Annotated in this window: 57 protein-coding genes and 1 tRNA gene; 32 read left to right on the top strand and 26 right to left on the bottom strand. The window is 63.4% G+C overall.

What is annotated here, in order from left to right:
* The first annotated feature begins 101 nt into the window (after positions 1-101).
* Both AAF563_09805 and AAF563_09800 read left to right on the top strand, forming a co-directional pair.
* A complete protein-coding gene (locus AAF563_09805) occupies positions 102-914 on the top strand; it encodes a UDP-2,3-diacylglucosamine diphosphatase (GenBank protein MEM7121558.1) in 813 nt (270 codons plus the stop codon).
* Complete coding sequence (locus AAF563_09800; GenBank protein ID MEM7121557.1) at positions 914-1927, top strand: glycosyltransferase family 1 protein; 1014 nt, start codon at positions 914-916, stop codon at positions 1925-1927. The genes AAF563_09805 and AAF563_09800 overlap by 1 nt, the downstream gene beginning before the upstream one ends.
* Before the next feature lie 9 nt (positions 1928-1936).
* On the opposite strand, the gene AAF563_09795 is transcribed toward AAF563_09800, so the two are convergent.
* Both AAF563_09795 and AAF563_09790 read right to left on the bottom strand, forming a co-directional pair.
* Positions 1937-2470 (bottom strand): SprT-like domain-containing protein, encoded by a 534-nt coding sequence (locus AAF563_09795; GenBank protein MEM7121556.1) that lies wholly within the window; start codon positions 2468-2470, stop codon positions 1937-1939.
* Between the two features lie 61 nt (positions 2471-2531).
* On the bottom strand, positions 2532-3029 hold the full coding sequence (locus AAF563_09790; protein MEM7121555.1) for an L-2-amino-thiazoline-4-carboxylic acid hydrolase: 498 nt from the start codon (positions 3027-3029) through the stop codon (positions 2532-2534).
* A 148-nt stretch (positions 3030-3177) separates the two neighbouring features.
* Here AAF563_09790 and AAF563_09785 point away from each other — a divergent pair, with 148 nt between their 5' ends.
* Complete coding sequence (locus AAF563_09785; GenBank protein ID MEM7121554.1) at positions 3178-3771, top strand: LysR family transcriptional regulator; 594 nt, start codon at positions 3178-3180, stop codon at positions 3769-3771.
* Positions 3772-3815: 44 nt separating this feature from the next.
* Here AAF563_09785 and AAF563_09780 read toward each other — a convergent pair whose 3' ends face one another.
* On the bottom strand, positions 3816-4961 hold the full coding sequence (locus AAF563_09780) for an acyl-CoA dehydrogenase family protein (GenBank protein MEM7121553.1): 1146 nt from the start codon (positions 4959-4961) through the stop codon (positions 3816-3818).
* 266 nt (positions 4962-5227) lie between these two features.
* Between AAF563_09780 and AAF563_09775 the strand changes: the two genes are divergently transcribed.
* From AAF563_09775 to AAF563_09765, 3 genes are all read left to right on the top strand, one after another.
* Positions 5228-6832: a peptidoglycan-binding domain-containing protein gene (locus tag AAF563_09775; protein ID MEM7121552.1), complete on the top strand. Its 1605-nt coding sequence runs from the start codon at positions 5228-5230 to the stop codon at positions 6830-6832.
* A gap of 127 nt (positions 6833-6959) precedes the next feature.
* Entirely contained in the window at positions 6960-7886 is a 927-nt protein-coding gene (locus tag AAF563_09770) for a LysR family transcriptional regulator (protein ID MEM7121551.1), read from the top strand.
* Between the two features lie 57 nt (positions 7887-7943).
* Entirely contained in the window at positions 7944-9347 is a 1404-nt protein-coding gene (locus AAF563_09765; GenBank protein MEM7121550.1) for a M20/M25/M40 family metallo-hydrolase, read from the top strand.
* 602 nt (positions 9348-9949) lie between these two features.
* Here the strand turns inward: AAF563_09765 and AAF563_09760 are convergent.
* The 4 genes from AAF563_09760 to AAF563_09745 all read right to left on the bottom strand — a co-directional run bounded on the left by AAF563_09760 (position 9950) and on the right by AAF563_09745 (position 14358).
* Positions 9950-11113, bottom strand: a complete 1164-nt coding sequence (locus tag AAF563_09760) for an alpha-hydroxy acid oxidase (GenBank protein ID MEM7121549.1) — start codon at positions 11111-11113, stop codon at positions 9950-9952.
* 426 nt (positions 11114-11539) lie between these two features.
* Positions 11540-12535, bottom strand: coding sequence for an endonuclease/exonuclease/phosphatase family protein (locus tag AAF563_09755; GenBank protein MEM7121548.1), 996 nt, complete (start codon positions 12533-12535; stop codon positions 11540-11542).
* A 106-nt stretch (positions 12536-12641) separates the two neighbouring features.
* Positions 12642-13628: a hypothetical protein gene (locus AAF563_09750; protein ID MEM7121547.1), complete on the bottom strand. Its 987-nt coding sequence runs from the start codon at positions 13626-13628 to the stop codon at positions 12642-12644.
* Between the two features lies 1 nt (position 13629).
* A complete protein-coding gene (locus AAF563_09745; GenBank protein MEM7121546.1) occupies positions 13630-14358 on the bottom strand; it encodes an RNA polymerase sigma factor in 729 nt (242 codons plus the stop codon).
* Positions 14359-14584: 226 nt separating this feature from the next.
* Between AAF563_09745 and AAF563_09740 the strand changes: the two genes are divergently transcribed.
* The 3 genes from AAF563_09740 (at position 14585) to AAF563_09730 (ending at position 18012) form a co-directional block, all read left to right on the top strand.
* Entirely contained in the window at positions 14585-16435 is a 1851-nt protein-coding gene (locus tag AAF563_09740; GenBank protein MEM7121545.1) for a hypothetical protein, read from the top strand.
* A gap of 137 nt (positions 16436-16572) precedes the next feature.
* Positions 16573-16959: a hypothetical protein gene (locus AAF563_09735; protein MEM7121544.1), complete on the top strand. Its 387-nt coding sequence runs from the start codon at positions 16573-16575 to the stop codon at positions 16957-16959.
* A 213-nt stretch (positions 16960-17172) separates the two neighbouring features.
* Positions 17173-18012 carry a hypothetical protein gene (locus AAF563_09730; protein MEM7121543.1) on the top strand — a complete coding sequence of 280 codons (840 nt, stop codon included), beginning with the start codon at positions 17173-17175 and terminating at the stop codon, positions 18010-18012.
* A 72-nt stretch (positions 18013-18084) separates the two neighbouring features.
* Here the strand turns inward: AAF563_09730 and AAF563_09725 are convergent, their stop codons facing one another.
* Complete coding sequence (locus tag AAF563_09725) at positions 18085-18228, bottom strand: hypothetical protein (GenBank protein MEM7121542.1); 144 nt, start codon at positions 18226-18228, stop codon at positions 18085-18087.
* Between the two features lie 339 nt (positions 18229-18567).
* Between AAF563_09725 and AAF563_09720 the strand changes: the two genes are divergently transcribed.
* From AAF563_09720 to AAF563_09680, 9 genes are all read left to right on the top strand, one after another.
* Positions 18568-19635, top strand: a complete 1068-nt coding sequence (locus tag AAF563_09720) for a hypothetical protein (GenBank protein MEM7121541.1) — start codon at positions 18568-18570, stop codon at positions 19633-19635.
* An 82-nt stretch (positions 19636-19717) separates the two neighbouring features.
* Entirely contained in the window at positions 19718-20287 is a 570-nt protein-coding gene (locus tag AAF563_09715; protein ID MEM7121540.1) for a helix-turn-helix domain-containing protein, read from the top strand.
* Positions 20288-20293: 6 nt separating this feature from the next.
* Positions 20294-20824, top strand: a complete 531-nt coding sequence (locus AAF563_09710; GenBank protein ID MEM7121539.1) for a GNAT family N-acetyltransferase — start codon at positions 20294-20296, stop codon at positions 20822-20824.
* Between the two features lie 6 nt (positions 20825-20830).
* Positions 20831-21286, top strand: coding sequence for a DMT family transporter (locus AAF563_09705; GenBank protein MEM7121538.1), 456 nt, complete (start codon positions 20831-20833; stop codon positions 21284-21286).
* Between the two features lie 122 nt (positions 21287-21408).
* Positions 21409-22023 carry a LysE family translocator gene (locus AAF563_09700; protein MEM7121537.1) on the top strand — a complete coding sequence of 205 codons (615 nt, stop codon included), beginning with the start codon at positions 21409-21411 and terminating at the stop codon, positions 22021-22023.
* 14 nt (positions 22024-22037) lie between these two features.
* Positions 22038-22664 (top strand): NUDIX hydrolase, encoded by a 627-nt coding sequence (locus tag AAF563_09695; GenBank protein MEM7121536.1) that lies wholly within the window; start codon positions 22038-22040, stop codon positions 22662-22664.
* Positions 22665-22736: 72 nt separating this feature from the next.
* Positions 22737-23306 (top strand): GNAT family N-acetyltransferase, encoded by a 570-nt coding sequence (locus AAF563_09690; protein ID MEM7121535.1) that lies wholly within the window; start codon positions 22737-22739, stop codon positions 23304-23306.
* A gap of 28 nt (positions 23307-23334) precedes the next feature.
* Positions 23335-23955 carry a SagB/ThcOx family dehydrogenase gene (locus tag AAF563_09685; protein ID MEM7121534.1) on the top strand — a complete coding sequence of 207 codons (621 nt, stop codon included), beginning with the start codon at positions 23335-23337 and terminating at the stop codon, positions 23953-23955.
* A gap of 54 nt (positions 23956-24009) precedes the next feature.
* On the top strand, positions 24010-24570 hold the full coding sequence (locus AAF563_09680; GenBank protein MEM7121533.1) for a hypothetical protein: 561 nt from the start codon (positions 24010-24012) through the stop codon (positions 24568-24570).
* Positions 24571-24583: 13 nt separating this feature from the next.
* On the opposite strand, the gene AAF563_09675 is transcribed toward AAF563_09680, so the two are convergent.
* Positions 24584-25909: a sulfotransferase gene (locus tag AAF563_09675; protein MEM7121532.1), complete on the bottom strand. Its 1326-nt coding sequence runs from the start codon at positions 25907-25909 to the stop codon at positions 24584-24586.
* A gap of 461 nt (positions 25910-26370) precedes the next feature.
* Positions 26371-26446: transfer RNA gene (locus AAF563_09670), tRNA-Glu, on the bottom strand.
* A gap of 214 nt (positions 26447-26660) precedes the next feature.
* On the opposite strand from AAF563_09670, the gene AAF563_09665 reads away from it, so the two are divergent.
* From AAF563_09665 to AAF563_09630, 8 genes are all read left to right on the top strand, one after another.
* Positions 26661-27323: a dienelactone hydrolase family protein gene (locus AAF563_09665; protein ID MEM7121531.1), complete on the top strand. Its 663-nt coding sequence runs from the start codon at positions 26661-26663 to the stop codon at positions 27321-27323.
* A gap of 24 nt (positions 27324-27347) precedes the next feature.
* A complete protein-coding gene (locus AAF563_09660) occupies positions 27348-28136 on the top strand; it encodes a DUF2927 domain-containing protein (protein ID MEM7121530.1) in 789 nt (262 codons plus the stop codon).
* Between the two features lie 286 nt (positions 28137-28422).
* Positions 28423-29691, top strand: a complete 1269-nt coding sequence (locus AAF563_09655) for an imelysin family protein (GenBank protein MEM7121529.1) — start codon at positions 28423-28425, stop codon at positions 29689-29691.
* 167 nt (positions 29692-29858) lie between these two features.
* On the top strand, positions 29859-31343 hold the full coding sequence (locus AAF563_09650; protein MEM7121528.1) for a di-heme oxidoredictase family protein: 1485 nt from the start codon (positions 29859-29861) through the stop codon (positions 31341-31343).
* Entirely contained in the window at positions 31343-32431 is a 1089-nt protein-coding gene (locus AAF563_09645; protein MEM7121527.1) for an imelysin family protein, read from the top strand. Before AAF563_09650 ends, AAF563_09645 begins: the two co-directional genes overlap by 1 nt.
* Positions 32418-33449: a DUF1513 domain-containing protein gene (locus AAF563_09640; protein MEM7121526.1), complete on the top strand. Its 1032-nt coding sequence runs from the start codon at positions 32418-32420 to the stop codon at positions 33447-33449. Before AAF563_09645 ends, AAF563_09640 begins: the two co-directional genes overlap by 14 nt.
* Positions 33450-33514: 65 nt before the next feature.
* Entirely contained in the window at positions 33515-35080 is a 1566-nt protein-coding gene (locus tag AAF563_09635) for a class I adenylate-forming enzyme family protein (GenBank protein ID MEM7121525.1), read from the top strand.
* 130 nt (positions 35081-35210) lie between these two features.
* On the top strand, positions 35211-36458 hold the full coding sequence (locus AAF563_09630; GenBank protein MEM7121524.1) for an MFS transporter: 1248 nt from the start codon (positions 35211-35213) through the stop codon (positions 36456-36458).
* An 11-nt stretch (positions 36459-36469) separates the two neighbouring features.
* Here AAF563_09630 and AAF563_09625 read toward each other — a convergent pair whose 3' ends face one another.
* Genes AAF563_09625 through AAF563_09615 form a run of 3 tightly spaced genes read right to left on the bottom strand, consistent with a single transcriptional unit; the run spans position 36470 to position 38198 of the window.
* Positions 36470-36808 (bottom strand): nuclear transport factor 2 family protein, encoded by a 339-nt coding sequence (locus AAF563_09625; protein ID MEM7121523.1) that lies wholly within the window; start codon positions 36806-36808, stop codon positions 36470-36472.
* Positions 36805-37872 (bottom strand): low specificity L-threonine aldolase, encoded by a 1068-nt coding sequence (locus AAF563_09620; GenBank protein MEM7121522.1) that lies wholly within the window; start codon positions 37870-37872, stop codon positions 36805-36807. The genes AAF563_09625 and AAF563_09620 overlap by 4 nt, the downstream gene beginning before the upstream one ends.
* Entirely contained in the window at positions 37872-38198 is a 327-nt protein-coding gene (locus AAF563_09615; protein ID MEM7121521.1) for a hypothetical protein, read from the bottom strand. Before AAF563_09615 ends, AAF563_09620 begins: the two co-directional genes overlap by 1 nt.
* A 48-nt stretch (positions 38199-38246) precedes the next feature.
* On the opposite strand from AAF563_09615, the gene AAF563_09610 reads away from it, so the two are divergent.
* Both AAF563_09610 and rpoH read left to right on the top strand, forming a co-directional pair.
* A complete protein-coding gene (locus AAF563_09610) occupies positions 38247-39230 on the top strand; it encodes an RluA family pseudouridine synthase (protein ID MEM7121520.1) in 984 nt (327 codons plus the stop codon).
* Positions 39231-39346: 116 nt separating this feature from the next.
* Entirely contained in the window at positions 39347-40234 is an 888-nt protein-coding gene (gene rpoH, locus AAF563_09605) for an RNA polymerase sigma factor RpoH (GenBank protein ID MEM7121519.1), read from the top strand.
* Between the two features lie 63 nt (positions 40235-40297).
* Here rpoH and AAF563_09600 read toward each other — a convergent pair whose 3' ends face one another.
* From AAF563_09600 to AAF563_09545, 12 genes are all read right to left on the bottom strand, one after another.
* Positions 40298-40843: a cytochrome b gene (locus tag AAF563_09600; protein MEM7121518.1), complete on the bottom strand. Its 546-nt coding sequence runs from the start codon at positions 40841-40843 to the stop codon at positions 40298-40300.
* Between the two features lie 64 nt (positions 40844-40907).
* Positions 40908-41525 (bottom strand): hypothetical protein, encoded by a 618-nt coding sequence (locus AAF563_09595; GenBank protein MEM7121517.1) that lies wholly within the window; start codon positions 41523-41525, stop codon positions 40908-40910.
* Between the two features lie 101 nt (positions 41526-41626).
* Complete coding sequence (locus AAF563_09590; GenBank protein MEM7121516.1) at positions 41627-41914, bottom strand: hypothetical protein; 288 nt, start codon at positions 41912-41914, stop codon at positions 41627-41629.
* Between the two features lie 110 nt (positions 41915-42024).
* Complete coding sequence (locus tag AAF563_09585; protein ID MEM7121515.1) at positions 42025-42672, bottom strand: VOC family protein; 648 nt, start codon at positions 42670-42672, stop codon at positions 42025-42027.
* Between the two features lie 127 nt (positions 42673-42799).
* Entirely contained in the window at positions 42800-43978 is a 1179-nt protein-coding gene (locus tag AAF563_09580; GenBank protein MEM7121514.1) for a Xaa-Pro peptidase family protein, read from the bottom strand.
* Between the two features lie 27 nt (positions 43979-44005).
* Positions 44006-45298, bottom strand: coding sequence for an adenylosuccinate synthase (locus AAF563_09575; GenBank protein ID MEM7121513.1), 1293 nt, complete (start codon positions 45296-45298; stop codon positions 44006-44008).
* A gap of 134 nt (positions 45299-45432) precedes the next feature.
* Complete coding sequence (locus AAF563_09570) at positions 45433-46827, bottom strand: MFS transporter (GenBank protein ID MEM7121512.1); 1395 nt, start codon at positions 46825-46827, stop codon at positions 45433-45435.
* 103 nt (positions 46828-46930) lie between these two features.
* Positions 46931-47524 (bottom strand): NAD(P)H-dependent oxidoreductase, encoded by a 594-nt coding sequence (locus AAF563_09565; protein MEM7121511.1) that lies wholly within the window; start codon positions 47522-47524, stop codon positions 46931-46933.
* A gap of 196 nt (positions 47525-47720) precedes the next feature.
* A complete protein-coding gene (gene serA, locus AAF563_09560) occupies positions 47721-49298 on the bottom strand; it encodes a phosphoglycerate dehydrogenase (GenBank protein ID MEM7121510.1) in 1578 nt (525 codons plus the stop codon).
* 3 nt (positions 49299-49301) lie between these two features.
* Positions 49302-50429, bottom strand: a complete 1128-nt coding sequence (locus AAF563_09555; protein MEM7121509.1) for a phosphoserine transaminase — start codon at positions 50427-50429, stop codon at positions 49302-49304.
* 109 nt (positions 50430-50538) lie between these two features.
* A complete protein-coding gene (locus AAF563_09550) occupies positions 50539-51780 on the bottom strand; it encodes an MFS transporter (GenBank protein MEM7121508.1) in 1242 nt (413 codons plus the stop codon).
* A gap of 139 nt (positions 51781-51919) precedes the next feature.
* A complete protein-coding gene (locus tag AAF563_09545; GenBank protein ID MEM7121507.1) occupies positions 51920-52720 on the bottom strand; it encodes a class I SAM-dependent methyltransferase in 801 nt (266 codons plus the stop codon).
* A 182-nt stretch (positions 52721-52902) separates the two neighbouring features.
* On the opposite strand from AAF563_09545, the gene AAF563_09540 reads away from it, so the two are divergent.
* The 3 genes from AAF563_09540 (at position 52903) to AAF563_09530 (ending at position 56608) form a co-directional block, all read left to right on the top strand.
* Positions 52903-55161, top strand: coding sequence for a hypothetical protein (locus tag AAF563_09540; GenBank protein MEM7121506.1), 2259 nt, complete (start codon positions 52903-52905; stop codon positions 55159-55161).
* Between the two features lie 180 nt (positions 55162-55341).
* Positions 55342-55860 (top strand): GrpB family protein, encoded by a 519-nt coding sequence (locus tag AAF563_09535; GenBank protein MEM7121505.1) that lies wholly within the window; start codon positions 55342-55344, stop codon positions 55858-55860.
* Positions 55861-55885: 25 nt separating this feature from the next.
* Positions 55886-56608, top strand: a complete 723-nt coding sequence (locus AAF563_09530; protein ID MEM7121504.1) for a class I SAM-dependent methyltransferase — start codon at positions 55886-55888, stop codon at positions 56606-56608.
* 6 nt (positions 56609-56614) lie between these two features.
* On the opposite strand, the gene AAF563_09525 is transcribed toward AAF563_09530, so the two are convergent.
* Positions 56615-57424: a PhzF family phenazine biosynthesis protein gene (locus AAF563_09525; GenBank protein MEM7121503.1), complete on the bottom strand. Its 810-nt coding sequence runs from the start codon at positions 57422-57424 to the stop codon at positions 56615-56617.
* Positions 57425-57507: 83 nt separating this feature from the next.
* Between AAF563_09525 and AAF563_09520 the strand changes: the two genes are divergently transcribed.
* Positions 57508-57671, top strand: a 164-nt coding sequence (locus AAF563_09520) for a methylated-DNA--[protein]-cysteine S-methyltransferase (protein ID MEM7121502.1), incomplete at its 3' end; no start/stop codon positions are given.

Here is a 57671-nt window from a genome sequence, read left to right as displayed (position 1 = left end):
ACTTCTATTGTGCCGCTTTCGCAAATCTTACACCAAGTCTTGTTAGACCCCCGGCGATCAACGCGTCGACCTCTCGCAACTGGAAGCGGCGGATTTGGGGTATGCATGGCCATCGGTCACCAAGCCGGTACCGTTCAATTTGGATTTCCGACATTCATCTGGGAACGCGGGGGTGCCAGGCAGAGATGCTGCTGGACTTCCTGCGTCACACGGAATCGGAGTATCTCTATCTCGTCGGCGACATCGTCGACGGCTGGCGCCTGAAGAAGTCATGGTTCTGGGCGCAGAGCCATAACGACGTGGTGCAGAAGCTTTTGCGCAAGGCGCGCAAGGGCACCAAGGTCATCTACATTCCCGGCAATCACGACGAAGCGCTGAGGGACTATGCCGGCCATCAGTTCGGCGGCGTCCATGTCGCCGGCGAGATCGTCCATACGACGGCCGACGGCCGGCGTCTTCTGGTGCTGCACGGCGACGAGTTCGACGGCGTCGTGAAACACGCCAAGTGGCTGGCGCTGTTCGGCGACTGGGCCTACAACACCGTGCTCGCCCTCAACATCTGGTTCAACGTGGTGCGCCGCCGGCTGGGCTTCGGATACTGGTCGCTGTCGGCCTATCTGAAGAACACGGTGAAGAACGCGGTCAAGTATGTCGACCGGTTCGAACATGTGGTCGCCGAGGAAGCACGCCGGCGCGATGTCGACGGTGTCGTTTGCGGGCACATCCATAAGGCTGAGATCCGCGAGATCGATGGCATACTCTACTGCAACGACGGCGACTGGGTGGAGAGTTGCTCGGCCCTTGTCGAACACTCAGACGGCCGGCTGGAGATCATTCACTGGTCGACGCCCCAAAACGTCTCCGCCAAACCGCCGCGCATGCGCCGCACAACCAACGTCCCCGTTCCCGGCTAATGCGCATCGCCATCGTGACCGACGCCTGGTTCCCGCAAGTGAACGGCGTCGTCAGGACGCTGTCGCGCGTTAAACGGGAACTCCAGACGATGGACCACGCGGTCACCGTCATCTCGCCCGACCTCTTCACCAACCTGCCCTGCCCGACCTATCCGGAGATCCGCCTGGCGGTGCTGCCGGGCCGCGGCGTGCGCCTACGGCTCGACGAGGCGGCGCCCGACGCCATCCATATCGCCACCGAAGGGCCTTTGGGTTGGGCGGCGCGCGGTTACTGCCGGCGTCGCGGCCAGCCATTCACGACGTCGTTCCACACCCGCTTCCCCGAATACGTCCATGCCCGCAGCGGCATCCCGCCGGGCTGGCTCTATCGCCTGCTGCGCCGCTTCCATGGCGCCGGCGAAGGTATCATGGTGGCGACCCGGACGATCCGGCGCGACCTTGAGACGCGTGGCTTCGACAACATCAGGGACTGGACGCGCGGCGTCGATACCGAGCTGTTCCGGCCGCGCGAACTGATCAGCGAAACGACGTCGCTGACGTCCTTACCGCGCCCTATCCATCTCTACGTCGGGCGCGTCGCGGTGGAAAAGAACATCGGCGCGTTCCTGGCGCTCGATCTGCCGGGCAGCAAGGTGGTCGTCGGCGACGGCCCGCAACGCAAGCAACTGGCCGGCGAACATCCCAACGTCGTCTTCACCGGCGCCAAACACGGCGAGGAACTGGCCCGGCACTATGCCGACGCGGACGTCTTTGTCTTCCCCAGCCGCACCGACACCTTCGGCCTGGTGCTGCTGGAAGCCATGGCGGCCGGCGTGCCGGTCGCGGCCTATCCGGTGCCAGGCCCGCTCGACGTGGTCGACGGCTCAGGCGCGGGCGTGCTGCATGACGATCTGAAGACCGCGGCTACCGAGGCGCTCGCCATACCCCGCGAAACCTGCCGCGACCACGCGATGACCTATTCCTGGCAGCGTTGCGCACAACAGTTCCTGGACAATCTGGCGCCGTTTCGCTGAACCGACAGTCTAGTCGACAGGCACGCGCTCCAGCACGCCGCGTTCTTCGCCGCAGGTGCTGCAGCGGCAGTCTTGGATGCGCCGGCGCGGCTTGCGAACGAAGTGATAGAGCTCGCCGCAGGCAACGCAGCGCCAGATGACAGAGGCCTGGCTCTCGCGCGACAGATAGGGGATGTCGTGATGCACGACCGGTAGCTCGCCGATCATGACCATGGTGGCGCGCCACAACGGTCCGTGCTTGCACGATTTGCCGTAGTGAAGGTCCGCCAGGATGTGCGCGCATTCGTGCAGGAACGTCGCGTCGCGATCGCTCTCGCGTCCCGCCGGCAACAGATCGCGGTGCAGAACGATGCGCTTTTCAGACGTATAGGCCTTGCCGGCACAGAGCTTGCCACGCGCGGAGATTTCAACGCGCGACGCCAGGCAGGCTTCATAGGCCGCACCGTAGCGGTTGGCCCGCGCCAACTGCTCGAGAACGCCCCAATGGGCTGCGACTTCTTCAACGCGGCCCAGAAGAGAGCCGCCACGGACACGCTGCGTCATCGCTCGTGAAGGTGATGGTCCGACGCATCGTTGTCCAGTCAACTATCCCCAGGGCAGTGTTTCAGGTGCCGGTTTTCTCGGTGATCCTGGTCAGGCAGCAACCTTCCTTGCCGGGCGACCACAACTCGATCTCATAGGCAAAACCCGCCGTCTCCAACGTGGCTTCGTCGAGCGCCGAGGCGCAATGCAGGAGCGTGCCGATTTCAGCGTCGCTGCAGCCGGCCTCGACCCAGGCGTCCTTGATCGGACAGCTCATCATCTGAACCTCCAGGCAGGTGTCGTCGAGGCGCCTTACATCGGGCAAGAACGTCGCGCCGTCGTCGGGGGATCTAGCGAAGCCCTCGGCCATGCCGGCAAAGTCACGCGGCGCGAAACACGCCAGCGCTTCGCCAATCGGCTTGCCGTAGGCATAGCTCGCGGCGCGCATCACGCTGATGGCTTCGTCTTCGCCATAACGCTCTTTGAGTTCACGAAAAACCGTCAGATACATCCTGCCGCGGTCTTTGATGGCGTTGTAAACGAGGGGGTTGGGATTCCGATTGGCTTGTTCTTTGACCATATGGGCCGCTCCGAGCTAGACCGATTGGGAGCGGGAAGACTGAAAGCCTCTCCGGACACCGAGCAAATCAGAAGATCTCTCGCCCAGGCTTAGAAAAACTGAGTCGAGCGCCACTCCTAAGCATGCTGTTTTCCGCGCCGAGGAAACAATGACGTACAGAATCCCCCCACTGAACGGATTGCGCGCCTTTGAAGCGGCGGCCCGGAACCTGAGTTTTAAGCTTGCGGCGAACGAACTTGGCGTGACCGCGGGTGCGGTGAGCCAGCAAGTCAAGAAGCTGGAGACGTCACTCGGCATCGCGCTGTTTCGCCGCTTGCCTCACGGGCTCCTGCTGACGGAGGAAGGCGAGGCCTATCACCCCAGGATCTCACGCGCCCTAGAGGACCTGACCGAAGCGACTGAAGCGATCGCGCCGGACCTCAATGCCAGAAAGTTCTTACTCGGCCTGTGCCCTAAAGCCGCCGGCATGCTGCCCAAGAGATGGCCACGCCACTCATCTGCACTCGACAACTTCGTCAGTGACAACCGCAGCACGTCGGACCTGGCCTTGATCCTGGACAACAAACTCGACTGTCTGGTGCGCACAGGCGTCGGCGCGGCCGGCGGCTTGAGCGCGATCACGATCGAGGGCGGAGCTCCTTCTCCTGGGGACGAGCCGCTTCAGTTCATCTGCCGCAACGGTCTGATCGAATGCCGGCAATCGAGAGCCATCATCGCGGATCTAAGGGCCTGTATGGCCTGAGACGAGCAACAGGCTAGCGGAGACGCCTGCTCCCATCCGTCTGATCAGTCCCGCAGCAGCGAGCGTGCGATGACGAGGTTCTGGATCTCATTGGCGCCGTCGAGCCACTCGGCCATCTTGGCGCTCGCCAGATGACGCGCCAGCGGATGACCGGCATCGTGGCGGAAGCCGATAGCGCCCATGATCTGCGTCAGCTTGGAAATCGTCCGCACCGCCGCCCGGCTGCCGAACTTCTTGGCATGCGCCGCAGCGACCGTCGCGTTCTCGCCGGCATCGAACAGATCCGCCGCGTGGCCGGTCAGGAGGCGCGTGGCCTCCAGGTCCGTCGCCGCCTCGGCAAGCTGCCATTGCACGCCCTGGAAATCGGCGATCGTCTGACCAAACGCCGCGCGTTCGCGGGTGTGGGCAAGAGCCGCGTCCAGACTTGCCGCCATCATGCCGGCGGCCATGGCGCCAACGCCGATGCGCGCGATGTCGATGCCGCCCATGGCGCCTTTGAACGCGGCCTCGGGCTCCAGGAGCATGGCGTCGCGGCTGAGTTGCACGCCTTCGAACGTCACACCACAGGTGCCGAGTGCGTGGCCGCTCAGCATATGATAGGCGGGCTGCCGTTTGATGCCGGGCGTGTCGGCGTCAACCAGGAAGCCCGCGATGCCGCGCCAGCCCTTCGCCGGGTCGGTCTGGGCGAAAACCAGCATGACACCGGCGACGGCACCATTGGAAACCCAGGCTTTCTCGCCGTCCAACACCCAGCCGTCGCCATCGGGCCGGGCACGCGTGGTGATCGCGGTGGCATCGCTGCCGCCCCGGGGCTCGGTCAGCAGAAAGGCGCCGATCACCTCACCCGTCAGCATGGCCTTCAGGTAACGCTCGATCTGGGCCGGTGAGCCGTTGCGGGCCAGGTTTCCGGCGAGGTTGCCGTGGACCTTGAACGCGAAGGCCAGCGCCATGTCGGCGCCGGCCAGAACCTCGTCGATCGCCGCGGTCTGTTTGAGGCCGAGGCCATGGCCGCCAGCCTCCGGAGGCACCATCAGGCCCAGGAGACCCGCTTCGGCCGCGGTCTTGAAGAGCTCGGCCGGCATGCGCCGCTCGCGCTCCCAATCCGCGGCCGCCTCGACCACGTGGTCGGCGGCGAAACGGCGCGCCGCGTTAACCAATTCGCCAGTCCGGTCACCTGAATGAACGTTCATGAACTCCCCTTAAAGCTGTGATTTTATCCACAAGATGTGCGCGCCATCACGACAAGCATACCCTATCTCGATAGATCCATTGACATCAGGGCCTTAGAAGATCACAACCGATGCCACTGAAATTGCCCGCTTATCTCGCTGACGGTTACTTGACCTAACAGCGACAAGCAAAGGTCGACATAACAAACATGACGTTCCCAAACGACCCATCGAGCCGCGCCCCTAGCCAGATTGGCCAGACCTGCGGAAGGCTCGCCGGGGCATGTTTGCTTGCGGTCGGCCTGGCCTTTACGGCCACGGGCCCCGCACACGCCATTTCAAGCGGTATCGAGCAAGGTCAGGCCCAGGCCGACGGCCTGGTGCGCGATCTGCAGGACGAACTGCGCCGCCTGGGTTTCTACGCCGGTCCGGTTGACGGCATCCTGGGCCCGATGACCAACCAGGCAATCAGCGAAGTGCAGCTGGCAAGCGGCTGGCCGGTGGACGGCCTGCCGAGCCGCGAACTGCTGGATCATCTCTATAGTCAGCAGGATAAGGCCCAGGCGCTTCTGGACCATCTTGAAGACAATCGTGTCGAGCAGATCGACGATGCCCGCGAGGTGCTGGCGGCCAGCGAAGCGACCCAGGATCTGCTTTCACCGGTCCTGGGCGGCCCGTTCCTGGACAGCGTTGCCGAAGAAAACTGCGCCAACGAGCCGACAACCGCCTGCCTGCTGGATCACGCCATCGCCGCTGCCCGCGAGATGAACGATGTCGAGCGACGCAGTTTCGCGTTCCTGCAGATTGCCGAAGTTCAGATCGCCATGGGTCAGGTCGAGGCAGCGCGCCAGACCCTGCGCCGCATCCGCGATCCCCGTTACATCATCAGCGCCCTCGATGTGCTCGCGATGGGCCTCAGCAACCAAGGCCGATACGACGAAGCGCTGGAACTGATCGACGTCGTGCCGATCGTGCGCATCAAGATCGCCGGGCTGGACGCCGTCGCCCGCGCCGCGCACGAAGCCGGCGAGCCGGCAGTCGTCAACCGCGCCGTTGCCGAGGCCCGGGCGACAATCGAGAGCGACGAAGGTGCCGCGATCAACCCGTGGCGCCTGATCGAGTTCTCCCAGATGCTGCACGCGGTCGACCGGACCGACGATGCCCAGGCTGTACTGGAGCGCGCCTCCGCGGCGACCCTTGCCGTCACCGAGGTCGAGGCGCGCGACCGCATCACGCCGCAGATCGTCACGACCCTGCTGATGGTTGATCGGCTTGAGACGGCGCGGCAGTTGACCGTGGCCATTCGCACCCCCGATCACCGCGCGTTGGCCGAGCTGGCCCTGGTCCGCTACCTGGTCGATCATGGCGACTACGCCAGCGCCCATCAGGTCTCCGCCGCCATCGTGCCGGCCGAGTACCGCAGCCTGGCGCTTGCCGCCAGCGCCAGCGGTCAGGATGGCACCGCCGCGCGGACTATCCTGAACGAAGCGCTGGATGCCGCCCGCGAGATCCCCTTCAAGCGCCGCCGGGACGAGGCCTATTCGGTCATCGCCCAGGGCCAGGCCGCGATCGGTGACAGCGCCGCCGCTCTGGAAAGCGCCGAACTGATCGAGGACGACGCGCTGAAGGCCGGCACCCTGTTCGCCATGGCCGACGACAACGCGCCGCTCGCCTTCGCCGCGCGCCGGGCCCTCGACGACGTCAATCAGGCCTATCGCCGCTCGCTCCTGCAGCTTCATCTGGCCGTTGAACTGGCCGATGCCGGCGACCAGAACGCCGCCGACGACAGCCTGGACGACGCGGTCGCCAGCGCCTTCCAGGTGGCATCCGACGCCGAGCGCGCCCTGGCGCTCGCTCATTCGGCCGAGACACTCGCCGCCATTCACCGCTAAGCGGCGGTTTCCAATACTGTCGACGTAAGGGCGTAGCGCAACGCCAATGCACATTCGCGTGGCCTCGCAATCATTAGAGATTTTTGCTCTAATGTGGCGTTGAATTGAACTGTTTTCAGCTAACGCCATGGCACCCAGGCTTGGGATCAATCATCTGCAGATGCTGACGGCCATCGTCGAGACCGGCACGGTCGCCGACGCCGCGCAGCTTCTGGGCGTCACGCCGTCGGCGCTCAGTCACCGGATCCGCGAGGCGGAGCGGCGTCTGGACCTCGCCCTCTTCACCCGGCTCGGCCGGCGCCTGCGCCTGACGCCGGCGGGCGAGCTCCTCCATCAGGCGTCCGCGCGCCTGCTCGACGAGCTCGAGCAGGTCGAAACGGCCGCCCAGAAGATGGGTCACGGGATCGAAGCGGTGGTGCGGCTGGGGGTCGCGACCTACAGCAGTTACCACTGGCTGCCGGACTTCCTGAACCGCCTGCACGAAGCGGCACCGGCGATCGAGGTCGAGCTGATGGCGAACGCCGTCCAAAGGCCGCTGGCCGCGCTGCAGGAAGGCGATATCGATCTGGCGGTTGTGCCCGATGCCCTGATCCCGGCAGGCATGACATCCCTGCCGCTGTTCGATGACGAGCTGGTCGCCATCATGTCGCCGGAGCACCGGCTGGCGGCGCGCGACAGCGTTGAAGCCACTGACTTCCGCGACAACGATGTGCTGACCTATAGTTTCACCAACCTGCCCGGCCACGAACTGGATCTGTTCTGGCGCCCGGCCGGCGTGTCGCCGCGCCGTATCATCCGGGTCGAACTGATCGACGCGATCGTGGATCTCGTAAAGGCCAATCTGGGCGTCGCCATCGTGCAGCGCTGGGCCATAGCGCCACATCTCGAGAGCGGCGCGCTCGCCGCGTGTCGTCTGACTGACCGGGGTCTCACCATTCCCTGGAGCGTCGCGCGGCGTAGCACCGGTGACCAAGACAAAGCGGTCGCCACCGTCGCCGAACAACTGGCCGACTGGTGCCGGGTACACGAAGGCGGGTTCGCGGCAAGCAGTTGAACAGGCTAGCCGCTGCCCTCTATAGAGTAACAGGATGGAGCAACGGAGAGTGCCGCGATGGTCAGCAACCGAAGCGAAGACGTGCGCCGCTATGCGGAGGATAACTTCCAACAGACGGTGAAGCGTCTGGGCGGGTACATCGCCTATCCCGCAATCTCGTGCGATCCCGATCACGCCAAGGATGTCGTGGCGCTGGCGCACCGGATCCGCGACGACTTGGACGCGCTCGGCTTTGATAACGCACAGGTGTTGGAACTTGACGGCGCGCTGCCTGCCGTCGCGGCGCAACGTATGGACGCCGGACCGGGCAAGCCAACGGTTCTGATCTACGGCCACATGGATCTGCAGCCGGTCAAGGGCGAGCCGTGGAACACGCCACCCCATGAAGCGGTCGAGATCGACGGCAGGCTCTATGCCCGCGGTTCCGGCGACGACATGGGCGGCTGGGTCAGTCACCTCGCGGCCATCGAAGCCTGGCTTGCGGTCGCCGGCGCGCTGCCGGTCAACGTCAAGCTGATCATCGAGGGCGAAGAGGAAATCGGCTCGCCCAACCTGGTCGGTTACATGGACGCCTACCCCGACGTCTTCGACGCCGACGCCATGGTGCTGACCGATTGCGACAACCCGTCCACAGAGATCCCCGGCCTGACGACATCCTTGCGCGGCCTGGTGGAACTGGACGTGACGTGCGAAGCGCTTGCATCCGATGTGCATTCCGGCCTGTGGGGCAATGTCGCGCCGGACGTGTCGACCGCGCTGGTCAAGGCGCTGGCGCGCCTGGTCGACGACGACGGCCGTTTCATACTGGGCCGTGTCGACGTGCCACAAGCCTGGCGCGATGCCGCCCGCGAACTGCCGTTCGATGCGGCGACCGTCGAGAAGGCCACCCAAATCATCGACGGCGTCTCGGCGCTGCCTGAGCGTGGCCGCCCGCTCGCCGAGTGGGCGTGGCGGCAGTCGGCGCTAACCATTGTCTCGACGACACTGCCGCAGCCCGATCACGAGAAGAACGCGCTGCGCCATGCGGCAACGGCAGCGCTGTCGATCCGCGTTGCGCCGGGCCAGGATCCCGAGGCGCTGGTGGCGGATGTCACCGAGGCCCTGACCCACGAACCGCCCGGTGGCGTCAAGCTGACGGTCCACGAACGGCCGGGCCACGGCGATGCGTGGCTTTATGAACCCAAGGGCCCGGCGTTTGACGCCGCAGGGCGTGCGTACAGCAAGGCGTGGGGTCACGATCTCGTGCAGATTGGTGTCGGCGGTTCGATACCGTTCGTCGCTCTGTTCGCGGAACGCTTCTCTCATCTGCCGCTGATCTTGAACGGCGTTCTGGATCCCGCCAGCTCGATCCACGGTCCCAACGAATCCATGGACCTCGGTGTGTTCAAAAAGGCGATCGCAACGAACGTCTACCTGCTGGACGAGCTGGGCGCGCTGGACAAGCTGACGCCCGCCTCCTGACAACGTTTCCGCGCCGTCAGCGCGCCTCACCAACGCAACAAGCGTTATCAAGCCACGGTGAGGTCGCCGTGCGGAGCGTTGATGTCGCCGTCGTGTCGCCTACCTGAGGGTGGGGACCGGGATTTGCTTTCACCGCATGGACCGGCACGATGAACGACAAACCGACTTCTTCTCTCTCAAGCTGGCAAGAACTGATCGTCTATTGCAGCTTCGCCACCGTGGTATCCGCCGCCAATATCGGCGTCGTCATGCTGGTGCTGTTTTAGTTTGGTCTCTGCTCCCGCAGCAACGGTGCCGGCTAAGCCATGAACCAACAGCCGTGCATGGGCATTCTGGGCCGCCCGTGTTGATGGCGGTCACAGATTGTGGCGCGATTGTGCCGTTCTTCCGCCGAGGTGACATCAATGTGATGCCGGTCAATAGCATCGGATTGACGCGGGTCATACGTAACACCTCAAGAGCGCGCGTATGACACGGCGGAAAACAATGAGCGAGAAAAAGAACAACAAGGGTTCAGGCAATTGGCGGGAGCTGGTTCTCTACACCGGCCTCGGCACCATGGTTTGTGTCGTCAATGTGGCGGTATCGTCACTCCTGCTGTTCTAGCCGTCTGACGACCACGGCGCGGCCAACCAGGCCGCGTCCATGTCCGCGGCGCGCGGGCAGCCAAGTTCCCCCAGCACGTGCAACAGTTCCTCTCGTAAGATCTGCACGACATGATCGCCGCCGGCCTCACCCAGGGCCGCGATCGCGAACATGAAACTGCGCCCACTGAACGTGAACTGGGCGCCGCGCGCCAGCCCGCGCACCACGTCAAGACCGGTTCTGATCCCGCTATCCAGCATCACCGTCGTTGTGTCGCCGACCGCCTCGACGATGTCGGGCAAAACGTCAATCGTCGCGCGTTCGCCGTCAAGCTGCCGGCCGCCGTGGTTCGAGACGATGATGCCGTCGGCGCCCAACTCCACGACCAGCCGCGCGTCGTCGGGATGCTGGATGCCTTTCACGATGAGCGGGCCCTGCCACTGACGCCGGATCTCGCCGAAATGCTCGCGCGACATCGGGCCAGTGAATTGGTCTCTCAGGAACGTCACGCTCTCCTTCATATCGGACTTGTCGTCGACATAGGGCTCGACCGTGCGGAAGTACGGCAGGCCGTGGCGCAGGGTTGCAATCGACCACGCGGGCGCTAGCGCAGCCTGGACAACATTCAGCCAATTGATGCGCGGCGGCACCGAAAAGCCGTTACGTATGTCGCGCAGGCGGCGGGCCTGCACTGGCACGTCGATGGTGACGATCATGGCGCCGAAGCCGGATGCCTGGGCGCGGGCAATCAGATCCTTCTCGATCGCCCGGTCGGCCGGCGGGTAAAGCTGGAACCACGCGTGGTCGCCGCCGATGGCGCCGATTTCCTCCATGACGGCGGTCGACACGGTGCTCAGCAGATAGGGAATGCCGGCATTTTTGGCCGCGCGGGCCAGCATCGCCTCGACCCCCGGCCATACCAGGCCTGCCTGGCCGATCGGCGCCACGCCGATCGGCATCGCATAGCGCGTACCGAAGACCTCGACGGAAAGGTCGGTGTCGGCGATATCGACAAAGAAACGCGGCGTCATCAAAACCCGGTCGAAAGCCTCCCGGTTGCGCCCCACCAAACGCTCCTGGCCGGAGCCGCCGGCCAGGTAATCCCAGGCAAACCGCGGGATACGCCGGCGCGCCCGGCGCTCCAAGTCGGCCACGGAGGGGTAGCGCTGCATCAATGTCATCGGCGGAGTCCCCGAAGGATTTGCGGCGGCGAGGTTAGCCGGGATCGCCGCCAAGAACAGCGGCGCGAACGCATCGAACCGACGGGCGGCCGGCACATACTCCGTTAGTAGTATATTAAGGAATATGGGTTAAGCGTTGATTCGCCAGGAAAAAGTGTGACGGCCATCAATTGTCTGGCACGTGACTTGCACTAAGGATAGCGGTGACGGCAACTCTTACCCGGCGGGACGGCCCAGGGTCATGAAACAAAAGAAGCAAGGATCGCCAAACTGGCGGGAACTCGCCATCTACAGCCTGATCGCCACCGGCATCACCGTCGTCAACATCACCATCTCCTCGCTGCTCTTCTTCTAATCCCCGTCTCTATCTCGCACAGGAACCGGCCGGTGCTGCACCGGCGCGGCACATGACGCGCGACTGAAAGGTCAGTCGCGACAGTCGAACGCGGCCCACAGGGGGTAGTGGTCGGACAGGCGGTGCTGCACGACGGACTTCGAGAAGCCTTTGTCCTGATAGAGGAAGGGCACGAAGTCGACCATGCCGGCGCTGTCGAACATCATGCTCAGTCGGCGTTTCTTGCCTGACGTGAACCACGCGATCTGGTCGTAGTACTTCTCAAGCTCGGTGTCGTCGTCATCGGCGAAGATCGATCGCTTCACCTTATGCAGCGCCTCAGGCACCTCAAGCCCTGTGCTGGTGAAGGCTTCCCATAGCTTGTCGCCCTTGCGGTCGATGTTGAAATCGCCGAGCGCGATGAAGTTCTGGCCATAAGCATTGGCCTGCTTGGCCCAGCGGTCGAGCCATTTGGCGATGGCCTTGAGTTCCGGTACCCGCCCGGCGGACGAGGAGCCGAAGTCGACATGGAGCGTCACCAGCGTGAAGGTCTCCGAACCCGCCTGGAAACTCACCGCATAGGGCGTGCGTGCGAACTGACTTTGAAGCGCATCGGCGCCGATCGCGCCCAGTTCTTCTTCCGGCACCACGAGTTCACCGGCAAGGCCGGAGAGATTGGCCCTCGTGGTGTCGAAGACGAAACCCATGCGTTCGCTGTTGCCGGCACTGCCCCGGGTGACATCGGTCATCAGGAACCGCCACGACGGACCGAGCGTCTTCATCATGGTGCGCAACGCGCGCAGATCGCCTTTGATCTCCTGGATCGCGATCACGTCGAAACGCGAGATGATCTCCGTGATCGCCCACAGGCCTCGAAAATCACGCTTGGGACTGTCGCTGTTGGAAGCCGTCCACTTGCGGGTCAGCGACGAGAACGCCTTGATGTTCCAGGTCGCGATCAGAAGGTTACGGTCGGCCTGGCGTTTCGGCGGCACCGTCGCGTCGAGCTCGGCGCGCAACGCCGTCATCTCGTCTTTTACCGCCGCCGGCGCGTTGGCGGCCTGCCATGACGGCAAGGGATCGGACATCGGAAAGCCCCCAGTCGGTTTCGACACGACTGGGTGTCATGATCGCACGAAATGCCGACGACGACACCATGAGGTCATCGAATGACCGTACTGCTATCAGTTCGAGTTAGAGGCTCTCGCCGCCAGCGGCCGGGATCTCGTCGGCCTCGCCATCACCGGTGACCGCCGAAGCATCGTCGCCATCGGCTGCGAGGCCGGCGTCATCATTTGCACGCTCGGCCGCTTCGCTGGGCAGCGGAACGGTCCATTCGCCGTCAACGACACGGCCCATTTCGAGGATCAGGTCGCGCGGCACATCGCCGATCAGGCTGTAGGACAGCCCGTCCGTGCGCCAGAAGAGAGCGCTGACCAGCCCCTCCTCCATCACCGTCAGGCTCGTCTCGCTGCTTTCGGCATCCGGGCTATAGAAGAGTTCGACCCGCCTGCCGGCTTCCGATTCATAAACCAGTTGCATGGCGCTTTCGTCGCTTTCCGACAGCAGACGGGCGCCGACCAGGTTGAACCCGAAGACGCTGAAGTCTGGCGCGCCATGCCCCGGCGCCGCCGGTTCCGTGGCGCCGTCCTCGAGCGTGGTCGCCGCGCCACCGGCGGCAAGCGTCGCCTCAGGTGCTGAGCCGTCATCGGCCACCTGTTGCAGCGGCGCCTCGTCGCCCGAGCCAGGCGAGAACAAGGCGAAGAGGTCTTGATCGGAAGGTCCGCCGACGATCGCGCGCAGGCCCACGGCGATAGCGCCCAACATGACGATGGCAAAGACGGCGGCGGCGGCAAGCTGCAGGGGCAGCCGCAGCCAGTCGCCACGGTGCTGGCGCGGCGCCCGATTGATCTCGTTGGCGCGCTCGATCGCCAGACCCAGTTCGACATGCTGGGGCAGCAGCGGTGCTTCCAGCCGCCTGTCGAACAGGCGATGCAGATCCTGTCGGATCAAGCGCCCGCTGCGCACATAGGCCGCGGCCTCCGCGTCCGCCAGCAGGTAGCGCTCGACCGCCTCGCGTTCGGCATCGTCCAGTTCGCCGTCAAGATAGGCGTCCAGAATGCCATCGCCCCACGGCACCCTTTTGCCGCCTCGGTTCGCGTCTCTGCCGCCTGTATCCATATCAGTTGATCTCCGCCAGCTTCGGCCGTTCGGCCTTGTCCATGCCGTTCATCAGCGCCCGGCGCGCCCGCGACAGCCGCGACATCACCGTTCCAATCGGGATATCCAGGATGTCGGCGGTCTGCCGGTAACTGAACCCTTCCAGACATACGAGTAAAATCACGGCTCTTTGTTCCATGGGCAGCCGCGAAATCGCCAAAAATAGTTCGTTGAGCTGAACCGCGTGTTCCTGGTTGGCGGCTATCGGCAGTTCTGTGGTCAGGTCTTCCATGGCGACATGGTCGCCCTCGCGGCCATAGCGCAGCTGCGACACCCTGACATTGTGCAGGATGGTGAAGAGGTAGCCGCGCATGTTGTGGATCTTGCGGCCATCACGGATCGCCGCCAGCCCGCGTTGCAACGTTTCCTGCACCAAGTCATCCGCATCGGTGCTGTTGCCGACCAGCGACAACGCGTAGCGGCGAAGCCCTGCGATGCTGCTGCGAAGTTCGTCGGACAAAGACTGCAAAGGCTGCCCCCGTTCCCCAGCGTTGGCGAATGAGTAGCTTGGTTCCGCATTGGGTGGAGAATGTGGCAGACGGGTCGAACCCGTGACTTTTTTTGCCGCCGTACGATGACGCAGCGGCACCGGCTCTATTCCCGAAAAAGAAAGTTCGCGGGCGCGCGCACGGCACCGTGCGGGGTGTCTGGATGCTTCAAGCCCAGACGATCCGCGGCGAAGCGCGTCCATCACCTTTCTTCGCATATCTGTTTGGCCGACGCCGCGTCCAAGCTTCTTTTCGCGCTGTCAGGAATAGACGGCGGCGACGCCCACTCCATGGGGTGACAGGTCGCATCAACGCGATTGGCACCAGTCAGCCATGTCGCCCAGCGAGCCAACCCATCGCCAGGTGAACGAATCCGAATGGTGCGGCCTGTCGTCTTTTCCAGCGAACCGCAGTGAAGGAATCAAATTCATGCGCCTTAAAGATCTACTTCTGACGGCCAGTGTCAGCGCCGCCGCCCTGGGACTGGGAACCGCCCATGCCGGTCAACTCATGATTGGTGGCATGGACACGATCAATGCGCCCGCCCAAAGCGCCCTCGTTCTCGCCCAAGCGGACGCCGGTGGTGGCGATGCCGGCGGAGACGGTGGTGACGGTGGAGACGGTGGAGATGGTGGCGATGGCGGTGACGCCGGGGGCGGTGAAGCTGGAGGCGACGCTGGCGGCGGTGACACCGATGGTGCCGGCGATGGCGGCGGTGGCGATGCCGACGGCGGCGGTGACGCCGACGCCGGTGGGAACGATGGCGGTGCTGGCGATAGCGGCGGCAGTGCCTCGGCCAGTGGCAGCGGCACGGCAAGCGGTGGCAACGCATCCGCCTCCGCATCGGCCAATGCCAGCGTCGGCGGCGGAACGGCCAGTGCCGGCGCCGAAGGCTCGGCGTCCGGCGACAACGCATCAGCTGGCGCCAATGCCAGTGCCGGGGTGTCCGGCGACGGCAACAGCGCATCCGCCGATGCCGGTGCTTCCGCGTCGGCCGAGGGCGACGGCGCCTCTGCCGGCACATCGGCAAGCGCAGATGCCGGAACCAATGGCGATGGCGCGTCGGCCAACTCGGATACCGGCGCCTCCGCCTCAGTGGATGGCGCGGGCACAGCCAGCGCGTCGAGCGATGCAAGCGCGAGCGCCTCTGTCGGTGATGACGGCGGCAATGCGGAGGCATCAGGCGACACCGACGGCGCCGTCGCGGGCAACGGATCGAGCGAGACCGGCACCGACCTAAGCGCGTCAACCGGCGGCAGCTCGGCAAGCGTCAATACTACGTCGAACGCAAGCGGCAGTACGTCGGCCAACGCGTCGAGCTCGGGCAGTTCATTCGCATCATCAAACGGCGACGCAGCGGTCAGCGGTGCCTTGGGCAGCGCTGACGCGGATGCCGAGGGTGATGGGGCGTCGACCTCGGTCGGCATCGACACATCGGCCAGCGCCAGCGTGAACGGCACCTCGATCGACACCGGAAGCTGGAGCGGCGCCGACGCGTCGGCGGACGGCACCGCATCGGCTTCGGCTTCCGGCGCTTCGGTCGCCGCGGCCATCGACGGTGAAGCTGTCGGCGGCTCTATTGGCAATGCGTCCGGCAGCGCCGAAGGCGAAGACGCGGCGGCATCGTCGGGCGTCAAGACAGGCGTCGAGATCTCGGTCGACGACAGCACCGTGGCCGAGGCGAACTCCATGGCAAACGCCAGCGCCGCGGTGGAAGGCAACGGCACTGCCGAAACGTCGGCGACAGGCAGCAGCGAAGCCTCCTATCAGGACGGCGAAGCGAGTGCCGAAGCCGAGGCCGATGCCACCGCCGAAGCCAGCACCCAAGCGGCAGCTGACGAAGGTGACGACGGCACGCCCAGCGCGACCGCTCAGGCGACGGCAACCGCGACCGCATCGGTGACCAACGATGACGGCACGACGGTGACGGCCACCGCCATGGCGACCGCGATCGCTCAGGCGGTCGGCAATGCCAGCGCCGCCGCTCAAGCGGCAGCCAGCGCGGCCGCCCATGCGGAGGGGGCGTCGTCGGCATCGGCGGCGGCCGAGGCTGCGGCCCATGCCGGTGCGGCAGCCAGCGCGGCCGCCCAGGCCGCGGCACAGGCCCGGTCGCTTGCCGATGCCATTGGCACCGCCGAAGCCCAAGCCCAGGCCCAGGCGGCGGCCCAGGCGGCGTTGAGCGCCGAGGTCAACGCCGAAGCCGCGGCAAACGCAGCAACCATCGTTGTCGGCAGCCTGGCTGGCGCGTCCGCAAGCGTCGATGGGGTGGCTGCCCAGTGACGGCCCGCGTGGCCGTGAGCCCGGACAATGGCGAGCCCTGAGTCGCCATGTCCGGCTCCCCGTAGAGGTGGCCGGCGGCTCGCCCCGCCGGCCACCGATGCGGCACCTCCCGATAACCGACAAGACGGAGTGAACCCTTGAGAAACCACCGAACGACAAACCTGATCGCCACGACCCGTGGCCTGACCGTCGCCGCCATGCTGCTGGTCGGCAGTGCTGCCGCCCTGTTCGCCGCGTCGAGCTGGGCTGATGACGCGATCACGGTCGAAAGCCTGGAGGACATCACGACCATGAACAGCGACGAGACCGCCGCCTCTGCCAGTGCATCGGCTTCCGCCAGCTCTGGTTCCACCATCACCACGGATCAAAAGGCCGACTGCGCCGCCCACGCGACGGCGACCGCCAGCGCCACGGCGGACGGCGAGACCAACCATCAACACGACGAGGATCATGCCGCTAGCCAGGACGGCGGCTGTAACGCCGAGGCGAATGCGTCGGCGACGGCAACCAGCCAGTCCGACTGACGCGGCCAGCGTCCGCGGCGCGGCGGAAACAGCGTGACCCGGTGTCACGCCGCCGCGCCCTGGACGTCACCGCTTACGGGGAGTCGGATCGGCCAAACATGCTCAGGAGCTCGAACGATGTTTCATCATGCCGTTGGAACACGAGGCCTTGTCGCCGCGTGTCTTATCACCCTTCTTCAAGCTTGCAGTTCGGCGCCGCCGGACGCCCATCTGGTGCCTGACAATCCGGGCCTTTACGCCATCCGCGCCGATGAAACCGTGCGCATCGACGGTGACGCGGCCTGGGAGAACCAGAGTTGGGGCTGGCGTTCGACCATGCCCGAGCAGACGCAATTCGTCGTCTACGCGCCTGGTGAGAACCTGGCGAGCCAACCGTCACAAAAGATCTTCCTGCGCAAGGTCGCGTGGGTTCGCAGTCAGGTTTCGGCCGGCGGCGACATCATGCCGACCAGCGGCAGCGAGTGGGACGTGCCGATCAGCGACGCCTATCTGGTGCCTGTCACCTACAGCATCATCGCCGGACGCGCCGACACCATCCGTGTCACGCCCAGCCAGCCTCTGCCACCCGGTCTCTATGCGCTTCAGCTCCGTGGTGGTGAGGTGCGCAATGCCCGCATCGGCATCAACTGGCCGAACATCGACCAGGACGCCTATGCCGCCGCCCATTGTGTCGATCATTATCAAGACGGCACCGGCACCTATCGCCTGGAGCCATGCAACGATCAGCAACCGCAGTTGGCATCAGTAAACGATCAGGCCGGTCACGGATTGGAAATCCAACTGGCCACACCGACGACGGAAGTGGTCGGCGGTGTGACGACGCTGGTGATCCAGGGTGTCGTGACGAGCAACAGCGATCGCGTGCAACCAATCCCTCTGTTGAACGCCGAGTTGCTGGATGGCGCCGGTCAGATGCTGACCAAATGGCGGATCGTTCCACCGGCGAGTGAAATCATGCCCGGCCAGACTGTCGCGTTCGAAACGCGCGCGCCGACGCTGCCCGAGGGCACAGAAACCGTGAACGTGACGTTCAACGGCGATGCAGCGAGTTAGCCGCGCCCACTGACTCGCTACGCATGACGGGCCGCGTCCGATCGAAGACGCGGCCCGTCTTTTGCGTTCACATCACTTCTCGATGAGGAAAGAGACGCCGAAGCAGCGCCGCTTGCCGTCGAGTCCGCCCATGAACTTGCAAACGCTCAGCATTTCATTGCCCTTACCGGACTTGTCGACATGCTCGCGCATGAAGTCCGGCTTGCCCTTGCGCATCACCCTTTCGTCGGCGGCGTGCAGGGCCTCGGCATTGTCGGACCAAACGCGTTCGTGATCGGCCTTGCTGACGACGCCCTCTTTGTCGACGTCGTTGACCGTCTTATTGCCCCATAGTTAACGTCCCTCGTCATCCTTGACCCAGAAAACGAACGGCATCTGGTCAAAGTTCTCGAGGTCTTTGGTGTTCATGGTCTTCCCTCCCTGTGTTGAACGGCAACGAGCGGCGTCCTTGCTAGCGCCATGCGGTCATCTGTAGTCTGAAGCATGTGAGCTGGTCGTCTCCCACCAACGGAGCGATCCAACCTTGAAGCCATCACGACCAGTCTGGAGGGACTCATGGCAGAGGATACGAGAGCCGGAATCCTGGATGCCGTAAGCGATTGGATGAAGTTCCTGACCATCATCGCCCTGATCGCCGAAGCGGTCATCCTGGCGGCGATGGGCCTGACGCCAACGTCACACCCGCTAAGTGCCTGGTATCCCGTCTTTATGCTGGGGTTCCTGATTCTGATCGTGGTCGGCTTCTTTGTTGACCGGCACAATCGCCGGAAATCCGCTCCACTGGTACTGCACGTGGGCGAGATCACGACAACGGCTGACCCAAGCCGAACCGCTGTCGAACCCGCAGCCGTCGAAGCCTTGAATATCAGCGATTACTACGTCGATATGACCAAGGGCTATTCGTTCAAGCGACCGGATTCTGAGCTTTGGTCCAAACCGGCGCATCTCTCCGCATTGGAGCTAGCGAAAAAAGTTGGCGTCGTGAAAGACGCCGCGATCACCGAAGAACAGTTCTTGCTGGACGGCGCGGTTGTGCCGCTTGGCCGCATGTTGCGGTCATCGGAGAACATCATCTTTAGCCAAGGCGATCCGCTGACTATCGAGATGACTGATCAGACCTCGAATGCCGTTGTCGATGCTATCATTGAAAGGCTGCTGAAACGGATGGAAGAAGAAGGAGAAGGCCACGAGGAGGTCGATGAGGCGAAAATCACGGAGTTTCGGCGCTCGATGATCAACCCCGAGGGCTTGGACCTTCAGGGGATACAGTTAGAGAACTCCTTCTCTCTTATGATTCTTGACAAATCTCTATCGGAACAGTCGCCGGTGCGCCCGACGCTCGGCAATATCTTCTCCCAGCACCAGGCAGTTGCCCGTGATCCAATCGACACCATGGTCGCCAACGACACCATGATGCTGTGGGGCACACAGAACACCCTGACGAATGTCCTGCTGAACGGCACGCTGAGGGAGGTTTCGACCTATCGAATGTACAAATTGGTCGACAGCTCTCGGTTTGTCTTCCTGATTTCGATTGTCTGGATTCCCCAGTCTCAAGGCTCGATCGAGGTCTGGCACGAGATGAAGCAGATGATCGAGTCCTTCAAGGTTATCGATCAGTAGACGTAGCGGCCTTGTCCGCACCGGGACAACATCGGTCGAAGGGCCTTGCATAGACTCTCATATCTGGTTGATAATCCCATATATGAGAGGTGCGACCAACACTGACCCTGCCCTCGACGACCGCATAGCCAGCCGGTTAAAGGCGCTTCGGGCTGAACGCGACTGGTCGCTGGATGATTTGGCCGCGCGCTGCGGCGTCAGCCGGGCGACGCTGTCGCGCCTGGAGAACGGCGAGGTCAGCCCGACCGCCTCTGTGCTGGGCAAGCTGTGCGCCAGCTACGGGCTCGCCATGTCGCGATTGATGGCGGAGGTCGAGACCGATTTCGAACCGCTCGTGCGCCATGATGACCAGACCGTTTGGGAGGATCCCGAGACCGGTTTCCTGCGCCGTTCCGTCTCGCCGCCGTCACAGACTCTTGGCGCTGAAGTGCTGCACTGTCACCTCCCCGCCGAAACGCGGATCGAGTACCGCGATCCGCCACGGCCGGGACTCGAACACCATCTGGTCATGCTGAACGGCGCGCTGACCATGACCGTCGGCGGTACTGCCCACGCGCTCACCAAGGGCGACTGCCTGCGCTATCAGCTTCACGGGCCCGGCATCTTCGAAACCGGCAAGAAACCGGCGACTTATATGCTGGTCGTTTTGTGAGCCGCCATGGCTGATCCCGATGTCACGATCACGACGCTGACGCCAGACGACTACACAGACCACGAAGCCGCCCTGGCGGAACTGCTGCGCGATTGTGTCGAGGCCGGCGCCAGCGTTCACTTCATCACACCCTTCAGCCTGAAAGAAAGCCGGGCGTTCTGGCGGGAGAAGGTCGCGCCGGCCGTGCGCGCCGGCCACCGCGTCGTGGTGACGGCTCATATCGCGGGCCGCCTTGTCGGCACGGTTCAGCTGTCGTGTGATACGCCGCCCAACTCACCGCATCGTGCGGACGTCTCGAAGCTTCTGGTCCATCCCGACTTCCGCCGTCGCGGCATCGCGCGCGCCATGATGGCCGCTTTGGAGGACGACGCGCGCCGCCGCCAACGACGCCTGCTGTTGTTGGACACCGCGCCCGGCTATACGGAGACGTTCTACCGCGGAATTGATTACCAGAAGGTCGGGGTTGTTCCGGGCTTCGCCCGCGACGCGATCGAGGACGTCTATCTCGACACCGTGATCATGTACAAGACGTTGTAAGCCCCCATGTCGCCTTATGCGCCCCTCGTGCTGATCGTGGCCGCCGCTTTTGGCGGCGGGCTCTTGGCGGCGCAAGGACCGATCTTCGCGCGCATGGCGATCCACGCCGGCGGTGCGTTGCAGGCCGGCATGATCGCCTTTGGCCTGGGGTTCCTGGTGTTGTTGGTGCTTTATCTGGTCACCGGCGGCACCGCGCCCAAGCTTGCCGATCTCAAAGCCGCGCCGGGATGGGTCTGGTTTGGCGGCGTGATCGGCGCGGCGATGGTGCTGCTCTCGATCGTCGCCGTGCCGCGCATCGGCGTCGGCACCTTCCTGACCGCCGCCATCTGCGGGCAGCTGCTGGCCGCGATCGCCTATGATCACGTCGGCGCATTCGGCATGCCGCTACGTGCGATCGACATGTCAAAAATCGTCGGCGCCGGCCTGCTGCTCCTCGGCGCCTATCTGATCGTCCGCGATTAGAGCTAACCGTTACGCGACCTGTGGTGACGGATTTATGTCGTCCCGCGGTGCCATGACACTGGACGAAACGGCCGGGATGCGGCTTCATGGTGCCAACAAGAATAGGGGAGCGCGCGCCGCAAATGGACTTTCACGTCTACGCAGCTTTTGTCGTCGCGACGGCCATCATGATCTTCCTGCCCGGGCCCAGCGTCATTTTGACGGTGGCCCACGGCATTTCGTTCGGCTGGCAGCGCGCGCTGGTCACCGTCGCCGGCGCGACCGCCGGCGTCGGCGTGCAGCTCATCATCGCGACCATCGGCCTCGTCTCGCTGCTCAATGTGGTCGCCGAGGCGTTCGAGTGGCTGCGCTGGGCAGGCGCGCTCTACCTCATCTATCTCGGCATCAAGCAGTGGCGCAGCGCCGCGGTGCCGCGCGATGACGCCCGGCCGCCGACATCGCGCAAAAGCCTTTTCGTGCAAGGCCTCGTCATCACCATTCCCAATCCCAAAAGTCTGATCTTCATCGCGGCGTTCCTGCCGCAGTTCCTCGACGCCACGCGTCCGCTGGAAACCCAGTTCGCAATCATCGTGCCGACCTTCCTGGTGATCACCTTTGTCGTCACCGGTGTGTGGGCGGTTGCCGCGGGCAAAGCGCGCCAGTTCCTGAGCAGCCCACGCGCGCAACGCGTCGTCGCACGCGTCTCCGGCGGCATGATGATCGCCGCCGGCGCCGGCCTGGCGCTGGCCAGACGCTGATCGGAGACGCATCCATGGAAAGTCAGTGGTTGACGTGGGCCAAGCGCCTACAAGCGATCGCCGCGACCGGTCTGCACTATTGTGAGGATGTCTATGACCGCGAGCGCTATGCAGAGATCGACGACATCGCGCAGTCCATGATCGCCCAACTCGGATCGCTTCCAATCGAACATATCAGAGGTCTGCTCGCCCATCCCGGTCTGCACGGCTATGCGACTCCCAAGATCGACGTGCGCGCGGCGGTGATCAAGGATGGCAAGGTGTTACTGGTCTGCGAGCGTGGCGACGGCCGGTGGTCCCTGCCCGGCGGCATGGCGGATGTCGGCCTCTCGGCGACGGAAAACGTCATTAAGGAAGTTCGGGAAGAAGCCGGGTTACGGGTCAGCGTGACGGACCTCTACAGCGTCCGCCACCGCGCCAAACACGCTTATGACCCCGATGTCCGTGACTTCTACAAACTTCATTTTCTGTGCCAGCAAAGCGATGGCGCGTCACCCAAGCCGGGTGTCGAAACGACCGCTGCGGCGTTCTTCTCGCCCGATGAACTACCAGAGCTGTCGACCGAACGGATTTTGGCGGCCGACATCGACGCGGCATTTGAGTTTCATGCCGGCACAACGCGCCAGACGCAGTTCGACTAGGGGGCGCAGAAGTATCGTGCATGCCAACAACGCCATGATGTCCGCCATTCAATCTCCCACAGTCATCGGGTCATGAGCGGCGACAGCTTCACCGTCCATCCCGTCGATCAGGCGCGTTGGCCGGATCTGGTCGCTCTGTTCGAGGCTCGTGGAGGACCGAAGTACTGCTGGTGCATGGCATGGCGTACACAGCCGCCGGAAGCCAAGGAGGCACGCAATACCGAACGCAACGCGGTGTTGAAAGCCGCACTTGGCGCGCGGGTCGCCGACGGCATGCCCATCGGCTTGCTGGGCTATTGTGACGGCGAGGCGATTGCGTGGTGTTCGTTCGCGCCGCGCCCGACGTTCCGCCGCTTGGGCGGTCCAGAGGATGACGGCACAGCGTCGCAGAATGTGTGGTCGTTGACCTGTTTCTTTATCAAGCGCGCGTTTCGCGGTCGAGGACTGAGCGAGCGCCTGCTAAATGCGGCCCTTGCTTATGCCCGCCGACAGAATGCGGCCTGTGTCGAGGCTTACCCGGTCGAACCTGATTCACCGAGCTATCGTTTCATGGGGCTCACCACGCTTTTTGAGCGTGCAGGTTTCGTCGAGGTTGGCCGGGCGGGCACACGCCGTCACGTCATGCGCTTTTCCTTGCATTGAAATGGTTCCAAAAACAAAAGGTCACCCGATGACAGATGTATCGCTGACGCTCGCGCTTGAGCACCGCCGGACCTGCCGCGAGTTCGACGGGCGCGCCCTGCCGCTGCCGGTGGTGCATCGCCTGCTGTGGGCGGCCCAGGGCATCACCGGCGCCATGGGCGAGCGCACCGCGCCGTCGGCGCATGCGCTGCATCCCCTGCGCCTGGTGCTGGTGGTGGGCGCGGTCGAGGGATTGGAGTCCGGCGTCTATGCAGCCGACCCGCAAACTGGCCGCCTGACCATGACCGTCCACCGCGACGTCCGAGGCGAACTGCAGGCCGCGGCACTCGACGATCAACCGTGGATCGGCTTGGCGCCCTTCATTCTGACCCTGTGCGCTGATTTCGTGACACCGGCGAAGGACTTCGCCGATCAGCCACCCTTTGGCCAGCGCGGCGAACGTTACGTCTATATCGAAGCCGGCGCCGCCGCCCAGAACGTGCAACTTCAGGCGGTGTCGGAAGGTCTCGGCTGCGTCCTGGTCGCCGGTTTCAAGGACGAGGCGACCGCCAATCTGCTCGACCTCAAACCGCCGCTCGCCCCGGTACTGCATCTGTGCCTGGGCTGGCCGCAGATCCCCGACGGCACGGTCGACCTGTTCTCCAGCTAGTCGAAAAGGCCGATAATGGGTCCTTCGCTTTGACGTCCAAGGGGGACCCAGGGAATGGCATCGAAAGCGGGCCGGGCGCCGTCGCAGGCCGATATCAAGATCTTCATGCTGTCGACGATTTCACTGTCGGTCGCGGCATGGGACATCGCGTTCAACCTGGGCGTCTTCAACACAATCTTCTTCGACAAGGTGTTCACCGTGTGGGCGGCATCGACCGCGGCACTCTTCGCCAGCTTCTTCGTGCCGCCGCCCGCCGACCGCAAACGGCTGGTCAGTTGGCGCGGCCGCTTCGTGCTGCTGATCCCGACGCTTTGGATGCTGGTCGATCTTGAGTCCGGCGTCAGCCTGACGGGCACCGAGATCGACGCCCAGCTTTCGTGGCTGTCGCTGATCGTCGCCGTGGTCACCCTGCCCTACACACTCTACGTGCTCGTCATCATGGTGACGCCCGACCTGATCAACCTGAAGCAGCCGCTCTTCTTTGTCGTCATGTTCGCCATCGTCGCGTTCATCGCCCTGGTTGGCTATGCCGTCGGTTACTACAACGAGGACTTCCTGACCTGTCAGGACTTCATCGTCTCCGGCAACGACACGCCGGCGCGGTGCAAGGGATAAGGCGCTTGAGCGACTAGGCGTCGGCGAGCGGTCCAAGCGCCTCGATGAGCGGCTGCAACTCCGCCTCATACTTCTTCCAACGGGCGACCGAGGAATTATAGAGCGGTTGGCGGACCTGCCAGGAGCTTGCCGTGGCGACGGCGCGCTTGTTCTCGAAGAATCTCTCGCATCGCGGATGCCAGTCCAGACCGCAGAAATTGAGGAGATCGCGCGACACCGCCTGGCGGTTTTCGACCAAGCCCTCGTAGCAGAGATCGTAGATCGGTATAGGCAGGACCTTTCGCCAATGGGCCATGAGGTCATGGTAGAGACGGTAATAGTGCGCGAGATCGTCAAGGTCGAACGTGTGGTCCATGCCCAGCGGAAACTTCTTGAAGTAGCACGACAGGCAAACGTCGAGCGGCGAGCGCGTGCAATGGATGATCCGCGCGTTCGGAAACATGATGGCGATCAGGCCGAGATGCCGGAAGTTCGCCGGGTTCTTGTCGACGAAACGCTGGGCGGCCGGCGCCAACGACGCGGTGCGGCGCAGATACCCGTCGGCCAACAGCCGCTGCGCGGCAACGTCCATGTCGCGCAAGCAATTGGGGTAGACCGCGCCGGTCGTGGACTGGTCCGCAAGGGCGTTAGCGATGTCGGTGAGATCGCCCAGTTCGCCCAGACCGGCAACCTTGGGATGGCTGGAGAGAATCTGCTCCACCAAGGTCGTCCCCGACCGCGCCATGCCGACGACGAAGATCGGCGCGCCATCCGCAACGCCATGTCCGGCATAACGATCGAACAGCGACTGGTCGAAGACGGTCTTCTGTCGGGCGGCAAAGCTCTCCGCCCACGCCCTGTCATAGGTCGCCGTCATCAAACGATTGGCTGTTCGGTAGTGCGCAAAGGCAGACGATGGCTCGCCCATGTCATCGCGCATCTTGCCGGCGGCAAAGTGCAGGGAACAGAGATCGGAGGCCGAGAGGTTCGATGTCTTGCAGAGCGCCTCGACCCTGTCGACCGTCCCGTCGCCCGCCTTGAACCTGCCCGCCAAGGATAGGCTGTAATAGGCCTCGGCGAAGTCAGGTTTCAGGCTGATCGCGCGGTTCAGATGCCGTCGCGCCGCCGCCATGTCGCCCAAGCGCTGATCGATCACGCCGAGATTGTAGAACGGCAGCGGATCGGTCCCGTCGATTTTGATGGCCGTCTTGAGGTGGCGTTGCGCTGTCTTCAGGTCGTCGACGGCAAAGGCCGCGATACCCAATTGGGTCCACGCCTTGGCGTGTTTTTTGTCCTTTTTGAGGATTTGCCGGAACAGATCGGCGGCGTCGCGATGCCGTCCGGCCTTCTGCAGAGCCATGCCACGATTGAAGTTGACGTTGCTCTCTGTAACCTGAGGTTGCTTTGCGCCGTGCACAGTCGTTGGCAAGGCTTGGCGTCGCGCGACTCTTCGATCGGAAGTAACCGAAGAAGCAGACCTTGAATCGAAAGAGTTATTGGGACGAATCTTTGGCATATAACTCTTTCGATAAATAACTGACTCAGGATTATTGACCGAATATTATTAACACTTTGTGTAAAGAACGCAAACGTTCGACAAACACTGCGATTTTCGTCGCGTTGATGTTGCAGATCTTCGACGGTCTATCGATCTGGTGTGGTCTTGCTTGGTGCGTCAGACCAAGCTGCGATGACATGTTGACGCAACGGCGTCGTGCCACGGCGACTGCCTAGCCGGTCGACACGACGTCGAACGAACGGCGCGCCGAAGCAAGGCGCGTGTCGGGCCATAAGTGTCGGGTCATGTAAGGAAGATGAAGGTGGCGTCCCCAGGGGGACTCGAACCCCCGTTTTCGGCGTGAGAGGCCGATGTCCTAGGCCACTAGACGATGGGGACGCTAACGCGCCATCGGGCGTGGAACATCTGACATAGTGGCTTCCCCCTGTCCGGTCAACAGATGCGTGACGGGCGCGGCCGCGATGCCGCCGTGGGTGCCGACGAAAATCCCCAATCGCCTGAACGTGAGCGCTGAGCGCTTGTCGGATTCGTCCGGCCGTGCGACTATTTTTCCAGTCGCAGCAAGTGGTTGACTGGATTGGAAAGGGAGAGCATGGGCAGCTTGATTGAGTTTGCGCGTCCCGACGGCGGCAGCACCAAGGGTTATCAGGCGGTCGCCGGCGACGGCCGGCCGGGTGTCGTCGTGATTCAGGAATGGTGGGGTCTGAATGACCAGATCTGCGGCGTCGCCGACCGCTTTGCCCGCGCCGGCTACAACGCCATCGCACCGGACCTTTATAAAGGCCGGGTCACCACGGAACCGGACGAAGCCAACCACATGATGGACGGCCTCGACTTTCCCGGCGCGACCAACGAAGACCTGCGCGGCGCGGTTCAGCATCTGAAACAATCAAGCGGCAAGGTCGCCGTCATGGGCTTTTGCATGGGCGGCGCGCTCACCATCGCCGCCGCGGCCCACGTGCCAGAGACCGATGCGGCCGTCTGCTTTTATGGCATCCCGCCCGCCTCCTTTGCCGACCCCGCGACGATCAAGGTGCCGTTCCAGGGCCACTTCGCCAATATCGACGACTGGTGCACGCCGGCCGCGGTCGACGAACTGGAAGGCTCGATGAAAGCAGGCGGCGTCAACTACGAACTCTTCCGGTATGACGCCCAGCACGCGTTCTTCAACGAGCGGGCGGAAGGTGTCTACGACACCGCTTGCGCCAACCAGGCCTGGGAGCGTATGAGCACGTTTCTGAACGGGAACTTGTGAGTGGGCTGATCGGCTGACATCGACATGGCGAAAACGAATGACCTGATGCCGCGCGGGCGGGCATGTGCGCCGCTCGCGATTCTAAGCGGTCTCGCCCTGGTCCTTTTGGGCGCCTGCCAGTCGCCCAAGACATCGGCCGAGCTCAGCGACAGCGACTATGTCGACAACTTCGAGACGATCGCGTTCTACCGCGAGTTCGATCCCGATAAACGCGCGCGCCGGCTGACGCGCTGGGAAGAGCCGCTGAACGTCGCGTTGGTCGGCGATGTCACCGACCGCTACCTCGAATACACACTTGTCCATCTGGACGAGATGTCAGAGATGAGCGGCCTGCCGATCAATATCGTAGGGCCGGAAGACAAGGCCAATGTGGTCGTCATCTTCTCGCCCGACCCGTTCAACGAGGCGGTGACGACCTATCGCGACGTTTATTCCCCCTTCTTCTCCAGCGAGCGGCTGATGGAAAAGCTGACCAAGGAGATGGAAGGTCAGGCGACGTGTTATGGCCGCATCGTCACATCCGACCACCGGCCCAACGAGATTGTCGCGGCGGTCATCCTGATCCCGACCGACCAAGGACGGTTCATCGTTCGCGCCTGCATCATCGAGGAGCTGACCCAGGCGATGGGCCTGTTCAACGACTCCGACGATGTCGAACCGTCGATATTCAACGATTCCAGCCCCAACATGGCGCTGACCGACCACGACCGCATCCTGTTCCGCCTGCTCTATGACCAGCGCCTGTCACCGGGCATGTCGTGGCCGGAGGCCGAACCGATCGTGCGCCAGGCGGTAACGGAGATCCGCACCTAGAGCAGAGCGCATTCTGTCTGAATCGCATGCGAACCAGATAGAGTCGCGAGTCTGCTCCAACCAATAGATCGAGAGCAGATTCACGCGATGAGCAAGAGCCGCCAAGCGGCTCAGGCTAATCGCGATCCGCTTCTGGTTCCCACAACTCCAGGATGTCGGCGGCTTGCGCGGCGATTCCCGCCTGGAAACGCTTCATAGCGCATGTCAGCCAGCCTCTTTTTCGTATTGCAAATCATTCTCATTTGCGGCTAAAACTCTTCGTCAATAGCCACCTGTGGGGACAACCATGCGAAAGACCAGAATTGCCGCCCTCGCCGCCGCGGCGAGCCTGTGGACGGCACCTGCCCTGGCCGACGTCGACGCCAATGCCGTTTTGACGACTTATGCCGATATCGCCGAGGCGACCTATGCCGACTCGCTGCTGCGCGCCGAACAGCTGCACGACGCGGTCGAGGCGCTGGTTGCCATGCCCGACGAGCGGCATCTGGCCGAGGCCCGTGAGGCCTGGCGTCAGGCCCGCGTGCCCTATCAGCAGTCCGAAGCCTATCGCTTCGGTAACCCGCTGGTCGACGACTGGGAAGGCCGCGTCAACGCTTGGCCGCTGGATGAGGGCCTGCTCGATTATGTCGAGGTCGTGAGCTACGGCGAGGAGTCCGACGAGAACCCCTATTACACGGCCAACGTGGTCGCCAATGCCCATATGCATATCGGCGGCGTCGAAATCGACGCTTCGACTATCGATATGTCGCTCCTGCAGGAACTGCACGAGATTGACGGCGTCGAAGCCAATGTCTCGACCGGCTACCACGCCATCGAATTCATGCTGTGGGGCCAGGATCTCTACGGCACCGGCCCTGGCGCCGGGGACCGTCCGGCGACGGACTTTGATCCCGCCAACTGCACCGGCGGCAACTGCGACCGGCGCGCGGCCTACCTGCTCGCCGCCAGCGAGCTGCTGATCGTCGATCTGCAGGAAATGGTCGGGTTGTGGGGTGCTGATGGCGATGCCCGCGCCGCGGTCATGGATGCCGGTCCCCAGCGGGGTATCGCCATGATGCTGACCGGCCTGGGCAGCTTGAGCTATGGCGAGCTGGCCGGCGAGCGTATGAAGCTCGGCCTGATGCTGCATGATCCCGAAGAGGAGCATGACTGCTTTTCCGACAACACCCACTGGTCTCACTTCTATGACCAGCAGGGCATGGTCAACGTCTATAACGGCCACTACACCCGCGTAGACGGCTCGGTTGTCTCCGGCCCCAGCCTGGCGGACCTGGTCGGCGCGACCGATCCGGCAGCCAATGACGCCATGCATGCCGCGATGAATGCGACCAACGCGGCGATGCTGGAGATGGTCAAGACGGCTGAATCCGGCAACACCTATGACCAGATGCTCGGCGAAGGCAACGATGCCGGCAATATGCTGGTCGACAACGTCGTCAGCGCGTTGACCGCGCAGACCCAGGCGATCGAAAACGTGGTCGCGTCGTTGGACCTTGGTTCAATCGAGATTGAAGGCTCTGACAGCCTCGATAATCCTGACGCCGTCTTCCAGTAAGAAGACGGCGGTCGACGAGGGCCGGACACTCTTATGCCCCTTTGCGTGTCCGGCCCTTTTCGCTTAAACAGAGCCTATTGTGTTCTTGTGTCGGAATAAAGGACGGCTTTACGCGGGTCGGTGAAGCTGTGGGACGGTTCTGACCAAACAGGGGCCGCTCGACACCCATGCGTGTGATCATCGTCGGTATCCTTGTGGCCCTGATTGGTCTTTATGCGGCTGCCGTAGCCAGCACGCCAAGCCAGGAGCACGCCGCCATCGTCGCGCCGACGACGGAGTTTTCGGCCGCCGAGCGTTACGAAACCAACCAGGGCGGCGCCGGCACGTTTCGCGGCATGGTCAATGCCGACGTCTTTTCGCAGCCCTCCAGCAACATCACGACCGAAGAACGACTGCTGTTCTCTGTCGGCAACGGTTTCTTCAAGCGTGTCTGGGTGACCGCGCCGTCGTCCACCAAGTCGGCGGACGGCCTGGGGCCGCTCTACAACGCCCGCGCCTGTCAGCGCTGCCACCTGAAGGACGGGCGCGGCCATCCGCCGTCGGCGAACTGGCCGGAGGACAACGCGATCTCCATGTTCCTGCGCCTCAGCATCGAACCGCAGAACGAAGAACAGGTCGCGCTGTTGGAGAGCGGCCGCGCCAACGTGATACCCGAACCAACCTATGGCGGTCAGCTCCAGGATTTCGCGATCGGCGGCTTGGCGGGCGAAGGCCGCATGGTGGTCACCTATGAAGAGTTCCCGGTCGAGCTCGCCGGCGGCGAAATCGTCATGCTGCGCGCGCCGACCTATGAGGTCAGCGACCTCGGCTATGGCGCGATGCATGCCGATGTCATGATGTCGCCGCGCGTCGCGCCCCAGATGATCGGGTTGGGTCTTTTGGAATCCATCGACCCCTACGACATCCTGGCCCAGGCCGACCCGGACGACAGCGATGGCGATGGCATCTCCGGGCGCCCCAATGTGGTCTGGAGCAGCGAACTGAATGATGTCGCACTGGGACGCTTTGGCTGGAAGGCGGGCGAGCCCTTCTTGAACCAGCAGAACAGCCATGCGTTTACCGGCGATGTCGGCCTGTCGACACCGGTCTCGCCCTATGCGTGGGGCGATTGCACCGAGAACCAGCCGTCATGTCTTGCGGCCTACGATGGCAACGACGAAGATGGTCACGAGGCGACCGCGGAGATGATGGAACTGGTGCTGTTCTACACGCGCAACCTTGCTGTACCCGCGCGCCGCAATGTCGACGACCCCACCGTCCTGACAGGTAAGGAGTTGTTTTATGAAACCGGATGTATCGCCTGTCACACGCCGAAGTACGTCACCATGACGCTAGAGGAAAGCCCGGAACTGTCGCACCAATTGATCTGGCCCTATACGGACCTTCTGCTGCACGACATGGGCGAAGGCTTGGCCGACGCCAGACCGGAAGGCCGCGCCAGCGGCAGCGAATGGCGCACACCGCCGCTGTGGGGTATCGGCCTGACCGAAACCGTCAGCGGCCATACCTTCTTTCTGCACGACGGGCGCGCGCGCAACCTGACCGAGGCCATCCTGTGGCATGGCGGCGAAGCGCAAGAGGCGCGCGACGCATTCGCCGCCATGGACCCGGAAGACCGGGCCGCCCTGCTGCGCTTTCTGGAGTCGCTGTAATGGGCCGCCGACGCCGTGTGCTGAAAGGTCTGGCAGCCGCCGGTTTGGCGCCCGTCTGGCGCCCCGCGACCCTGCTCGCCGGCGAACCGATCGCCCAGACCCGGTTTGCCGACGTCAACAGCAACCTGGTCACCGACTATGCATCGCCGCGCTTCAACACGTTCGCCGAGGCGGCCCATAAGCAGGCCGAGATCCTGGTCGCCTACGACCAGGGCGACGCGACGCTAGAGGATGCGAAATCGGCGTTCCACGACGCGATCGGCGCCTGGATGAAAGTGCAACACTTGCGCTTTGGCGCGGCCGAAGAGCAGATGCGCGACTTCCGCATCCAGTTCTGGCCCGACAAACGCAACCGTGTCGGCAAACAGCTTGGCGAGGCCATGCGTGAAGAGCGCCAGGACCTGCTGGATCCCGAAGTCCTGGCCGATGCAAGCGTCGCTCTACAGGGTTTTCCGGCGCTTGAACGGCTGGTGTTCGTCGAGGAAGTCGCACCCGGAAGTTATGGTGGCGCGCTTGCCGTCGCGGTCGGAAACAACCTGGCCAGCATGACGGACGCCATTGCCGGCGCCTGGGCGCCGGCCGGAGCGACCGGCGCGGCGCTGCTGTCGCCCGGGTCCGGCGCGCGTTACAGCGATCCCGCCGCCGTTACCGCCGCCTTCGTCGGCGCCATGGCGGTGCAGCTTGAGTTCATCGCCCAACGCAAGCTCTCAACGCCGCTGGGCGAGAGTTTGGAGAAGGCGCGTCCGCGCACGTCCGAGACATGGCGCAGCGGCGGTAGCCTGACCCACATCGCGACCAATCTGACATCGCTGAGCGACATGTACGGCGGCGGGGACAGGATCGGCGCGCTTGTCGTCGAAGCCGGCTTCGAGCAAGTCTCCGAGAATCTTCAAGTTGCCATGGCCGAAGCCTTGGCGAACACACAGGCACTGGGCGCCGATCTGCCACCGCTGGTCGAAGAGGAGGCGGGCCGCGAACAGCTTGAGCAAATCGTCGCAAAGGTCGAAACGGCCCATGGCCTGGTCGCCGGCGACATTGCCGGCGCGCTCGATCTGGTCTTGGGGTTCAACAGCCTTGACGGCGACTGAACCGCAAACGGCGATCGCCAGCGCCTGGAGCGATCACGACGGATCGGCCCATGCCGGCGTTGTGACCAGCAGGGGTGACGCGCTCGTCGACGTCAACCTGCCCGGCCGCGGTCACGGCATATGCCTGGCGCCGGATAACAAGACCGCCGTCGTCTTCGCCCGGCGTCCCGGCCGCTTCGCGACGGTTATTGATCTGGTCGATCAGAAGGCGATCGCCCAGATCGACAGCCTTCCCGACCGCCACTTCTATGGCCACGGCGCCTTCTCAGCCGACGGCACGCGGCTGTTCGCGTCGGAAAACGACTTTGAGAACAGCGCCGGTCGCATCGGCATCTATGATGCCACCGACGGTTTCCGCAGGATCGGCGAGTGGTCGAGCCACGGCCTGGAGCCTCATGAAATCGTCCTGATGCCCGGCGGCAAGAAGCTTGCCGTCGCCAATGGCGGGATACGCACGCATCCTGAGAGCGGCCGTAAGAAACTTAACCTCGACACCATGGTGTCGTCCGTCGTTCTGATGGACAGCCAGGACGGCGCGCTGCTGGCATCCGTCTCGCCACCCGACGCACTGCATCGCCTCAGCCTGCGTCACATGGCGGTTAACGATGCCGGCCGCCTGGCGATCGCCATTCAGTATCAGGGCGCGCCAGGCGATCTCGTCCCCTTGCTGGCGACGTGGGATGGCCATGGCCCCCTCGCCTTCATCGACGACGGCGAGCCGGTGGTTCCGGCAATGAAGAGCTATTGCGGCAGCGTCGTCATCGATCGGGGTGGCACGGTGATCGCCCTGACGTCGGCGCCAGGCTATCTCGTCACGTTCTGGCGCATCGACGACCTCAGCCTCATCGCACACCGTCAGATCCCCGATGTCTGTGGCGCCGCGCCGCTCGGTACCCCCGGTCGCTTTCTTTTGTCGTCCGGCACCGGCGCCATGATGGTCTATGACGTGGCGACCGATGATCTGATCACGTGCGCCGCACCAAAACGCATGTGGGACAACCACCTGACGGCTGTCTGAAACCCGACATGACGTTGGTGCCGGCGCGCGATTGACGCCCGTCAGCAAGACTGGGAGGTTACGGCATGCCGATTGCCGGACCAGTTTTGCCAGGACCTGCCGATCTGACCAATCTGCTGGCGCCCGCCCTGGCAACCAAAGCGACCGAAACAGCGCTGGTCTCGCCGTCCAGTTCATGGACGTGGCGAGAGCTGGAGCGCGACATCGACACACTGGCGGCCCAGCTCATCGCAATGGGATTGCGCCGTGGCGATCGGGTCGCCTCACTGATGCCCAATCGCGGCGAGCTTCTGCTGCACTACCTCGCCTGCCTCAGGGCCGGCCTCGTCGTGACACCGCTCAACTACCGATACACGGCGCCTGAGATCGACTACGCCCTGGATGTCAGCGGCGCATCGATCTTGCTCGCCCACGCCGAGCGCGCCGATGATGTTCGGGCGAGCACGCTGGCCAGCCAATTGCCGCTGGGACCCATCGCGTTTGATGGGTCGCTGGACGGTGCGGGACAACTGGAGGATCTGATCACAGGCGAAAGGCCGCCAATCGAGCTTCCCGATCCCGATGTCAACGCGCCGGCCCTCCTGTTCTTCACCTCCGGCAGCACCGGCAAGCCTAAGGGTGTAACCCATAGCCTCTTCTCGTTCGGTTCCGTCGTCGCGAGCTGGTCACGGGCCATGGACTTGACGGGGCAGGACGTAGTTTTTCCTGGCGGCTCGATCGCGCATGTCGGGTCGCTGGTCACGTCTTTTGCCGCGTTTGCCGCCACCTCACGCGTCATCATCGCACACAGCGTCGATGGCGATGAGATCCTGTCGCTGCTGCGCGACAACCGGCCAAGTGTGTTTTTGAGTTTGCCGTCAGCGCTGATCGACCTGGAACGCGACCACGGTGCGACACGGGACGACTTCGCTTCGGTGCGCCTGTGCATGAGCGGCGGTGACAAGTTTCCTGCCAGTGTCGAAGAGGAGTTCACCGAACGCACGGGCCTGGTCATCAACGAGACCTATGGCCTGACGGAAGCGACCTCCTGTCTGTTCAACCTTTCCCAGCCGGTTGCCAAGATGGGCTCGACCGGGACGGTCACCCCAGGCTTCATACTCAGCATTCGCGACGACAGCGGCCAGGAAGCGCCAGCGGATGTCGACGGCGAACTCTGGGTCAGCGGTGCGCCGATCATGATCGGCTACTGGGAGAATACCCAGGCGACCGAAGCTGCCTTTGCCGATGGTTGGTTCGATACGGGCGACGTCATGCGTGTGGATGCGGACGGTTACTTTTGGTTTCGTGGGCGCAAGAAACAGATCATCGTTCACGACGGATCGAACATCGCGCCGCAAGACATAGAGGAAGTGGTCATGGCCCACCCAGCGGTCGACCTTGCCGGTGTCGTCGGCGTTCATGACGAGGTACATGGCGAGAATGTCTGGGCCTATGTGACACTGGTAGATGGCGCCGACACGCCGCGCACCCAAGACATCATTCGCTTCGCAAGAGAAGAAGTCGGCTACAAGGCGCCGGAGGTGGTCATTGTGCTGGATACCATGCCGGTCAACCCGTCCGGTAAGGTTGACCGGCTGGCGCTGAAGAAGCTGGCCGCGGAACGTCTCGACGCGAAACACCCGCACGCGTAACCACGCGCAAACGCCGTTCGCTCAGAATGGTGATGGTGCCGGGCCTTGACTTGGCCGGGCCGACCATGCCTAGTCGAAGGCTGACTTATCGGACGGTATCGATCGCGCGGGGGGCGATGACATGTCGGCGATGGCCAAGATCACACTGATGTTCGTCGTCTTCGTCGACCTGATCGGGCAAGGGCTCGTCTTTCCGATCATCAACACGTTGATCATGGAGCCGTCGACCGGTTTCCTGCCCCATTCGACGTCCATGGTGACCCGCCATTTCGATTACGGGCTGGTGATCGGCATCTTCTTCCTGTCCTGGTTTCTGGGCGTCGTCTATGTCGCGAAGGTCTCTGATTCGATCGGTCGCAAGAACGCCTTGCTCATCTGTCTTGGCGGCGCGCTGACCGGTTATGCGATTACGCTGGTAGCCCTTTACGTGAACAGCCTTTGGCTCTTGATCCTGGGCCGGGCGATCACCGGTTTTACCGCCGGCAATCAACCGATTGCCCAGGCGGCGATGATCGACGGCAGCACCGATGATGCTGATCGCGACCGCAACATGGGCTTTATCGTTACCGGCATCAGCTTCGGCCTGGTCGGCGGCCCGATCATCGGCGGTCTGCTGTCGGACCCCGAGGTGTTGGGCACGTGGGCGAGCCTGAAGCTGCCGTTCTACGCGTCGTTCGCCATGGTGTTGCTGGCGATCGTGATGGTGATCGTCTTCTTCCGCGACATCCGCACCGAACGCGTTCCCTTCGTCTTCCGCCCCTTCGATATCTTCGAGAGTTTGTGGCAGGTCACCAAACATCCCATCGTCATGCGGATCATGCCGGTCTATGCGCTGTTCATGGTCTCGAACGTCACCTTCTACATCTTTGTCGACAACTACCTGACCAGCGCGTTCGGTTACGGCGTGGTTGGCGGTAGCATTGCGATGCTGGTGATCGGTGTCGCGCTGGCGACAAGCAGTACGTTTCTGGTCAAACCGGTGCAGGCGCGCGTCGGCAAGCAGTACATCGTGGGCAGCGCTTCGGCGATCATGGTGATTTGTTCGTTAGCATTCATGCTGATCCCCATCGGCTGGCTGACCTATGTACCCATCTTTCTCTTCTATTTCCTGTTCGGCATCGCCTATCCGACCCTGCTCGGTATGTTCTCAGGCGCCGTGAGCGATGACGACCAAGGATGGGTCATGGGTGTCACCACCGCCGTCTTCTGCCTCGCCGGCGGCGTGATGTCGCTGATCGGCGGCGAACTGATGGGTTTCGATATCCGCTATCCCTACTACATCGCCACCGCGGCGGCGGCCCTTGGTTTGGTGTTCCTGGTGACGACCTGGGGCGCGCCGGCGATTAGAAAGCTCACGGCGCGGCCCACTGAATCTTAAGATGCCACCGTCTAGCGTTCGACCTCGACACGGCGAATGCGCCCGTCGGGACGAAAGTAGACGCGCTCGATGCCGTTGCTCGGCTTGCCGCCAATCGTGATGACGAAGTCGAAGGCAATGCCATCTTCACCGACGGAACGAAAGTTCTCGGGCTGCCAGTGAACATCGGGATTGGCGTCGAAGAAGGTCGTGTTCATCGCCAGGATCGCCGCAGCGCCGTTGTGCTCGCCAACGCCGGACGAAGAATATGTCGCGTCTTCGGCCAGCATGCTGGCGATCCGTTCGACGTCGTGATCGTTCGACGCCTCGACATAGGCCCGGGTGCGCGCGATCAGGTCAGCGGTGTTCACGCCGCGCCTTCCCGTGCTGCGCCGATCAGCTTGTCGACATCCTCTGCCTGGGTATTGAACGAACAGACAAAACGTATGGAGCCCGTGCCGTCACCGTTGTCCGAAAGTGGGTAGGTGCCGATGCCGGCGGCGACAATGGCGTCGTATGACCCTTGTGGCAGGCGGCAGAAGACCTCGTTGGCCTCGACCGGATTATCCAGCGAGACGCCCGGCACATCGGCGAGGCCCGCCGCCAGACGCGCCGCCTGAGTGTTGGCGTGACCGGCCCAGTTGAGCCAGTTGTCGTTGCTGATATAGGCCTCCAGCTGGGCGGAGAAGAAGCGCATCTTGCTATAGAGTTGACCGGCGCGTTTGTGCAGCCGCGCCAACCGGCCGACATGCTCTGGTGACGGATTGAAGAGCACGATCGCCTCGACCGCCATACAGCCGTTCTTGGTGGCGCCGAACGACAGAAGGTCGACGCCGGCGCGCCATGTCAGGTCGGCCGGCGCGCAACCCAGCGCGGCGACGGCATTGGCGAAGCGCGCGCCATCCAGGTGAAACGCGAGTTGTTCGGCCTTGGCGACATCGCCGATGGCGCCAATCTGGTCGACGCTGTAGAGCGTTCCGGCCTCCGTCGCCTGGGTGATCGAGACCGCCGAGGGAAGCGGATGATGGACGTCGTCGCGCGAATAGCGGCTTGCCGCGGCACGCAGTGTCTCCGCCGAGACCCGGCCTTGATCCCCGGACATCAGATGCAACTTCGCGCCGCCGGTGAGAAACTCCGGACCGTTGGCTTCATCGACCGCGATATGGGCGGCCTCGTGACAAAAGATCGCCCCCCATGGCGGTGTCACGGTGGCGAGCGCCAAGCCATTGGCGATCGAGCCGGTGCCGGCCGGCATGACCCGGCATGTCGTCTCAAAGAGATCGGAGAAACGCGCGTTCAAGCTTTCGGTCATGGCGTCCTCGCCATAACTCGCGACGCCGCCGTTGTTCGCGGCTTCTAGGGCCGCCATGATTTCCGGCGCGATGCCGGTGACGTTGTCACTGCCGAAGTGGGCGGTGGACGGAAGATTGCTCATCAGGGGTTCCGGGCCAAAAGTTCTAGGGTACCGAGCACCTCGCCGGTGCGCCGGTCGATGGTGATGATCTGCTGGGTGCCGTCGCTGAGGCGCATCAGCAGGCTCAATGCGTCGCCTTCGCCGGTCATGGTCATGACTTCGGCGCCGGCCGGCAGCGCGACGGCCACACTGGCGAAGGTGCCGGTGCTCTGAGTCGTCGTCACGCCGTCGCCGGCGCTATCGCCGACCTTGTCGATAATGACCATGACGATCAGGATCGTCAGGCCGATGATGCCGAGACCCAAACCAATGACGACAGCCTTGATTGTGTTAAGACCTCGGTTCATGCAGAACGTTCCCAACCATGACATGTCCCGCCTGACGACGAACCGCCGATGACAGAACGACGGACGCTGGACCATATCGTCGCGGCCGACGAAGCAGGCGAGCGGCTCGATCGCGTGCTGGCGCGCGCCCATAGCGAGTTGTCACGTGCGCGCATCCAGTCCTTGATCGAGGGCGGCCGGCTGATCGCCGGCGGCGTGACGATAACGGACGCCAATTACCGGGTCAAACCGGCGGAGCGCCTGACCTTGCGGATCCCACCGCCAAGCCCGGCGCGGCCCGAGCCCGAGGATATTCCGCTCAATATCGCCTATGAAGACGACCATCTTCTGGTTGTGGACAAGCCTGCCGGCCTGGTGGTCCATCCGGCCGCCGGCAATCCCACGGGCACCCTGGTCAACGCCCTGATCGCCCATTGCGGCGACAGCCTGTCGGGCATCGGCGGCGAGAAGCGGCCGGGCATCGTCCACCGCCTGGACAAAGATACCAGCGGGCTGATGGTTGTCGCCAAGACCGACCAGGCCCATATACATCTATCCAACCAACTTTCCGCACGCACCCTATCCCGCGAGTACGCCGCGCTCGTCTGGGGCGTTCCCGCGCCCCTTGAAGGCCGAATCGAGGGCAATATCGGGCGCAGCCGTAGGAACAGGAAGAAGATGGACGTGTTACAGGAAGGCGGCAAGCCGGCCCTGACGCACTATCGTGTCGAGCGTGCCTTTGGCCGATTGGCCAGTCTGGTCATCTGCCGCCTGGCAACGGGGAGGACGCACCAAATTCGTGTGCATATGGCCCATATCCGCCATCCCGTCCTGGGCGATCCGGCCTATGGCGGACGGCACCAGAACCGCACAAACGCTGCCCCTTCCGAGGTTCAGACGGTCCTGGCGGGGTTCAAACGGCAGGCGTTGCATGCCCGGCGGCTGGCCTTTCAACATCCCGCCACAAATGAGATGTTAAACTTGGAAAGCCCGCTGCCAGCCGACATGGCAGCCCTCGAAAACGCCTTGGAGGGGGCGTTTCCGGTGACGTGACATAAAGTTGACTCCTGTAGTCGGATATATTGAACTAAGCATGACGCTGCCGCGTAAAAATGGACGATGCCCCAGGCGTCGCAGGTGGCGGTGTCCTACAGCCCGAGGTTGAACATATGGCCCAGTTACGGCTGCCGGCGCTGACGCCGGAAAGTAGTTTGAGCAACTATCTGCGCGAGATCCGGAAGTTTCCGATGCTCGAGCAGCAACAGGAATTCCAGCTCGCCAAACGCTGGCGCGAAGACGGTGACGTCGACGCCGCCCACGAACTGGTGACGAGCCATCTGCGTCTGGTCGCGAAGATCGCCATGGGCTATCGCGGCTATGGCCTGCCGCTGGCGGAACTAATCTCTGAAGGCAATGTCGGCCTGATGCAGGCGGTGAAGCGCTTCGACCCCGACAAGGGCTTCCGCCTGGCGACCTATGCCATGTGGTGGATCCGCGCGGCGATCCAGGAGTATATCCTGCATTCGTGGTCACTGGTGAAGATGGGCACGACGGCGGCCCAGAAGAAGCTCTTCTTCAATCTGAGGAAGCTGAAAGGCCAGCTGCAGGCGATCGACGATGGCGACCTGCCGCCCGAAACGGTGACCGAAATCGCGACGCGTCTGGACGTGCCCGAGCAGGACGTCGTTTCGATGAACCGGCGCCTTTCCAGCCCCGACCATTCGCTCAACGCACCGCTGCAGCAGGACGGCGATGGCGAGTGGCAGGACTTGCTGGTCGATGAGAGCGACAACCAGGAAGAGACGCTGGGCGACCGTGAGGAGCTTGAGTCACGCCGCGCCCTGCTCGCCACCGCCATGGAGGCGTTGAACGAGCGCGAACGCTATATCCTGGTCGAGCGGCGTCTGTCGGAAGAGCCGAAGACCCTGGAGGAACTCTCCCAGGAATACGGTATCAGCCGCGAGCGGGTGCGCCAGATCGAGGTGCGCGCGTTCGAGAAGCTGCAAAAGGCGGTCAAAAACGCCGCCGCCGAACGCCGCCCGGTGCCCGCCGCCTGATCAACCAACAAAATAGAAGCGAGACAGTCGGCCCGCGTCCTATCGGCGCGGGCCGATTGACGTTCAGGTCATGCGCCCGACCATGCGTTTGAGCGTCGCGTCCTTGTCGACGACGTGGTGCTTCACCGCGGCCGCGACGTGGACGACGATGATGGCGATCAGCGCATAGGCAAGCCACTCGTGGACGCCACCGGCGATCTTGTTCACGGAACCGCTTTCCGGCAGCGCCGGCAGGCTGAAGAGGCTGAAGAAAGAAACCGGGTGACCGCCGGTCGACGACATGATGTAGCCGGAAATCGGCATGCCGAGGATACACAGCAGCAGCGCGATATGGACGGCCTTGGCGGCGACTTCCTGCCAGCGCGGCATGACCGCGACATCGTCAGGGAAACGCCAGACCACCCGCCACAGGACGCGCCAGAAACCGTAGATCAAAACGAAGACGCCGAGCGATTTGTGCAGGTTGATCCACCAGGTCAGCTCTGCCCCGCGCGGCAGCGTGTCCATGTAGAGGCCGATGGCCAGCAGCGCGATGATGACAACCGCGACGGTCCAGTGGTTCACGATCGACACGCTGCCGAAGCGCTTGCCAGTATCCCTTAACGCCAACAGGACAATCCCCAATCACCCAACGATTTCATGACGATACGCGACGGTGTCGGCCATTTGCCAGCTAAAACGAGACAACGAGGCCCAACGATACGAAATTCGACGCGTCGTCGACGCCGTTGATCGTGCCAAAAATGCCCGATCGGTGCTGCAGTCGGCCAAGCAACGCGTAGTTCGGATACTCGGGCAGGGCCAGCGTCAGTTCGAGGTTCAACTGGTTGAGGGTTTTTTGGCGAATGCCCGTCTTGTTGAACTCCAGTTCGGACTGACGCGTCGTGATACTGGGCCCCAAACCCGCCGCCATCGTCGTGACGACGTAATCGTCCCAGGGAAAGTCGTGCACCCTGGCATAGAGCGCGACGCCGAACTCGCCGTAACGCTGGGAGCCGTAGTGGTGGCCGAACATCCCCTCCAGTTCGAACCACATATGGTCGCCATAGCCGCCGATGCGGCGTCGCAACGCAACCGCCAGCAGGCGTTCGGTGTTGCCATCGACCCTGAAGAGGTCCCCGACAATATCGCTGAAACTGTCGTCCGTGCCCTCGCCGCCGAACACCGCGATAGACCATTTGGGATCCTCGGCCGCGCGCCAATCCCACAGGTCGGCGGCACGGCTGGTGCCGGATACCGACAGCGCCACGACCAAGGAGGCCATCGCCACACGCATGTGCAAACGCACCATGAGGCAATTCCATCACCAATGACGAGGCAGACCTACACCATCAAACAAGCCATGGACAGAGACGCCGACCCGCTACCGGTTGCCGATCGATGGGGTGGCGGTTAAGGCGATTCCGGGCAGGTGACGTTCAAGCAGGCGTCGCTTGCCGCCCGCTCTTCCTCGGGCAACTGACAGCAGATGCCCTCCTCACTCTCCTCGACGCTGATCTCCTCGACGATCTTCTCTTCCTTGAACTCGATGATGACCTGATTGGTCGTTCGATCGACCGTCGACGGCGAGACGCCGAACAGGCTCTGGGTCTCGTCGGCGAACTGGGCATGGGCCAGGCAGGGCAGCACGACAGCGACCACCGACAGCATCATGGCTTGCCTTAAACTACGGAAACTCATGGCATAACTCCGGCGCCCGACTCGACTAACCTATGCTCAAGATTGGTATTATAGACCCTAATGACAACCACACCGAAGCGCGAACCGTTAACGAGTGCGTGCGGTCACACCTAGCTGGCGGGTGCGGCAAACAGCAGCAGGTTGTTGTCAGGGTCGCTGACAACAAAACCGCGGGCGCCCCAAGGTTCCTGCCGCAGAGCCTGATGGAATGGAACCCCAGCCTCCTGATAGGTCAGATAGAGCTGCTTGAGCTGCGCCGCTGTTTCCACGGTTACGGTCGCCGACAGCAAATTCTCGCGTGCCCTGATGTCGTCGACGAAGACCGGTTCGCTGACCAGTCTTAGATTGAGCAGCGCGGCGCCGCGTCTAACTTGGCCATAGAACGGCGGATCTCCGTGCAGAAAGGCGACGGCAAATCCGAGCTTGCCGATATAGAACCCACATGCCGCCTCCATGTTGGCAACATAGAGCTGCGCCTCGGTCGAACTGAGGACGGGATCGGACGGTGTTCTGGTGTCAGGTTTGTTAATGTCTTGCATACCTGCCTTAAGCGCCTGCCAAGTCTCGAACCCGAACCGCCGTGCGACGAGCTCCTGGGCATCGGCGAGCTGGAAGGTGGCGTTCAGCACCTGGTTGTCGTTCAGGTGCGCGAAGCGCGGCAAGGACCGGCCGATCTCCGCGGCGACGGGATGGTAGCGTTCCCGGTGCCAGCGCAGGACCTGCTTGGCTTGTTTGCGAAGGTTTTCGAGACTTGGCATGGGCGCGCAATGTGTTGATGACACGCAGGCGGGCATCGCCCCTTCGGCCATTGGCCGTTGCGCCCTGCAATAGCCGAACGACAATGGACGAGGCGCCCGCGGCGTGTCAACCGCGCGACCTTGCCGGTCAGTCGATCGTCCAGAACTCGCGCGGCACGCGGGTGGTCAAAAGTTCGGCGCCGTCGTCGGTGATGACGGCGTTCTCTTCGTGCACGATCATCTTGCCTGGCGCGTACTCCATGCCCGGTTCGATGGTCAGCACCATGCCCGCCTCGATGACTGTCGTGTCGCCGGGCATGTTGGATGGCGGTTCGGTCAACTGCATGCCGAGGCCATGGCCCATGCGCCCGACGTTGTTGCCGATGGAGCCGGCGTCTTCCAGAAGCTTGGCCATGACGCGCCAGACATCCTCGACGGTGGCGCCCGGCCGCGCGGCGGCCAAGCCGGCTTCCGTCGCGTCCCACACCGCCGAGTTGGCGCGGCGCGCGGCATCGCCCACGTCGCCAACCGCGTAGTTGCGGTCGAAGTCGCAGAAATAGCCGTCGTAGAACGAACCGGTATCGATGAAGAGAATGTCGCCTTCTTCCATGACCCGGTCATTGGGGCCGCAGACGATCTGATCGACGCCGCCGGGACCGGCGATGCCAGGCATGAAGGGGACGGAGTCAGCGCCGCGCGCCAAGACGTCCATGGTCAGCCTGCGGCAGGCCTCGCGAGGCGTGTCGCCCGGATGCACATAGGACGGCAAGGCTTCGTAGGCATCACTGGCGATTTGGCAGATGAACCGGATGTGCTCGATCTCCGCCGGCGTCTTGACGCCGCGTATGCGCCAGATGGCCGGCGAGCCATTCATGATCTCAAGCCCCGGCAACGCGTCGCGCAGATCATCGAGCTGGGCGACCGGCATCCTGAGCGCCATCTCGCGCCCCAATTCCGCGCCGACACGGCCGAACGTGCGCGGCAGTTGCGCGAGCGCTTCGGCCAGCAGCGACGTGCCGTCGTCTTCGGGCCGGGGCGCGGGCCAGGAGCGCACATCGTCGAGCCAGGTCGCGGCCATTTCCGGCGCGCCGATTTCCGGCACGACGGCGACCGGTTTGCCGTCGGCCGGCACCACGACGAACCATGGCCGGGTCGGGCTTTCCCAGAACTGGCTGGCGAAGCCGGTGATGTAGCGGATGTTGGGCGGCGTCGTCAGCAGCAGCGCATCGAGTTCGTGCTCGCGCATGATGGCTTGGGCGCGCGCCGTGCGCTTTTCGAACTCAGCGGGCGAAAAACCACGCGGTGGTGGCGTGCGTTGTTGCGCCATGTTGCCCCCTGCTCCCATGCGATCCTGTTAGTCGGCGAACGGATCGGTCACCAGGATGGTATCCTCGCGCTCTGGGCTGGTCGATAGAAGCGCGACTGGCGCCTCGATCAGTTCCTCGATGCGGCGCACATACTTGATGCAGGTCGCCGGCAGATCGGCCCAGCTGCGCGCGCCCTGGGTGCTTTCGTCCCAGCCTTCCAGGTTCTCGTAGATCGGTTCCACACCCGCCTGGATCTGCTGCGCAGCCGGCAGGTGATCCAGAATGACGCCGTTATAGCGGTATCCGACACAGACCTTGAGCGGCATGATGCCATCCAACACATCGAGCTTCGTCAGTGCGATACCGTCAATGCCGCCGATCTTGATCGCCTGGCGCACCATGACCGCGTCGAACCAGCCGCAGCGGCGCGGGCGCCCGGTCACCGTGCCGAACTCGTGGCCGCGTTCACCAAGCTTCTTGCCGGTGTCGTTATCCTGCTCGGTCGGGAATGGCCCGGCGCCCACGCGCGTGGTGTAGGCCTTGGTGATGCCGAGCACGTATTCCACGGCGCCCGGTCCGATGCCAGAACCCACCGCCGCCTGGCCGCCCACCGTGTTCGATGAGGTGACAAACGGATAGGTGCCGTGGTCGACATCCAGGAAGTGCGCCTGCGCGCCCTCGAACAAGATACGGCGGCCGCGGCGGCGCAAGTCGGCAAGCCGCCGCCACACCGGCTCGGCATGGGCCATCAGGCGCGGCGCGATATCCTTCAACGACTGCAGCAGCGCATCGCGATCGATCGGCGGCATGTCCATGCCCTTGCGCAGGGCGTCGTGGTGCTGCAACAGCATGTCGATCTTGTGAGCGAGCGTCGCTTCATCGCCGAGGTCGCAGACACGGATGGCGCGGCGCGCGACCTTGTCCTCATAAGCCGGGCCGATCCCACGTCCGGTCGTGCCAATCTTGTCCTTGCCGCGCAGTTTTTCGCGCGCCTGGTCGAGTTCGGTGTGGAGCGGCAGGATCAGCGTTGCGTTTTCGGCGACCAGCAGATTGTCCGGACCGACGACGAGGCCCTGCTGTTCGACCCGCTCGATCTCCTCGAACAGCGCCCAGGGATCGATGACGACGCCGTTGCCGATGATCGAGAGTTTGTCCTGGCGCACGACGCCGGAGGGCAGCAGCGACAGTTTGAAGGTCTGGTTGTCGATCTGCAGCGTATGGCCGGCGTTATGACCGCCTTGAAAGCGCACGACCACGTCGGCGCGCTCCGATAACCAGTCGACAATCTTACCCTTGCCTTCGTCGCCCCATTGGGCGCCGACGACCGCCACGTTCGCCATGCCGGAAGCCTCTGAGAATCTGCGGACGCGGGACTATATACGTTCCCGCGCGCGATAAAAGACCTGCCTGGGGACCGACATGCGACTGCCGAGAAAAGCTAAGAATACTGCGGATTGAGGGGCCGGAGACGGGCCTACTCGTGCACGGTCTGCAGCTTCTTTTCGTCGATCAGCAGGACGACCAGGACACCCGCCACGGCAGATGCCAGCGCAATCCAATAGGCATCGCTGAGCGCGCCCGGAAAGACATGAACTAGATCGGCTTTGCTGACACCCGACGTTTCGGAAAACATGATCGCCGTGGCGCCGGCGATACCGACGGCGGCCAGTATCAGGTGTACCATGAACGACAAGCCGCCGGCCAGACCCGCCCGGGACTCCCGCACCGCGCTGACCGCCGCGGTTCCCGCCGTGCCGACGCACAGGATCGCACCGGCGGCGACGATGATCATGGCGGGTAGAAGGGTGTAGTAGCCCCAGGATGGGTCCAGGAAGAAGACCGCCCAGGCCGAACCGATAACCGAGAGGCCGAAACCAACCAGCAATAGACGCTTGGGCCCGATGGGCGCATAGAGGCTGCCGGACAGGATCGAACCCACCGCCAGGATGATCATCATGGGCATCATCCCGAACGACGAATCCATCACCGACCAGCCCAACGTGTTCTGCATGTATTGCGGGAAGTAGAGGAAGCCGATGAAAACAGGTGGAATGACAAGCCCGTTGGCCCATAAGGCCGCCATGAACTCGCGGTTCTTCATCAGGCCAAGCGGCATCATCGGGTCTTTGACCTTCGCCTCGACGAATGGGAACACGATGAACATCAGGGCACTCAGCACGAACAGGCCAATGACGCCATACGACGACCAGCCCCAGTCGGCGCCGACGTCCAGCCCATAGAGCATCGCAAAGACGCCCAAACCCAAAACCGCCATTCCGGCGATGTCGATCTTTTCCTCGACCTTCTCTGGCGAGTCCTTTTTCACGAAAGGCGACACCATCAGCACAGCGATAACCGCAACGGCCGCATTAAAGACAAAGAAGAAGCGCCAGTCGCCGAGCGAGGTGAACACACCACCAAGGAGCGGGCCCACCACGTTGCCGGTCGTGACGCCGGCCAACAGCAAACCAATCGCCAGACCGCGCCTTTCCTCGGCGACACTCAGCGCCGCCAGCGCGAAGATACTGGGCCACAGCAGTGACGCACCGACACCTTGAATGCCACGCGCGACGATCAGCAACGTCACCGATGGTGCGAGCGCGCAAGCCACCGACGCCACAAAGAAGATCGCCAACCCCAACTGCATCAGCCGCCTGCGGCCGTAGAGATCGCCAAGTCGTCCCGCCGCGACCATCAAGACTGCGAAGGTCAGCGCATACATGTTCATGACCCACTGGGTGGTCGTGATGTCGGTATCGAACTCTTTCTCGATCGCCGTCACCAGCAGCGCGGCACCAATAAAGTCGGTGCCGATCATAAACGCGACGACCATCAAGGTCGTGATAACGAACTTGGTTTCTCGATCCACGTAGCGCCCCCCAGTCGCGCCAGCAGGTTTTGCCAGCGTTGCTGGTACGCATGGTGCCTGACCCGGCGCGAAGATCAAACTGATTGTGGCGGCGTACTGACTTTCAACGCAGTCGCGATATGCGATACGCGACCTTCTCCAGAAAACGTTGGCGGTCCCTCTCGCCACGCGAGTCCATGTTGTAGAGGCCCAGCCAGAACGTGCGGCAATGGGCATGACAGCAGGTTCGCAGACTGCGCAGCAGGACCTTGCGGCCCGGCGCGCACATGATGAATGTCCAGTACCACCACGGTGCGCCAAGCGTCGAAACGGCGCCGATGACCCGGATCTTGGTCAGCATCGGGCGCATACGGGCGTACTTTTCATCCATGGAAAAAACCACATGGGGAAGCCAGACACGCTCCAGCCATCCTTTGAGCATGGCTGGCGGCCCCATCCACCAGGTGGGATAGGTGAAGATCAGGCCTTCGCAGTCCCTGAGCTTGTCGACATGGTCGCTGACCGGAACCTCGTTGACGCCTGCCGTGTGGTAGTCGCGCCGGTCGCGTTCGCTCATCACCGGATCGAACCCCTCGGCATAGAGGTCGAGTACGTCGACGGTGTGCCCAGCGTCCTCGGCCGCGTTCACCACGGTATCGCGCAGTGCAGCGGTGAAACTGTCAGGGACCGGGTGGCAATGGACAACGAGGAGCCGCATCGCCCGGCCCTACGCGCGCGCAGCCAAGCACATACCGGACAAGTCCGGTGGAGCTTCGGTGTGACGACAGGTGATCCAGGCGGCGTTCATGGGCCCTGCTATAGGTCAGCGTGTTGGGCCCTCGTTTAGCCAGTGCCAGTGGCTATCCCTGTGTCGCTCGCCTGGGAGTTCGTGTCAAGAGAGGCAAGAAAGTTGACTAGAACCTCAGCGATACCGCCTGCTGGATGCCCTCATGGCTGCGCAAGGTTGCCAGGACCGAGGGCGGGATCTGCTGGTCGACGCTGATCAGCGCGATGGCGTCGCCGCCTGCTTCCGCGCGGCCCAGGTTGAACGTCGCGATGTTCAGATCCGCTTCGCCCAGGGTCTGGCCTAAGAAGCCGATGATGCCCGGTACGTCGCGGTTGGTGATGTAGAGCATGTGCGGCGTGACTTCCGCCTCGATGCTGATGCCCTTGACGCGCACCAGCCGGGGATGGCCGTTGGCGAAGAGCGTGCCCGCGACATCGCGCTCGCGGTTCTCCGTCGTGACTGACACGCGCATCAGGGTCTGGTAGTCGCCTGGGCGGTCATGGCGCACCTCCGCCACGTCGATATCGCGGTCCTGGGCGACCACCGGCGCGTTCACCATGTTGACCGTCTCGACGATCGGTTCCAGCAGGCCGGCGAGCACGATGGCGGTCAGCGGACGAGTGTTGAGCGTCGCGACATGGCCCTCGTATTCGATGGTCACCGCGCGCAGACCGCTGCGGGTCAACTGGCCGGCGAAGCTGCCGAGCTGGCGCGCGAGCAGCATGTATGGCTCCAGCAGCGGCGCTTCCTCCGGCGTGATCGACGGCATGTTGAGCGCGTTGGAGACGGCGCCGTGGATCAGGTAGTCGCCCATCTGCTCAGCGATCTGACGCGCGACCTTTTCCTGGGCCTCCGCCGTCGAGGCGCCCAAATGCGGGGTCGTCACCACGTTTTCAAGTCCGAGCAACGGGCTGCCTTCGGGCGGTTCTGTGGTGAAGACGTCGAGCGCCGCGCCCGCGACGTGACCCGACTGCAGGGCGTCATAGAGCGCGTCTTCGTTGACAATACCGCCACGCGCGCAGTTGACGACGCGAATGCCCGGTCGCGCCATCGCCAGCTCCGGCGCGCCGATCAGATCGCGCGTCGCATCGTTCAGGGGCGCGTGGACGGAGATGACATCGGCGCGCGACATCAGATCGTCCAGGCCGACCCGCTCAATGCCCAGTTCGCGCGCGCGTTCGGGCGCCAAGAAGGGATCGTGCGCGATGACGCGCATGCGCAAACCCTGCGCGCGGCTGGCGACGATCGAGCCGATATTGCCGCAACCGACCAGGCCCAGCACCTTGCCAGCCAGTTCGACACCGACAAACTTCGACTTCTCCCACTTGCCGGCGCGCATGGAGCGGTCGGCGGCGGGGATCTGTCGAGCCAGCGCCATCATCATGGCAATGGCGTGCTCGGCGGTCGTGATGGCGTTGCCGAACGGCGTGTTCATGACGACGACGCCGCGCTGGGTCGCGGCGGCGACATCAATGTTGTCGACGCCGATGCCGGCGCGTCCAATCACCTTCAGATTGTCCGCCGCGGCGATCACCTCGGCGGTCGCCTTGGTTGCCGAGCGCACGGCGAGGCCTTCGTAAGCCGAAATACGCGCGATCAGGTCGTCCGGCGATAGGCCGGTCTCGACATCGACCTCGACGCCGCGTTCGCGCAGGATATCGGCGGCATCGTCGCTCAGCTTGTCGGCAATCAGAACTCTGGGCATCGCTCAGGCCTCCGCCAGCACGTGGTCATGGGCCCAGTCGAGCCAAGGCGTCAGCGCTTCCATGTCGGATGTCTCGACCGTCGCGCCGCCCCAGATCCGGAGCCCCGGCGGCGCGGCGCGATGGGTGTTGATGTCATAGGCGATGTCTTCGGCCTCCAGCAGCGACGCGATCGCCTTGGGCTGGGCCGGGGTGTCAACCAGCTTGAGACAGATAGAGGTGGTCGAGCGGGTGGCGGGATCGCTGGCCAAGAAGTCAATCCAGGGCGTCTTTTCGACCCAGGGTGCGAGCGCATCGAAGTTGGCTTGGCTGCGGGCCAAGAGCGCCTTCAGCCCGCCGATTCCCTCGGCCCACATCAGACCGTCGATGGCATCCTCGACCGCCAGCATGGAGGGCGTGTTGATGGTTTCCCCGGCGAAGATGCCGTCGATCAGCTTGCCCTTCTTGGTCAGGCGAAAGATCTTCGGCAGCGGTCGGGGCGCGCCGGCTTCCAGCCGCGCGACGGCACGTGGGCTCAAGACCAGCATGCCGTGGCCGCCCTCGCCGCCCAGCACCTTCTGCCAGGACCAGGTGACGACATCCAGCCTGTCCCACGCCATATCCATGGCGAAAACCGCCGAGGTCGCGTCGCAGATGGCAAGGCCCTCGCGGTCGGGCGCGATCCAGTCGCCATCGGGCACGCGCACGCCGGACGTGGTGCCGTTCCAGGTGAAGACGACATCGCGCGACCAGTCGACCGCCGAGAGATCCGGCAAGTCGCCATAGGGCGCATCGAGCACGCGCAGGTCCTGGATGCCCAGCTCGTCGCGGGCGTCGGTCACCCATTGCTGGCCAAAGTTCTCCCACGACAGCATGTCGACACCGCGGCTGCCCAGGAGCGACCACAGCGCCAGCTCGATGGCGCCGGTGTCGGACGCCGGCACGATGGCAAGGCGGTAGTCGTCGGGCAGCTCCAGTACGCGCCGGCTGCGCTCGATCACCTCGGCGAGTTTGGCCTTGCCGCCTTTGGCGCGATGCGAGCGGCCGACATAGGCGTCCTCAAGCGCCGACAGCGACCAGCCCAGATGCTTGGCACAGGGTCCGGACGAAAAGAACGGCCGTGCGGGACGCACGTCGGGTCGTGGCGCTGTCATGTTGTGTTTCCTTGGAACCGTCACTGGCGGGCGGCGGCCGGAGACTAGGAAATACAACCTGCCCCGTCAATCGGTACAGAATTGGTCTAGTAGATTTTTCGTTATGCGATCACCGCGGGTCGAGCTTGGCCATGACGTCGCGGCGCCACAGCAGCATGATCAGAGCAATCGCCACGATGCCCGCGGCGATCGCAACAACGAAGATCAGGTGAATGTTGATCGCCATAAGACTGCCGCCGACCACCGAGATAGTGCCGGTGCCCAGCGTGAAGAGCGAGATCGACACGCCCATGACCCAGCCTTGCTCGCTGGCGCCGACCGACGTGGAGAACAAGGTCAGCATGGTCGCGTAGTTGATCGCGAAGCCGGCGAACAGCGGGATGATCAGGACATAGGCGAGCCAAGGCGAGTCGTTGAAGAGGAGACCGACCTCGGCCAGGATCATGACGACCAAGGCGCCGATCACAACGGTCTTGCGGCCGTAGCGCGCGCTGATCGGCCCCATCAGGAACGCGCCCGCCAGGCCCAGGCTAGCGCCCAGGATCACCATGGCGATGCTGTTCTCGAGCGTGCCGAAGTTGAAGAGGTCGAAGAAGTAGCTATCCATGAAGACATAGACGGCGTTCAGACAGAGCTGCGAGAAGAAGAAGACCAGCCCGACCTTGACGACCAGCGGACGCGAACATGCCTGCCATAGAATCAGGAACGCATCGATTGGGTTGACGCGCAGCGGCTGGCGTTCGACATCGGTGTCGCGGAAGAAGAAGAGAATCAGAATGGCATTCGCCAGCACCAGAACGGCGGCGACATAGAATGGCAGTTTCAAGGACGCGATATCGCCGATAAGAGAACTGTCGGAGAGCACACCACCCAGGATCGGGCCGATGACCAGGCCGATGCTGAGCGCCATGATGACGAGGCCCATGTACCGCGTCTTTTCTTCCTCGCTGCGGCTCATGTCGACGAGCGCGGCCTGCGCGATCGGCTGATTGCCGGCGGTGAAGCCGGAGATCGCTCGGCCGATGACCAGCAACAGGAAGCTGTTCGTGTAGAGCGCGACGATGGTCAGCGCATAACCGCCGAAACCGCCGGCCAGGCAAATCAAGATGCCGTTCTTGCGGCCGATCGAATCCGACAGCTTCGAGATATAGGCCGCGCCTAAGAACCAGGCGAAGTAGAAAACGCCGATGGCGATGCCGAAATCGAGTTCGCGCATGGCCTGCGTCGTCTCGGTGGGCAGGATGCCCTGCTCCTTGCTCAAGATGAGCGTCGTCACGAGTGGCAGGACCAAGCCCTGGCCCATCGTGTCAAGCACGACGACCAGCAGCAACGCGAACTGTGCGATTCTCATGAGCGCCCCTCCCCACGGCGGCGAACCATCCGCCATCGCAGCGATCATGCACGATAGTTGTTGTAAATCAAATCGTTATGCCAGCGACTCGAAATCCGCGGGGCCACGCTCTGGCGTGCTCACCGTCGGCTTTGCCGGCTTACTTTGGCTTACGACCCCAAGCGCCGACATCGAGCGGCGAGACGAAGGCATAGTCGGGATCACGCCATGCGGCCATGGCCGTCTGCCATGTCTTGTCATCAACGATCGTACCACGCAGTCGTTCCTCGAGAAGCCCGTAACCCTCGATGATCTGCGTTGCCCAACCGTCGCCGCCACGTTGAATGGCGACCCGGCCGTCATGGCCGAGGTCATCAAGGCCTGCGCGCGCGAGGTAGTCCGGCACGTGCCTCCCGGCTCGCGAGTCCAAAAGCCGCGCCGCACGCAGGTCGTCGGCGGCATCGTTTCTAAGGCGCTCTATCGCCGGGCCGCCCGGATAGTCACGCACGAGCGACGGGCCGACCGTGTAGTCGGTATCCTCGACGACCAGCCACCCGCCCGGCCGCAACGCGCCCACCATGTTTCGGATCGCAAGGCTTTCGTCACCCACCAGGTGAGAGATCAGCAACCGCGCGTGAACCAGATCGAAGGCTTCGGTTTCCGGCGGGCCAGCGAGAATGTCGTGATGACGAACATCGAAGCGGTCATTGCCGCACGCTTCGAGGTGGCGGGTATCCAGGTCGGTCACGACGACCGCGGCACCGGTTTGGTCAGCCAGCCAGGCGGCAACACTTCCGGTACCACCGGCAACCTCAAGGACACGCGCACCCTCCAACAGAACGGGCAAACCCACAATTCGTTGCCGTGAGGCCGGATCGTACAACGCGGTGATGCGGTCGAGGCGCGCACGTTCATCGGCAACCGGATTGTCACGGGCGAAGTAATGGTCCCTTGTGTGCATACGGACTCCAGCCGCTCTTCCTCACAGACATAGTAGTGATGGGTTGGATGGGCGCCAAATTGACGGAGACCCTTGGCGACCGGACACAGCCTTATCAGCCGTGAGACTTGCCCGAACATCGTCGCCGCCGATACTCTCAACGCGAGCATTCTGCAGATACTCATCAACAACCCAAGGCGGTCATGCTGGGTCGGCTGTTTCAGCGCGGATTTCACATTTTGCTCCTGGCCCGCGATACGTGGATCACGGCCGCCATCGTCGCTGTCGCGATGATCATCATTCCGCAGGGCCAGCAACTACTGGCCAAGGTGGCGGTCGATAGGTTCGACCTGGGAAGCTTCGTCGGCACCACGTTCTGGAGCCTGGCCGCCTATTACTTCACCCGCGTCCGATATCGCCATGCCCTGGAACGGGATTACCGCGACGCGATCACGCCGCGACAAGCGCGAACCATGGCGGTCGTCGCCGGCCTGGTGCCCATCGCGGTCACGATGATCGGCATTCACGCCGTGCTGCCGCCCGGGTCGACGGGGTTGAGCGAGATCCTCGTTCCAGCACTATCCCTGATTGCTTATGTCGTCATCGTGGTGTTGTCCCGCAGCGTCGCGTTGCGACGCCGTGACGACGCCGCCGGTGAGCGCACTGCCGGATTGTCGGAGCGGGCGCTGATCGCGCTCTTTCTGCTGCCCGGCATCGTTCTCTTTATCCTCGGTTACTTCGTTCCGGTGCCTGTCGGCCACACTCTCCACACCTATCCCCTGATCACGATCTGGGCTGGCGGCGCCATCGCACTGTTGGGTTGCCTTCAGATTCTGTCGGGGCGCGTCGGCCTGCCACTGACCGGGATCCTGATCGTGATCGCCTTAGTTTTCAGCGCCACCGTGCCCAGCTGGAACCAAGGCCATGAACTGCGCGCCATGGACTCTTCGCTGGCGCCCGATCAACGCGTCAACTTGCGCGATGCGCTTGCTGTCTGGCTGGAAGGTCAGCCGGCAAGCGAGCCCGTCACGCTGACCCTGATTGCCGCGCCTGGCGGCGGCGTTGTCTCGGCGACATGGACCAGCGTCGCGCTTAGCAAGCTTCACGAGATCTATGGCGACGACTTTGCGCGCAGCCTTTTTGCCATCAGCGCGGTGTCCGGTGGCTCGCTCGGCGCGACGTTGTTTGCGGAGTCCGCACGGGCAGATATTGATGCGTGCCTACACGCACCATCCGGTGAGTTCGACGAGAACGGTCTGCCGCTGAACAAAATGCAGCAGGCCGTCGGTGCGTTTGCTGGTGTCGATCACATCGCCGCCGTGGCCATGCGGTTGCTTTATCTGAACGACACGCTGTCGCCCTATATCGCGATCGGTCCCTATTCGGACCGCTCCGAGGTGATGGAAAGGTCGTGGGAGGAGGCCTGGCATGCAGCGGTCACGGCCCAGGGCTGCCAGCTTGGCGAGAGCTCGGTTCTGGCCGCATCCTATTTGGACCGCTGGTACGATCTGGGAGACGACGGATCCATGGTGTTGACGCGGCCGTGGACGAACGTGCCGTTTCTTTTGTTCGGCGGTACGTCCATGGCGAGCGGCAGGCGTTTGGTAACCAGTCCCTTCGTCTTTCCCCTGCAGCCCAACATCGCCGAAGCCGACCGGTCCGACGAGGGCGCAGGTGACGCCGATTCAATGGCGCTGGACCTGCTGACCCTGTCGGCCAACGATCACCACATGAGCACGGCAATCAACAGTTCGGCACGCTTTCCGTGGATCGAACCCGCCGGACGCGTGGCGATCGCAGAACGTCTGGATGAGCGCTACACCTATGACCTGATTGTCGACGGCGGTTACGCCGAGCCGTCAGGCGCGGCGACCTTGAACGATCTGGCGGCCGACATCATCGATGCGTGCCGGATATCGCCCTGTCCGCCACTGCGCCTGATCGTGATTCAGGTCAACAGCCATCCGGCGACGGCGCCGGCAAGCTATGCCCCAACGGTCCCGCCGCGTGTCGATCCACCGCACCTGTGGCACGAGCTTCTGACGCCGTTCTATGCCGGGTTCACCGCCGATATCTCGCGCGGCGAAGAGGCCGTGCAGCAACTGCGTGACACCACCGAGACCTTGCCGTTGCTGCCGGACGCGCCGTTCGTCGAGAGCATGTTTGTCGAACTTCCCCTCACCACACACAGTGGACCTAACGCCTGGGTACTGAGCGGCGAGACAATCGACATGATGATGCGCGACGCAAACCTGAGCATGCATTGCGCGCAAACGCCCGATGACGCTGTCTGCCGGTCGGAAATGGCCGCGATTACCGAAGCGTCCACCTTGGTCGGCCCCGTGCCCGGTCACGTGCAGGACCTGCGCCGCAAGGTCCTGCACGAATCCATCCGATGCATCGGTGTCTTCCTGGCCCGAGACCAATCGTCGGACTGCCAGATCACGCAGAGCCCAAACTAACGTTCTATAGGTCGGCGGATCTCTGGCGCGTCCGCCGGTTCGCTCGATCGTTCATTCGCATTTGATCCGTGCAGCCTGGCGATGCCTTGGCCAAGGCCGCGCGATATCTTATGGTCCCGGCACGTCGCTGGCGCGGAGATATCGCGCCGATCTGCCGCAAGCCGAGCCCAGCGTGTCGCCATGCCATTGACGAGTCCGATCGTTCCCTATGATGAAGCATGGCCTGTTCTCTATGACGTCGAACGGCTGAGGTTGGGCGCCATCTTCAAGAAGGCGTCACACACATGCCACCATATCGGCAGCACGGCGGTTCCCGGACTGTCCGCCAAACCGGAGATCGATGTTCTCGTTGTCGTCGACCCGGACGTCGACATGACGGCGATAGGCGGTGGCATGACGTCTCTAGGGTACCGCCGTGGCGGTGAAATCTTCCCTGGCCATCACTTCTTCAAGCGCGACGAAAACGGCCGGCGCACCCACAAGGTTCACGTCTGCGGTCTCGCGCATTTCAGCATCGCCGAGTTTCTGGTGTTCCGGGATCAGCTGCGCGCCCATGGCGAGGCCCGAGACGCCTACCAGGCCCTGAAGCTCAAGCTGGAAGCAAGCAACACGAGCGGCATTCGCGAGTATCTAGACGGCAAAGCGCCGTTCATCCACGAGGTTCTAGACCGTGCTTGGGGCCACGACGCCAATGCGTGATAGGGCGCAATAGCGGGGACACGCCATGAACAACGGATGGGATGAGTCGGCTGACGCGTGGATCGCCAAGATGGGTGAGCACGGTGATTGGGGGCGCGAGACGATTCTTGATCCCGCCATGCTGGCGCGGCTCGCGAGGCGCCGCTTCGAACGTGCCCTCGATGTGGGGTGCGGCGAAGGCCGTTTCTGCCGCGTGCTCCAACGCATGAACATCGCCACCGTCGGCATCGACCTTACAGCCCAACTGGTGGAGCGCGCCAAGCTTCTCGATCCCGATGGCGGCTATCAGGTTGCCAATGCCGAACAGCTGCCCTTTGCCGATGCCAGCTTCGACTTGGTCGTCAATTACCTAGCTCTCCTCGATATCGATGGGTACCGGACGGCGATCCAAGAAATGGCGCGTGTCCTCAAACCATCAGGGACGGTCCTGATCGCGAACCTGACCAGCTTCAACACGGCCGGCGCATCGATCGGTTGGATCAAGGACGAACAGGGGCGTCGCTTGCATTACCCGATCGACCGGTATCTCAACGAGTTCTCCTATTGGGACGCATGGGCCGGCATTCGCGTTAAGCAGTGGCATCGCCCATTACGTGCGTACTTCTCAGCGCTCTCGGAAAGCGGCCTGCAAATGACGTTCTTTGATGAGCCGGAGCCCCAATCCGGTGAACCCGAACGCGTGGCCCGTTACCGCCGCGCGCCGTGGTTCCTGGTCATGGAGTGGCGGAAACCGGACGCACCCGGCTAGATCGCGCTAGAGCCGGTCGGGGATATAGGCGATGGCGTCCATGTACTTCGCCGCGCGGCCGGCGACCTCGACCCGCTCACCCTTCAGCGTGCAGAAGAGTTCGCCGACGCGATCGGAAATCTGAAAGCCGTGCACGCTTGCGGCATTCAAACGCTGCGCCCAATAGGGTGTCAGCATGCAGTGGGCCGAGCCCGTGACCGGGTCTTCGGGAATGCCGTGGACCGGCGCGAAATAGCGCGAGACGAAGTCGCCCTCGCCCTCCCTGGGCGCGGTGCATATGAGGCCACAATCGGCGGGCTCCAGCGCCGCCTTCAAAGCGGCCATGTCGGGGCTTAGCGCGGCGACATCGGCTTCGGTCTCGAATACGAAGAGATAGTTCTGGCCGGCAAACGCTTCGGTGGGTTCGGCGCCGATCGCCGCGACGATATCGCCCGGTGCCTCGCGCGGGCGAAGCTCATGGGTCGGCAGATCGAGAATGAAGAGATCGCGGTCGCGGGTGACATGCAGCCGGCCACTCCTGGTATCGAACGACACCATGTCGAGGTCGGGGTTCAAATCGTTCATGATGATGAAGGCCGACGCCAGGGTCGCGTGGCCGCAGAGCGGTACCTCGACCGTCGGCGTGAACCATCTGAGCTCGAAGAAGCCTTCGTCGTCACCCGGGCGAAAGAAAGCGGTCTCAGCCAAGTTGTTCTCGGCCGCGACCGCTTGCATCAAATCATCAGTCAGCCACTCCTCCAGCGGGACGACACCGGCGGGGTTGCCGTGAAAGACAGAACTGGTGAAGGCATCGACCTGGTACAACGGAAGGCGCAACGTCTGATCCTTTCAGTAGTCTGCCGCTCGCGCGGCCACGGCACCGGCCCACCCCCCCGCCCCGCCCCCCCTGGCAGCATCCATTGGGTGGGCGGGCCGGGGCGGGGGCCGGCGCGGTCGCCAAAAACCCGATCGCCTTCGTCGTGCCCTGTCACCGCGTCATCCGCAAGACCGGACCGTTCCACAGCTACGCCTGGGGTGTGCCGCGCAAGCAGGCGCTAATTGGCTGGGAACAGGCGCGCTACGG

The sequence above is a fragment of the Pseudomonadota bacterium genome, assembly GCA_039028155.1.
Lineage (GTDB): Bacteria > Pseudomonadota > Alphaproteobacteria > SP197 > SP197 > JANQGO01.
The sequence above is the reverse complement of the archived record's forward strand: the minus strand, read 5'-3'. Positions and strand labels throughout refer to the sequence as shown.

Excerpts from the sequence above, each read along its gene's own strand:
- AAF563_09805 (MEM7121558.1), top strand. The coding sequence starts at position 102 with ATGCATGGCCATCGGTCACCAAGCCGGTACCGTTCAATTTGGATTTCC.
- AAF563_09800 (MEM7121557.1), top strand. The coding sequence starts at position 914 with ATGCGCATCGCCATCGTGACCGACGCCTGGTTCCCGCAAGTGAACGGC.
- AAF563_09795 (MEM7121556.1), bottom strand. The coding sequence starts at position 2,470 with ATGACGCAGCGTGTCCGTGGCGGCTCTCTTCTGGGCCGCGTTGAAGAA.
- AAF563_09790 (MEM7121555.1), bottom strand. The coding sequence starts at position 3,029 with ATGGTCAAAGAACAAGCCAATCGGAATCCCAACCCCCTCGTTTACAAC.
- AAF563_09785 (MEM7121554.1), top strand. The coding sequence starts at position 3,178 with ATGACGTACAGAATCCCCCCACTGAACGGATTGCGCGCCTTTGAAGCG.
- AAF563_09780 (MEM7121553.1), bottom strand. The coding sequence starts at position 4,961 with ATGAACGTTCATTCAGGTGACCGGACTGGCGAATTGGTTAACGCGGCG.
- AAF563_09770 (MEM7121551.1), top strand. The coding sequence starts at position 6,960 with ATGGCACCCAGGCTTGGGATCAATCATCTGCAGATGCTGACGGCCATC.
- AAF563_09765 (MEM7121550.1), top strand. The coding sequence starts at position 7,944 with ATGGTCAGCAACCGAAGCGAAGACGTGCGCCGCTATGCGGAGGATAAC.
- AAF563_09760 (MEM7121549.1), bottom strand. The coding sequence starts at position 11,113 with ATGACATTGATGCAGCGCTACCCCTCCGTGGCCGACTTGGAGCGCCGG.
- AAF563_09755 (MEM7121548.1), bottom strand. The coding sequence starts at position 12,535 with ATGTCCGATCCCTTGCCGTCATGGCAGGCCGCCAACGCGCCGGCGGCG.
- AAF563_09750 (MEM7121547.1), bottom strand. The coding sequence starts at position 13,628 with ATGGATACAGGCGGCAGAGACGCGAACCGAGGCGGCAAAAGGGTGCCG.
- AAF563_09745 (MEM7121546.1), bottom strand. The coding sequence starts at position 14,358 with ATGGACGCGCTTCGCCGCGGATCGTCTGGGCTTGAAGCATCCAGACAC.
- AAF563_09740 (MEM7121545.1), top strand. The coding sequence starts at position 14,585 with ATGCGCCTTAAAGATCTACTTCTGACGGCCAGTGTCAGCGCCGCCGCC.
- AAF563_09725 (MEM7121542.1), bottom strand. The coding sequence starts at position 18,228 with ATGCGCAAGGGCAAGCCGGACTTCATGCGCGAGCATGTCGACAAGTCC.
- AAF563_09720 (MEM7121541.1), top strand. The coding sequence starts at position 18,568 with ATGGCAGAGGATACGAGAGCCGGAATCCTGGATGCCGTAAGCGATTGG.
- AAF563_09715 (MEM7121540.1), top strand. The coding sequence starts at position 19,718 with ATGAGAGGTGCGACCAACACTGACCCTGCCCTCGACGACCGCATAGCC.
- AAF563_09710 (MEM7121539.1), top strand. The coding sequence starts at position 20,294 with ATGGCTGATCCCGATGTCACGATCACGACGCTGACGCCAGACGACTAC.
- AAF563_09705 (MEM7121538.1), top strand. The coding sequence starts at position 20,831 with ATGTCGCCTTATGCGCCCCTCGTGCTGATCGTGGCCGCCGCTTTTGGC.
- AAF563_09700 (MEM7121537.1), top strand. The coding sequence starts at position 21,409 with ATGGACTTTCACGTCTACGCAGCTTTTGTCGTCGCGACGGCCATCATG.
- AAF563_09695 (MEM7121536.1), top strand. The coding sequence starts at position 22,038 with ATGGAAAGTCAGTGGTTGACGTGGGCCAAGCGCCTACAAGCGATCGCC.
- AAF563_09690 (MEM7121535.1), top strand. The coding sequence starts at position 22,737 with ATGAGCGGCGACAGCTTCACCGTCCATCCCGTCGATCAGGCGCGTTGG.
- AAF563_09685 (MEM7121534.1), top strand. The coding sequence starts at position 23,335 with ATGACAGATGTATCGCTGACGCTCGCGCTTGAGCACCGCCGGACCTGC.
- AAF563_09680 (MEM7121533.1), top strand. The coding sequence starts at position 24,010 with ATGGCATCGAAAGCGGGCCGGGCGCCGTCGCAGGCCGATATCAAGATC.
- AAF563_09675 (MEM7121532.1), bottom strand. The coding sequence starts at position 25,909 with ATGGCTCTGCAGAAGGCCGGACGGCATCGCGACGCCGCCGATCTGTTC.
- AAF563_09665 (MEM7121531.1), top strand. The coding sequence starts at position 26,661 with ATGGGCAGCTTGATTGAGTTTGCGCGTCCCGACGGCGGCAGCACCAAG.
- AAF563_09660 (MEM7121530.1), top strand. The coding sequence starts at position 27,348 with ATGGCGAAAACGAATGACCTGATGCCGCGCGGGCGGGCATGTGCGCCG.
- AAF563_09655 (MEM7121529.1), top strand. The coding sequence starts at position 28,423 with ATGCGAAAGACCAGAATTGCCGCCCTCGCCGCCGCGGCGAGCCTGTGG.
- AAF563_09650 (MEM7121528.1), top strand. The coding sequence starts at position 29,859 with ATGCGTGTGATCATCGTCGGTATCCTTGTGGCCCTGATTGGTCTTTAT.
- AAF563_09645 (MEM7121527.1), top strand. The coding sequence starts at position 31,343 with ATGGGCCGCCGACGCCGTGTGCTGAAAGGTCTGGCAGCCGCCGGTTTG.
- AAF563_09635 (MEM7121525.1), top strand. The coding sequence starts at position 33,515 with ATGCCGATTGCCGGACCAGTTTTGCCAGGACCTGCCGATCTGACCAAT.
- AAF563_09630 (MEM7121524.1), top strand. The coding sequence starts at position 35,211 with ATGGCCAAGATCACACTGATGTTCGTCGTCTTCGTCGACCTGATCGGG.
- AAF563_09620 (MEM7121522.1), bottom strand. The coding sequence starts at position 37,872 with ATGAGCAATCTTCCGTCCACCGCCCACTTCGGCAGTGACAACGTCACC.
- AAF563_09615 (MEM7121521.1), bottom strand. The coding sequence starts at position 38,198 with ATGAACCGAGGTCTTAACACAATCAAGGCTGTCGTCATTGGTTTGGGT.
- AAF563_09610 (MEM7121520.1), top strand. The coding sequence starts at position 38,247 with ATGACAGAACGACGGACGCTGGACCATATCGTCGCGGCCGACGAAGCA.
- rpoH (MEM7121519.1), top strand. The coding sequence starts at position 39,347 with ATGGCCCAGTTACGGCTGCCGGCGCTGACGCCGGAAAGTAGTTTGAGC.
- AAF563_09595 (MEM7121517.1), bottom strand. The coding sequence starts at position 41,525 with ATGGTGCGTTTGCACATGCGTGTGGCGATGGCCTCCTTGGTCGTGGCG.
- AAF563_09590 (MEM7121516.1), bottom strand. The coding sequence starts at position 41,914 with ATGAGTTTCCGTAGTTTAAGGCAAGCCATGATGCTGTCGGTGGTCGCT.
- AAF563_09585 (MEM7121515.1), bottom strand. The coding sequence starts at position 42,672 with ATGCCAAGTCTCGAAAACCTTCGCAAACAAGCCAAGCAGGTCCTGCGC.
- AAF563_09580 (MEM7121514.1), bottom strand. The coding sequence starts at position 43,978 with ATGGCGCAACAACGCACGCCACCACCGCGTGGTTTTTCGCCCGCTGAG.
- AAF563_09575 (MEM7121513.1), bottom strand. The coding sequence starts at position 45,298 with ATGGCGAACGTGGCGGTCGTCGGCGCCCAATGGGGCGACGAAGGCAAG.
- AAF563_09565 (MEM7121511.1), bottom strand. The coding sequence starts at position 47,524 with ATGCGGCTCCTCGTTGTCCATTGCCACCCGGTCCCTGACAGTTTCACC.
- serA (MEM7121510.1), bottom strand. The coding sequence starts at position 49,298 with ATGCCCAGAGTTCTGATTGCCGACAAGCTGAGCGACGATGCCGCCGAT.
- AAF563_09555 (MEM7121509.1), bottom strand. The coding sequence starts at position 50,429 with ATGACAGCGCCACGACCCGACGTGCGTCCCGCACGGCCGTTCTTTTCG.
- AAF563_09550 (MEM7121508.1), bottom strand. The coding sequence starts at position 51,780 with ATGAGAATCGCACAGTTCGCGTTGCTGCTGGTCGTCGTGCTTGACACG.
- AAF563_09545 (MEM7121507.1), bottom strand. The coding sequence starts at position 52,720 with ATGCACACAAGGGACCATTACTTCGCCCGTGACAATCCGGTTGCCGAT.
- AAF563_09540 (MEM7121506.1), top strand. The coding sequence starts at position 52,903 with ATGCTGGGTCGGCTGTTTCAGCGCGGATTTCACATTTTGCTCCTGGCC.
- AAF563_09535 (MEM7121505.1), top strand. The coding sequence starts at position 55,342 with ATGCCATTGACGAGTCCGATCGTTCCCTATGATGAAGCATGGCCTGTT.
- AAF563_09530 (MEM7121504.1), top strand. The coding sequence starts at position 55,886 with ATGAACAACGGATGGGATGAGTCGGCTGACGCGTGGATCGCCAAGATG.